Raw genomic sequence first — 57218 nt, 5'->3', positions numbered from 1 at the left:
AGTTGGGCACGGGCTTTAGCCTGCTCTGGAAAGGTCGCCAAGGCGAAGGTGGTGGTGAAATCAGCCCCTTCAATGCGTTGATGACGTCTCTTTCAGCTACAATTGGAACAGGTAACATTGCAGGCGTTGCGACGGCTGTGTTCCTGGGCGGACCTGGCGCTCTCTTCTGGATGTGGATGACTGCTCTTGTGGGCATGGCAACCAAGTATGCCGAAGCTGTCCTCGCGGTGAAATACCGTGAGCGTGACAACGCTGGCAACTTTGTTGGTGGCCCGATGTACTACATCAAAAACGGACTTGGCCGTAAGTGGTACTGGCTTGCTCCAACCTTTGCTGCATTCGGCGCTGTTGCCGCGTTCGGCATTGGTAACGGCGTTCAGGCCAACAGTGTTGCGAACGTTCTGAATGAAAACTTCAGCATTCCGGCACAGGCAACCGCTGTTGTCCTGATGGCACTCACCGCTGCTGTTATTCTGGGAGGAGTAACGCGCATTGGTAACGTTGCCGGCAAGCTGGTTCCGTTCATGGCTATTGCGTACATCGCAGCTGGCCTTGTTGTTCTGATCATCAACATCGATTCCATCGGTGCTGCTGTGCAGACAGTGTTTGCTCAGGCATTCACCTCCACTGCTGCTGAAGGTGGCTTTGCTGGTGCTGCTGTTTGGGCTGCGATCCGCTTTGGTGTTGCCCGTGGCGTCTTCTCTAACGAAGCTGGTCTGGGTTCTGCGCCAATCGCTCACGCGGTTGCTGAAACCAAGAGCCCTGTTAATCAGGGTCTGATCGCAATGCTCGGCACGTTCATCGACACCATCATCGTTTGTACCATCACTGGTCTTGCGATTGTGGCATCTGGTGTATGGACCTCTGGCTCCTCCGGTGCAGCGCTCACCTCTCTGGCATTTGAAACATCTCTGCCAGGTGTTGGTGGCTATCTGATTGCGATCTCGCTCTCAGTGTTTGCATTCACCACCATTCTGGGGTGGAGCTTCTACGGCGAGAAATGCGTTGGCTTCTTCTTTGGGCCTCGTGCGCTCAAGCCATACCGCATCCTCTGGGTGGTTGCGATCTACTTCGGCGCAACTGCGGAGCTGAGCTTCATCTGGCTGCTGGCTGATACGCTGAATGCGATGATGGCCATTCCAAACCTGATCGCGCTGGCACTTCTCAGCCCGATTGTCTTCAAGCTCACCAAGGAGTTCTTCTCCGAAGATGATGAGCCTGAGGGCGTGGAAAAAGCCCCGGCTGAATAAGAGAAAACACAGTTTTCAAAAGAATGGCCCGGTGATGAAACCGGGCCATTTTTGTATGTGCCGCAGCTCTGAGGTTGCCGGTGTAATTCAGGCTTTTGCAGACAGGCGGTTTGACAGAAGCAAAGCCACTGCCGCACAGTTGGGCCATTCTTTTTTAAGTGAGTGTCATCTGCGCTATGTCTGAGACTTTCCAGCTAACAGAACTTGCCTGTAAAACGGAATGCACCACGCTTTGCGATGCGATCCTTTCAGGACTGCCTGGGTGGTTCGGCCCGTATGATGTCTACAAGGATTACTTGGAGGATGTTAAAACGAGGCCCGTCTTCATAGCGCAGGCAGGTGGTGAAAAGCTCGGTCTTATGGCGCTGACGCAAACCAGTCACGCGTGCGTTGATATTCACCTGCTGGCGATCAGATCAGAGCATCATGGGAAGGGGATTGGGCGCGCATTTGTAGAACTGGCCAAACGCTATGCAAGAGATTGTGGCGCGACGTATCTGACCGTTAAAACACTCGGCCCCTCACACGAAAATGCAGAGTATGCCAAAACGCGGAAGTTCTACGCGTCCGTTGGATTTGAGCCGCTGGAAGAGTTCATCGACTTCTGGGGCAAGGACGTTCCAATGCTTCTTCAGTGCCAGCGCATTGGCTGATCCCTGCCACTGTTTGTGGCAGGGCGTCAGGTTTTGCTGAACGCTACTTCCACCAGGCATCCGGTGAGGTGTAAGCGTCGTAGCTGTTGTTGTTCCGTTCCCACTGGTACTGAGCGGAATCGTAGGAGGACATGGATTCCAGTTTTGCGTCTGGATTGGTTTTCTGCACGTCGAACAGGTCTTCATGGGCTTTGGTGAGCAAGTTGACGACCGGATCATCAGAAAAGAAGTCGCTCTCCTTACCACCGGATAGTCGTTTGTAAGCTGCCTGAGCGCTGGCTTTGCTTTCTGCCCATTCGAAGGACTTTTGCTCTTCTGCGGAGGTTTCTTCCTCCAGATACTTCAAAAGAGACAGATAATTGTCCGCAGTCGGCCCAGCCTCGGGAGCGTCTTTTTTCAGGATCTCGTCAAGCTGCTCTTGCATCACTTGCTTTGCGGCCTCTATCTCTTCATCAGAGAAATAGCCGTTTTCATTGCTGGCGATCAGGTGGAGGGTCTCGCGGTCAAACTCCAGATCATCAAAGATGTCTTTACGAAACGCTTCGATATCATCCTTGTACTTGCTGGAGGTCGTATCAAGGTCGCCATAAAGATCGGTCAGCTTAGCACGTGCATCAACGGCAGTATCCGGAGTCGGCTTTAAGTCAGGCGTCTTTGTCTTGTCTTTGGACTCATCATCCGGTGACAAAACACTCTGGTTGACACGAGTGCTGATCGACGACGACGCATTGCCTATATACTTTGCAACACTGTAGTTGGAGAAGCTGTAGGTTCCGCCGCTACTGCTGAAAAAGCTCACAATTATTGTCCTTATAAAATCAATAGTGCGATGCTAGTGGCCCAAACCTGCGTGGCGCTGTCCTTTCCAGAAATGAAAGGCGCAAAATCGCAGTTTCTGACGTTGCGGAATCTATGTGGAAATTTTACTCTGTTTTATAAGGTGTTGGCGGTTAATCGGCGATCTCGAAGACTTCGCCTGAGTTCAGGTCCTTGATCATATCAATCGCCTCACCGCTCCAGTGATAGCTGAAATGCCGGGCCTGAAGTGGAGCTTCCACCACGTCGGGATAAAACGCAGCAATACACAACCCGCTCTCGTCCCGCACACTTGGGTAGAGAATGCCATCGCCGCCCTCTTCCAGCAGCTTGCGTGCGAAGACCTGAGAAGCGCTGTAATCATCCGGGTGGAGCAGAACTTCAAAACGCGGATCTGTTACGTCAGCAAGTTTAGCCTCAACACTGCCGATCAACTCGCGCATCTGCGCAATCCAGCCGGGTGCCTCTTGCGTGGCGGCATAGAAATTCCCGGTGTGGTGCACAGTCTCGAACAACGCGGTTTCAAAAGATTTGGCGGCATAAAAAGCGCCGAAGTACCCATCATGGAAACGGCCAGTCCGGTCAGGAGAGGCATGGGTGAACGGTGCCATCAGATAGGAAGAGCCCGTTCCATTGACCCGTCGCTCAACGGGTACAAGATCCAGATTGCCGATGGTTTCTGCAAGGCGCGGATTGGTGCGGCTCTCTGCAGCGGCCAGCAATTCCCAATCTGCGGGATCGGCAATGTCTTCAAACAAATCTATGGGTGGGTAGGCCGAGTTGACCAACCGATAATACTTGGGCCAGCTGACATGTGTTTCAGGAGCTTTCAGGTCCGTCTCCACCAAAGTTAATGTGGTCACCAGTTGCCTCGCTGCGCATCAAGATATCTGCGCACGCGCATTAAGTCCGTGAGTTGTCCGCCCATCATAATTTCAAGGGCAGATCTGCCGCCGAAGTCTGTATTAGCGCGTTTCACCCAGCCATACCCGCGGTTGGTATCGCTGAACAGCAGGCGAAGTGCCTTGTGAATGCCAAGCAGATTGGACAGGCGCGCCGCAAGGTCCACGCTGACACGGCCATAGTGTCTGGTCTTCCAGCGTTGATAGGTGCGCTTGGCAATGTCTCCCAGCAGCAAAGTGGCCTGCTCATCCGTCAGCTGCCAGCGCTCAAACAAGTTGATCACCGCCCGCTGCATGGCATGCACTTCTTCCTCGGTAAACTTTGGTCCACCTGGAGCCAGAGGTTGTTCAATCTTACGAAGGCTAGGCATCTTCCCTCTCATCAAACCAGCTGAATAGCGCAGCGACATATGGCACTATATTATGATTTTGACGTCAAATGTCAAGGATTTGAACCCGGGCATACGCGAAATCAGAGATATGAAAAACCTAAAGTAGCAGTTTAATGGAGTACATCCTAAAATACGCAATAACTAATATAGGCGTGGATGACCAAGCGTCCGCCTTGATGTGTGAGAGGAGCATCTGTAACTATCATTAAAAATACGAATATAAAATAGTTGGGGTGGGGCCGTGACTTATAAATCTCGCAGTTTGAGCAGTGTTTCCATATTTGCGCTTGTTTCAAACATCGTCATCGCAGCACCGCTTATGGCGCAGACGGTTCATATCACTGCACCTCAGACCGCGCCCAACGATGCTGCGCTGGACACGCAAGTGATCACTGGCCCAATCGCAGAATACTCCGGGCAATTACAGGTGAGTGTGACCGGCGGCGAGGCTATCGGGAATGATGCGAGTGCAGAAATAACCATCCGTGGCATTAAAGGCGATATTACCCAGAACAATTCTGGTGAGATTGCTGTTGAAGTCAGCGGCGGTCTTGCGGATAGCAGTGCAAACCCGAACAGCGGTGCGAATGCAGCGGTCACCATCGATGGTGTTGAAGGTACGCTGGAAATAGACAATATCGGGACAATCTCGGTCAAAGGCACCAGTCAAAGTGCAACCACATCGGGCACTGGCAAAGCCAGTGTAAAAGTGAATGTGAAGGCCATTGATGGCCGATTGATGGGCGACAACCTGGGAACGCTTTCCAGTTATGCTCAGGCAGGTTCGGCCACAGCCAACGGAAGCGGCAAGGCAGATGCGAGCGTTGAGGGCTTTGGCACCTATCTGGATGTTGAGGGAGACAACATCGGCACTATCAAGGTTGAGGGCCATGCTGGAATAGCTGTGTCCGCCTCAGGCGCCGCGGATGCTGATGCTGATATCACTGGCATCGACAACGATCTTGAAGGGGCCAACAAAGGTCTGATCAGCATTCTCGCTAAAGGAGGTCAGGCTACCTCTGAAGGTGCAGGAGATGTTGATGCATATGCTCTTGCTATCGGCGTAAAAGGGGATGCGGAAGCGAATAGCGGGACTATCCTTGTTGATACTAATAACAGAAATGCCACAGCGATCTCAGCAGGTGGAACAGCCAAAGCTGCTGCTGACGCCTATGGCATCCATGGAGATCTTCGAGGGAGTAACACGGGTCAGATTGATGTGACTGCACGTGCTGGTCGGTCAGAGACGACCGGTAGCGCTGCTTCAAATTCCCAATCACTTGCGGTCGGTGTGATGGGGCATGTTAAAAGCAATAGTGGCCTCATTCTTGTTGATGCTGATAACAGACGTACCAAAGCGACTGCAACGGATGGAGAAGCCATAGCCGCTGCTGATGCCTATGGCATCCAGGGAGATCTTCAGGTTGGTAACACGGGCCGGATAAGCGTGATTTCAAGTGCTGGTCAATCAGAAACGACCAGCAGTGCTGCTGCGAACTCCAAAACACTGGCGGTGGGTGTGAGTGGAAATATCAAAGCGAACAGCGGTCTTATTCTCGTGAATGCTGCCGGGGGGGATGCTAAGGCGACCTCTGGAAACGGAAATGCGGATGCGTCTGCTCAAGCCTCTGGTACGAAATTCAACCTGAATGACGATAATTCGGGCGAGATTGATATTCGTGCTCGTGCCGGAACCGCCTCTGGCCTCATAGCCAACGCCAATGCGTTTGCTTTTGGTGTCGAAAACAGGCTCGAAGGGGACAACTCTGGTGTAATTCGCGTTGAAGCTTTTGCCGGAATCGCGATTAGCGATGGGACCACGGGGAATGGTGCTGATGCAATTGCCATTGCTGTTGGTGTCAATGATTACATAAACGGCAGTAACAGCGGCGATGTTATTGCATTTGGTCAGGGCGGGACAGCGACAGCCAATGGCGCTACTTCCGCCGAAGCGGGTGCAAATGTTTATGGCAACAACAATGGGCTGACTAAAGATAACTCTGGTTTGATTCGAGCTGTAGGCATTGGTGGGACGGCTGAAGCTGAGGGAAACAGCCATGCTTCAGCAACGACCCGCGTTATGGGGATTTTTGGTGCACTTGGTGGGACCAATAAAGGTCGCATCTTTGCGTTGACGGAAGGCGGCTCTGCGACAGCTACGGGCAGCGGAAATGCGAGTGCGTCTGCTGAAGCGATTGGTGTCTACAACGGTATTCGTAACACGGACCCGAATGTGACCACCGATAATTTGGGTGTAGTTGTTGCGAGGGCAACCGGCGGAACTGCAAGTTCAGTGGGTGGTAACGCTTATGGCTATGCTGACGTGTCAGCTCTTGATGGCTCACTTGGCGGTGAGAACAAAGGCTGGATCGAAGCACTAGCCCAAGGCAAAACCGCCACCACGGGAGGCGACAAAACCGCAAATGCCGAAGGTCTCGCGGTCGGGATCAAAGGGGATGCGAAAGCCAACAGTGGGACGATTTTCGTACGGGCCTTTGGGGGAACAGCAGAAAGCCTGAATGCGGCGAAAGCCAACGGCGCAGCACGTGCCTTCGGTATCGGTTATGTAAATGGCACCACACGCTATGGTGTTGAAGGTGAGTTCACCAATACAAACCTGATTGAAGTTTCTGCCACGGCTGGTACGTCCAACGGAACGCAGGATAAAGCCCTCGCCTATGGTGTTGTGCTCAACGGCGCAACGACCCTCAACAACAGCGGTTTGATTGTAGCAACCGCAACTGGCGGCGCGGGGTCCGAGGCTTATCAGGTGCATGCCGGATCAAATGCGTTGACCGTAAACTCCTATGGCATCCTCTTCCGGGATGATTTGGATGAGAACTTCAGCGGGACCATCCAGGCGGATGATCCCAACAATGTGACGTTCAACAATGCCACGCTGCATGTGCACTTTTCCAACTCGACGAAGATAGATGTGGCCTATGAGATCCCTGATCTCGTTGATGGTCAGGATGTTCAGCAGTTTACTCAACTGGATGCAAGCGGTGTTGTTGGCCATGGCTGGAGTGCTGAGGCTGTTGAAAGCAGTTGGGGTACCACCAATCAAGAGGTGATCTTCAGATATGCGCCGGAAGTTTCCAGTCCGCAGCTGGTCGCGCAGCAGCAACGTGGGGTGATTGATGCCACGCAGCGCATTGGTGAAGGGTTGCTGACAGACCTGATGCTAAAGGGGGAAAGCGCCAGCGGAGAAGGTTTGCTGCTGGCATATGATGGTAAGCCAACATCGGATGCAGAAAAAGCTGTTGCTGATATGGCAGGCCAGTCTCACCTTGCTGAGCAGTATGGTGTGTTTTATGCAGCCCCTCTACATCTTTATCAGCAAAACCTGGATGGTGATCTGGGCTACTCTGCCAGCACTACAGGTGTGGTGACAGGTTACAATCGTGTCGTTTCGCCGGATCTGATTGTTGGGGCGAACGTCTTTTACGGTCACAGTGCACTGGATTTCAACGGCATCTATGATCAGGCCAAAGAAACGGTCGATACCTATGGCTTTGGTGTACAGGGCGCATATCGCAAAGATGCGGTGCTGCTTACCGGGCAAAGCACGTTCTATCACACCAGCAACACCTATAAGGATGGTTCAGCACAGGCGAGCGAGACCTATGACAGCCAGAACCTGTTGACCCGTGTCGCGGCCAAGCACATCTGGGAGTATGGCAACAACACCTTCATGCCGGAAGTTGGACTGAGCCATCTTTGGCACTCTCGCGGCGCATTCGGCGTCGACAATCAGGGTGTGCCGGATGTGAGCTATGACGCTATCAACAATCACCAGTTCTCAGTTGATGCCTCCCTCGGTTGGGCAGGCACATATCAGGTGCAGGAGGGTGAGCTGAAAGCCAATCTGCGTGCTGGCTTGCGTCAGGTTTTGGGTGATGGCGGGTTTAAGGATGTGTTGCGTTCAGGTGCAAACGGTAAGGCGTCTGTGATCAGCGATATTGACCAGACACTGGCGCGTGCCTCTGCCTCACTGGAATACTCCAAAGGCAACTTTGGGGCTTCTGTTGGTGTGCTGGGAGAGTACGGCGAAAACACCCGAAATACAGCCTTCTTCGGACGTGTGTCTTATAAATTCTGATCAAACGGGAGTGCATACTGGAGCGGCTTGGGTGCTCCAGTATGCTTGCTGGCCAAGGGAAGCGTAGGGTGTGGAGTGTACACTCGGCCAACTCACTCAGTGTTCCGTTGTCTTTGAGGAGTGATAGGGGCAAAGGCCGATCAAGTGCTTGTTGGTTTCAAAAGCCTCGCTGATGCCTGAGATTTGACATATCTGGCGCCTCTGCGGCCTGCGCTCAGGTAAAAGGGTAAGCTTGCTGCAATGAGGTATTTGCTGATACGGGCTAACCACTTACCTGCCTTTTCCGGCGAGCCGACGCCAAAGACTGGCTTGGGTGCGTATTCCAGCACGTTTTGCTCAATGTGGTGCGCGATATCTATTCCATACATGTCACGGACTGCTTTCAGCGCGACTTCATAGGAGCCGATGGCAGGGCCCGCGCTGTAAAACTTGCCATCAACCGCCACCTCTGTTCCGCTGGATTTAGCGCCGAGTTTGTCTAGCAACGGGGTGTGATGGAAATTGGAGGTGGCTGTTTTGCCATCCAGAATGCCAGCTGCTGCATACACCAATGTTCCTGCACAGACGGAAATCATGCCTTTTGCAGCAGGTTCCTGTCGCCGGATGAAATCCAGCAGTTCCTTGTCTTTCAGCAGCATTGGCTGTGTTGCACCCATGATGACGAAGTCAACCTGCGGGCACGTGGCAAAGGTGGTTGTTGGCACGACCCTGGGGCCAAGCAAGCATTGCACTGGAGTTTTGTCGTGAGAGACCACATGAAGCTTAGAGTTGGGGAACGCACTCAAAACTTCCACTGCCCCCAAGAAGTCTGGCAAATAACATCCTGAGGGCAGTGCCATAGCGATGGTTGGGGCATCGCCAGCTGTCAGCTCCACTGGCTTTTTTGGAGTGTGAGCGGTGAACTGAGGATGCGGGTCGTATTCCAGTGTCAGCTCTGCAAACTTGGCAAAGCTGGTGCCGCGTAGCTTTTCCAGCACCATGAAGGCAGCTTCGATCATGCCTGTGGAATGACCTGCGGTGTAAAATTTGCCATCCACCACTGCCCTGCGTTCAAACACTGGTTTGACGCCGTAGTCAGCCAGCAATTTTGTTCCCTGATCATCTGCAGTTGCGGTTTTGCCTTCCAACACATCGGCCTTGGCAAGCGTAAGAACGCCGCCGCTTGAGGCAACCACGTAGGCAACCCGCGAGCACTGATCGGTCAGAAAAGCGTGGAAGGCAGGATCATCCTGTGCTGCTGTCGGAATGTCTGGAATGACCAGCACATCGAGTGGTGTGCGGTCTTGAAAGACACGATTTGGCACAAGGGTCAGACCATGCTGACCAGTTACTGGTTTTGTGGTCGCGCCAATAATACTGGGACGATTGAGTGGATTGATACCCAGAACGGCCTGCATTTCGCCAAGTTCGGATTCATTGAAGCCCGGCACTGCAACATAACCGATACGATAGCGTTTCATGGGGACACTCCATTTCCTTCAGTGGGGCGAGCCCAACCAAAGATTCTCGTCATTCAATTTTGACAAGTTATATAAAAAATGTAAAAAGAGTCAAATGGCATCGATGATCAACTACAAGCCCGTGGTCGAGCTGCTCAGCCACTACGGCCTTCAAAAGACAACCATGAGTGATCTGGCAGAGGCTGTCGGGGTCACACGGCAGACGCTGTACAATCGCTTCAAGTCGAAAGATCATGTGCGTGACTGGGCATTGCTGGAGTTTATGTCCGAGGTGAATGACACGGCCATCGCCGTGTTGGACAACGCACCACCCGATGCTGCGCTGGATGCTATTCTGGAGGCGTTCGAGCGGTGGGGCGGGGATCATGTATCGATGGTCTGCCGGTCACCTCATGGTGCTGACATATTGGAGGGCGGGTTACAGCTGGTCGCATCCAGAGCAGAAACACCTATCGACCGTTTTGAGAACTGCTTAGAAAAATTCATCGAAGACAGACAGCTCTCGCCTTCTCCTGCAGAGACAACCATGGTCCTCGTGCTGGCTGCCAAAGGGGTCTTTGTTACCTCTGCAAATGCGAAGGATTATTCGGAAAAGATGGAGGCGGTGGTCAAAGCTCTGCTGGGTGCCAGGCAGGCTGCGTAAGAGTGGCTTATTTTACCTTGCAACGCACGCAAAACGTAAAGAACGCAAACGAACGCACAAAGGAACGCAAACTGAACTGGTGGGACTTATGCCCGTCATGGAGCGGACAATAAAAAACCGGCACAGAGCATAACTCCGCACCGGTTCTCATAATGGGGAATGCTAGAGGCTTAGCTCAAGCGCGCCAGAATTGCTTTTGCTGCAGCTTCAGAGGAAGCCGGGTTCTGACCGGAGATCAGATTGCCATCTTCCAGAATGAAAGAACCCCAGTCAGCGCCCTTCTCATAGATTGCGCCTTTTTCCTGCAAGGCATCTTCCACCAACAACGGCACAACGTCAGTCAGCTGCACAGCGTCTTCTTCTGTATTGGAAAAGCCAGTGACCTTCTTGCCGTTAACCAGCGCAGAGCCATCTGCAGCCTTAGCGTTGACCAGTGCGGCAGAGGCATGACAGACAACGCCGACAGGTTTGCCAGCGGAATACAGCTGCTCGATCAGAGAGATAGAGGCTGTGTTATCTACCAGATCCCACAGTGGGCCATGGCCACCGGGGTAAAACACAGCGTCAAATGCATCGGCAGAAACGCTGTCCAGTTTCACGGTGTTGGCCAAAGCTTCGTTTGCAGCAGCATCAGCCTTAAAGCGGTCAGTTGCGGCAGTCTGGAAATCCGGCAGGTCGCTTTTGGGATCCAATGGAGGCTGTCCGCCAGCAGGAGAGGCCAGAGTGATTGTCGCGCCAGCGTCTTTGAAGACGTAGTAAGGGGCCGCGAACTCTTCTAGCCAGAAGCCGGTCTTTTCGCCTGTGTTGCCCAGCTCGTCGTGGGATGTGAGGACCATAAGCACGTTCATTGTGATCTACCTTTCAGCAGGCATAGGGGGAGTAGCCACCAGTGCCGTGGCACTGGTGTTCGTGTTGTTTTTGTTGTTCTCGTTTAGAGATTAGTCGCCGATTTTTACGACGAGTTTGCCGAAGTTCTTGCCTTCGAGGAGGCCCATGAAAGCTTCCGGCGCATTTTCCAAACCGTCTACCATTTGCTCGCGGTACTTCACTTTACCCTCTGCAATCCACTGCTGCATATCCGCTGCGAATTTAGGGTAAAGATTTGGGAAACTGTCAAAGATGATGAAGCCCTGCATGCGGATCTTCTTCACCAGCAAAGTGCCCATCAACAGGCCCATACGATCCGGACCATCCGGCAGGCTTGTTGCGTTGTATTGAGAGATCAATCCACACAGCGGAATACGGGCATTTGCGTTGAGAAGCGGCAAGACCGCATCAAACACAGCACCGCCAACGTTCTCAAAATAAACGTCAATTCCGTCCGGACAGGCGGCTTTCAGGTCCTGCGCGAAGGTTGGAGAGTTGCGGTCAAGACAGACGTCAAAACCAAGGTTATCGACGGCGTGCTTGCACTTTTCCGCACCGCCCGCGATGCCAACAACGCGGCAGCCTTTGATCTTGCCGATCTGGCCAACGGTTGCGCCAACTGGGCCGGAAGCTGCTGCAACAGCAATGGTTTCACCCGGTTTCGGCTCGCCAATTTCCAACAGACCAGCGTAGGCGGTGAAGCCCGGCATGCCCATAATACCCAGTGCCCAGGATGGCATTGCTGGCTCTTTGCCAAGGTTGAAAACCATCTCGCCGTTGGAAATTGAGTAGTCTTGCCAACCACCCAGGCTCACCACCCAGTCGCCTTCGCTGAAGTTCTTCAGGTTGGATTTCACCACGACAGAAACAGTTCCGCCGACCATAGCATCGCCAATTTCAACCGGGTCTGCATAGGATTTGGCATCGCTCATACGACCGCGCATATACGGGTCCAGAGACAGATAAACCGTACGCAGCAGCATCTCGCCTTCACCCGGTGTCGGGATAGCGGCTTCTTCAAGACGGAAGTTTTTGGATGTTGGAGCCCCGACAGGGCGTTCCGCCAGCACAATCTGGCGGTTCACTTCGGTATTCTGCGGCATTTCAGGTTCCTCAATTAATGTCAGTAATGCTTTGTTATTATTAGATTTTATGAATTCAGCTTGGTGTAAACGCGCAGGTCAACATTGCCACAAATCGCGTTGGAGTACGGGCAAAGCGTGTGTGCTGTCTGGATCACGTCATCGGCTTGCTCACGGGTCAAACCAGAGAATTCCAGGTGCAGGTCAATATCCAGTACATATCCACCCTCTGCTTTTTCGATAACGTTGCCTTCTGCACGCACCTCAATGGAGTTCAACGGGTATTCCTTGTGTCCGGAAACCATTTTTAGCGAATGCTCAAAGCAAGAGGCATAACCCACTGCGAAGAGTTCTTCTGGTGTAATGCCAGGGCCTTCAACTCCTGGAGGGGTCACTCGAATTTTAGCAGCTTCGTCGCTCAACGTCGGTTTGGCGGAGCGTCCGTTTTCTGCTGTAGTGTCAGTGTCATAGAAGACTTTCATATCTTCACCTTAGATTTTGGACTGGCGTCTGATGGACTAGGGTTCATACGGGTTGATGGCGTTATGCAGCAGGCAGCATTATTTCTGTGACCTCCAGTGCTTTCTGGAGTGGTTTCTTATCTCGTGTAACTTTTCCGATGAGGCTGGCGCCGAGCCACATCTGGTAGAGCACCTGAGCGGCCATTCTGGCTTCTAACTTGGGTGCCATAGAACCGTCTTTGATGCCGGCTTCTATGATGTCGCCTAAACGTTTCTCTACTCTGGTGGTCATCTGGGCCAACAGCTCTCTCATATCTTCAGAAATGTCTGCTATTTCCGCGCTTAGCTTTACGATCAGACAGTGCTTTGATGCATCCTCGGAGTGCTGATAGTTCTCCCAAAGGTGCCAGTACTGGAACAGCTTTTCACGCATGCTTAGAGCCTCTGTCGCAAGCAGGGCATCCAAGCTTCTCATATATTCATCTAGGTATTGTTGGACGAGTACGCAACCAAAGTGCTCTTTGGACTCGAAGTAATGATAGAATGAGCCTTTCGGAACGCCGGCGGTTTTTAACAGTACGCTCAGGCCCATGCTGGAAAAACCCTGCTCTGCTATCAATTTACGCCCGGTTTCCAAGATGTGTAGTCTTGTGGCTTCGCTTTTCTTCATCTTCATAAGGTGTGTTTTAATTAAAAATAGACCGGTCGTCTAGCCCACTTCGGAATATCCCTTATGACGTCTATTCACAAGGATTTCAATGCGGGTAATTCCCTGAGTGGACCAGCGGGGATTGTTTATGACTGGGGTGAAGGCCGGGGCTGAGTTATGCCCGCAGACCCTCTTCCATGATCGACCATGAATTGTCGAAGCGCTGTTCGAAGTCTGTCGACTCTTCAAGACGGGAAATGATCAAAGTCCCTTCGACGAGAGCGATTATAGCTTCCACCACGTCGTGCTCGTCTTTCTCTTTGATATTACCCTGCTCTATACCTTCCTTGACCAGATCGGAAAGCCGGGCTTTGATCTGCCCGAAGAAACGGCGCAAAACCACCTTGGCCACGTTGTGGCGATAGAACTCAAACCAGATGGCGGTGATCACCCTGTGAGTGCGCAGGAAAATCAGCGCTGTTTTGCAGATGAAGTAAATCTGCTGCAGCTGCGTTTCCTCGTCCTTGTCATGGTCATCCAGCTGAATGCGCAGGGCATCTTCATAGGTGGTGATGTATTCGGCAAGTACCTGATCTTTCGTAGGAAAGACCTGCGTTACATCCTTCACCTTCAGGCCAGCGTTTGCGGCGATATCAGCGTAAGTGGTCTCAAAGTAACCGAACTTCTCAAAGCAGGTTATAGCGGCTTCGAGAATGGAAGATTTGGAAGCAGGTACAAGGAAGTCCTCTGAATACTCGGAGTGGGACCTGTTCGTATCACTCATAATTCGCCTCTTTCCCAAATCGTCGCCTGCTACATACTTAACTCTGCAAGCAGTCTGATTAGAAACACATGATGGGACAACATTTTGCCAAGATGATGGTAAATCGCCATCTATGATTTCTGATAAATATAGATCGCTTGCTGAATTCCGCCGTTCTAATAGGGGCTTACAGGGTTCTCAAGTCGGTCTTTTACATATTACGCAACGCGCTCGAACACGCTTGTCTGGAAATTCTGCTGGTTTTTCTTTGGCGTAATGTGAGTATGCGTTTGGGCATCCGTCAGCGCAAAGACACCCGGCGCAAGCGCCTGAAGTTTCGCGGCAAGTGTGCGCGAAGAGTACCGCTGCACTGGAAGACCGGAACATTTCTCAGGACCATCCTCGGCAAAGCTGGAGATGATTGCAGTGCCACCAACGGGAACAGCCTTAACCAACGCGTTTATATAGGCTTTCTGGTCTTCAATCTCCGTGAGGAAGTGGAAGACAGCCCGGTCATGCCAGACCTGATAGGTCTTCTCTGGTGTCCAGTTGGTGATGTCTGCGTTGATCCACTCTACATCATCCGCAACGCCGCCAAGACGTTCTTTGCCAGCGTCCAGCACGACAGATGAGATATCAAGAACGGCAAGCGGTCCATAACCTGCAGCGTGCAGTATGCTTATCAGTTTGGAAGCGCCACCGCCCACATCAATGAAGGTTTCGCCCAGTTTGAGATGCTGGGTGACGAGCTGATAAGACAGTGTTGGCTGGGTCTCATACCAGGTCAGATACTCTTCTTCGCGAGCATCATAAACCGCATTCCAGTGCGCGACTTTCTCGTTCATCTCAGGCCTCGTTTCTGCAACACGGCTTATATGGGAGTAGCCGGCTAAGAAAGCAATATATAATTTAGATAATTCTAAACTACAATCAATGGATTGTGCGAATGACCCAGCGTCCGGCTCTGGTCTGCTAGGAGTTTAAGCGATTTTGCAGTGTTCGTGCAGTTACGTTTTTACGATGCGGACAAGCCCATGTTGCCTGTTAAAGGCCTGTTCTGGTCTTTGGTTGATCCTAGTCTTTAACAATTGCGCAAAGAACCAAGGATCAGCCAATGCCTGAGAGGAAGAAGCTCGGTAATAATCTGGACAAGGTTGAAGTACGGCCCGTGGAGTTTGAGTGTCACGGTGAAGTCTTGCATGGGGATCTCTACCTCCCGAAAAAAAGACCGCCCAACGGCAAGCTTCCCGGGGTTGTGGTCACCGGAGCCTGGACTTCAGTGAAAGAGCAGATGGCAGGTCTTTACGCCTCTGAGCTTGCCATGCGTGGCTTTGTAGCGCTGGCATTCGATTTTCGTGGCTGGGGTCTTTCTGCGCATGATGGCAAAACCAAGTATCTGGAAGACCCTGCCCGCAAGACGGATGATATCCGCGCGGCTATTGATTTTATGGGACGATGCCCGGATGTGAATCCGGACAGGATCTGCGGATTGGGAATTTGTGCTTCAGCAGGGTACATGAGTGCTGCAACAGGTGGAAACCGGCACGTTCACTCACTGGCACTTGTCGCTCCATGGCTTCATAATTCGGAAATTATCTCAGAGGTTTACGGCGGTGTGGAAGGCGTCAGCAGCTTGATGAAGGTGGGCCGCGATGCGCTGACCCATGAAGAGCCGCGCTACATTGTAGCCGCGAGTAAAGTTGATGACACCGCACTGATGTTTGACGTCGAGTACTACACCGAGGAAGACCGCGGTCTGATCCCGGAGTTTGACAACAAGTTCAATCTGGCCTCGTGGGAAGCGTGGCTGACGTTTGATGGTGTGCACACGGCGGACAAGCAAAATCAACCAACGCTGATTGTGCACAGTGAGGCTGCCGCGATCCCCAAAGGTGCCAAGGAGTTTGCGCGGCGTATGGGTGACCGGGCGACCACGTTGTGGTTTGAGGATGTCAGCCAGTTTGACTTTTATGACAAGACCCAACCCATTGACCGGGCTTTGGAAGCTGTCGCTGAGCACTTCCTTTCCACGCTTTAAGCAGGATCTTTCATGAGCGACCCGTCCGACCTTGAAACAGCAAAAGACACCGCTGCCATAACCACGGTGCTGGAAGGCGTTGTAAACTGCTTTGATCGGGGGGATTATGAGAGCCTTGGCCTGCTTTATAGCGACCACGTGGAGATGGATTACAGCTCGCTGCTTGGTGGCACAGCGCATAAGAAGACACGGGAACAACAGTTGATGGACTGGGCAGAGCTGCTGCCGGGGTTCGACCTGATGCGCCATTCTCTCAATGATTTCAATATCCGCATCGAGGAAGGCATCGCCAACGCCTCGTGCTCGGTTGCGGGGCAGCTGTATGTTGGTGACAAGGTTTGGGAGGTCGAGGGCCTCTATCAGTTCCGCCTGCATAAGCGCAGCAATCACTGGCGTATCTTCAAGCATAGTTTTGTGCTGAAGAGTGAGAATGGCAATGGCGATATATTGGAGACAGCCAAGAGCAGAGCCAAGGCCCATCCACCTGCTTTCCTGAAACGACGCAAGGCGCAAGCTGCTGTCGTTAAGTTCCTTAAAGCCTTGGAAAATAAGGATATGGAAGCGCTTGCCGATGTCTGGTCGGAAAAGGCCGTGCAAGATATGCCCTACTCGCCTGATGGCTTTCCGGATGTGGTGGAAGGCAAGGCGAACCTGATCAAGCACTACAGCGCATGGCCGGAAAATGCTGGAGAAGCGGATTTCACCTCCAACCTGAAATTCTACCCGATGATATCGCCTGAATGGGTCTTTGCGGAGTTTACGGGGGAGGTCGAGATACTGACCACAGGACGGGAATACAACCAGATTTATGGCGGCTTGTTCCACGTGCCTCATGGTAAAATTCAGTATTATCGCGAGTACTTTAACCCAGAACCCTTCCGTTTTGCCTACAACTTGGATGAGGGAAAAGACCCTGATCACTTTCTCAGTGGCGAGCCTTGATGATCATATAAAAATGAATTACTTATTTAATTGCAGATGAATGTTGGTGTGAACTGATCAGAGGTGCCAGATGGCCAGACGTGCGTTGATTACCGGTGGTAACAGGGGCATTGGGTATGCCATCGCAAAAGGACTGAAAAAAGAAGGTCTTGACGTCATTATCGGCTCGCGCAATGCGGAAGCCGGTGCAGAAGCTGCCAAGCAACTTGACTGCGGGCATGTGCATCTGGATGTCGCGGACTTGCGCTCTATCGAGCAGGCCTTTGATGACATTGGGATTATTGATGTTCTGGTGAACAACGCAGGCGTTCTCTATGAAGAACCGATGCTGGAAAACCCTGCACAATTTGAACAAAGCATGCAAGTGATGGTGCATGGTCCGTATCACCTGATCCGACGTGCAGCTCCTGCAATGATTGACAGGCAATACGGGCGCATTGTGAACATGAGCTCCAACTGGGGGTCTTTCACTGAAGGGTTGGCTGGCCCCGGCGCTTATGGCGTGGCGAAAGCAGCGCTCAATGCCCTAACCCTTGCGCTTTCACGCGAACTGCCGTCTTGTGTGAAAATCAACTCCATGTGCCCAGGATGGGTCGCTACCCGAATGGGCGGTGAAACTGCGCCACGAACACCAGAGCAAGGTGCCGAAACCGGAATATGGCTCGCCACACTGCCAGAAGCCGGACCAAATGGCGGTTTCTTCAGCGACCATCACCCGATGGGGTGGTAGAAAACTGCATTTGCTACAGCGTATCTCCGAAAAGTGGAAACCGGTTTTCGGATAAAGATACGCAAAAACAAAGACTAAAGCAGTTCAGGTGTTTCAACTTAAATGCGAACTGCTTTAAAGAGCTACCCTACTCCGCAGGCATAAGCTTCTTCGCCTCTGTCTCTCCTTGCTTGGACATAAGCTCTTCAAAGTATTGGATTGTTTTGACTAGACCCTCGCGCAACTCTGTGGTTGGGCGCCAGCCCAGATAATCCCGGGCGCGGGTGATGTCAGGTTTGCGCTGGAGCGGATCATCCTGAGGTAGAGGCTCCCTGATGATCCGGGACTTGGACCCGGTTAGCTCCAGCACAAGCTCTGCGAGTTGCTTGATGGTGAATTCCTTGGGGTTGCCGATGTTGACCGGCATGGAAATGTGGTCCGGCGCATTCATCAGTTTGATCATCCCGTCCACCAAATCATCCCGGTAACAAAAAGACCGCGTTTGCATGCCATCGCCATACAGAGTGATCGGCTTGTTCGTCAGCGCTTGCATGATGAAGTTGGAAACTACACGCCCATCATTGGGGTGCATGCGCGGGCCATAGGTGTTGAAAATCCGCATGACCCTGATGTTGATGTTGTTTTGTCGGTAGTAGTCGTAAAACAGCGTCTCTGCGCAGCGTTTTCCCTCATCATAACAAGAGCGTACGCCAATGGGGTTGACGTTACCCCAATACTCTTCCGGCTGCGGGTGGACCTGCGGGTCGCCATATATTTCTGAGGTGGAAGCTTGTAGGATCTTGGCCTTAACCCGCTTTGCCAGTCCCAGCATGTTGATGGCACCAAGCACGCTGGTCTTGGTGGTCTGCACAGGGTCAAACTGATAGTGAACGGGGGAAGCCGGACAGGCGAGATTGTAGATTTCATCCACCTCAACAAACAGCGGCTGGCACACATCGTGTCGTAACAGCTCAAACCTTTTGTGATCCAGCAAATGTTCCACATTCATGCGGGTGCCGGTGAAGAAGTTATCGAGGCACAGCACTTCATGCCCTGCCTCCAAAAGAGTCTCACTGAGATAGGAGCCCAGAAAGCCTGAACCTCCTGTCACAAGAATTCTGCGCCGATCATCAAGTGAGAACATGAGGCCAATCCGCAATACCGCCAAAGATTGGAAAAGCCTATCAGGCTACCTTCGAACGTAAATATTGAAAAACCTCTCCCGATAATTGGGTCCTGATAAATTATAGTGTTTTCAATGAGATGAAGCCCTACACGTGTTTGTTGAGCAAAATTCAAATAAATGTGCTGGTTGAAGGCTTGCTCACAGCACCATGGCTGTTAGCATTACCGGTAGATCTCCTCACGCCTCGCGCGACTTCTCTGTTCCCCAAATTTGAGAGGTTCACGCCAACAGCTTGTTGCAGGGCCCTAATGTCTTCCTCCCTTTCAGCTAGTGCGACCAGCGCTGGTATTCTTTCTGCTTTTGTTGGGTTTGCCAGTTCATTTGCCATTGTGTTGCATGGATTGAGCGGGGTTGGCGCAAGTGCAGAACAAGCAACCTCTGGCCTTATGGCACTTGCCATCGCCATGGGGATTTGCGGTATCGGCTTCAGCTTGTGGAAGCGTGTGCCCATTTCTGTCGCCTGGTCCACACCCAGTGCCGCGTTGTTGGCGACCTCCGGTCTTCCAGAGGGCGGATTTGCAGCCGCTGTCGGTGCCTTCGTGTTTGCTGGGGTGCTTGTGGTCATTACAGGGCTTTGGAAGCCCCTGGGCCGCATTGTTGGCCTGATCCCGGTTACTCTGGCCCAGGCTATGCTGGCAGGCGTCATTCTGCCGCTGTGTCTTGTACCCTTTGAAGCGGTGGCCGAAATCCCTGCCCTCGCCTTGCCTGTTGTGTTGGCATGGTTTGTTGCGGGACAGATCAACAAGTTACTGGCCGTTCCAGCTGCCTTGTTGGCCTTTCTTGTCGTGCTTTATTTCCATGCAGATACCTCAAGCCTCAGCTCGCTGAAACTGGTGCAAGCTCCGGTGTTCGTCATGCCGGAGTTCTCACTCTCTGCTTTGATTGGGATTGGAATACCGATCTACATCGTGACGATGGCGTCCCAGAATATTCCGGGTGTCTCGATCCTGCGTTCCTTTGGGTATGAGCCCGTTCCCGGGCCACTTTTCAGCTGGACAGGTGTTGGTTCCGTCCTCAGTGCACCATTTGGCGGGCACGGGATCAGCCTTGCTGCCATCACAGCTGCCATATGTGCCAATGAAGATGCTCACAAAGACCCTGCAAAGCGGTATTGGGCCGCAGTGATTGCGGGAGTTGTTTATATCATCTTCGGCATCTTTTCTGCCGGGTTTGTCGGTGTGGTTGAACTGGCACCGCGCATTTTGATTGGCGGCGTTGCCGGACTGGCGTTGATTGGAACACTTACCGTCTCGGTTCAGGGCATGCTGAAAGACGCGCCAAGTCGTGAGCCCGCCATTTTGACCTTCCTGATCACTGCGTCCGGTCTGTCCTTCTTTGGCATTGGGGCAGCATTCTGGGGGCTTCTGGTTGGCATGGGCCTGAAGTTCTGGATGGACTGGAAGCAGAAGGGCTTGCCGAGTGAACAGGTTACAGACAAAGCCTAGGATTACTCAGGGAACTTATCAAACTTCGTGACGTCTTCCAGATGATCATCCCAGTTTGCCTTGCTGGCCATGAAGATGTGCGCCGTCGGCTGGGTATCGACAGGTGTGTCCAGTGACCCGGCAGGCACAACGAGGAAGTTGTTTTCTCGGTCATGTGTCGGTACTGGAGAACCGCATTCTTCGCAAAAGCTTCTGCGGTGCTGGGTGGACGGCACATTGTAGGACTTTATGGACTCCTCTCCACTGGTACAGGCGAAGTCTGCATCAAAGGAAAAGAGATTGGAGCCGTGAACGGAGCCGGTTCCTTTGCGGCAATAGTTGCAGTGGCAGAAATAGAACTTCTGGAAGGTGGCCTGAATCTGAAATTGAACGGTCCCGCACAGGCAGGAGCCTTTATGAGTTTCGCGCATAATGATGGCCTTGAAGGGCAGATATAATTGGTTGGAGCGGCAATGTGGCAGCGTCGGTCTTCAAATGCAAAACATAAAAAAACGGCGGAGCATTTGCCCCGCCGTCTGTTGTATCCAGGATACAAATTCTTTTAGGCTTTTGCTTCCAACGCACGCCGTTCCGCGATGCGCTTGCGTTCCGCAATAGGATCAGGGATCGGCACCGCATTGATCAGCTCTTTGGTGTAAGGGCTCTGCGGATTGTGGATCACGTCATGGGCTTCGCCGATCTCAGCGATGTCACCAAACTCAAGAACCATGATGCGGTTGCTGATGTGCTTCACCACGCTCAGATCGTGTGCAATGAACAGCAGAGACAGGCCGAGCTCTTTCTGCAGGTCCATCAGCAAGTTCACCACCTGTGCCTGAACAGATACGTCAAGCGCGGAAACAGGCTCGTCGCAGATGATCAGCTTAGGATTGGTGATCAGCGCACGCGCGATACCGATACGCTGACACTGCCCGCCAGAGAACTCGTGCGGATAGCGGTTGATCATCCGTGCGGACAGACCAACTTTCTCCATGAGCTCACGCACTTGCTTCTTCACTTCATCCTTGGATGTGTTCGGATAGTGCGTTTTCAGCGGTTCCGCGATGATCTGGCCAGCAGTCAGGCGCGGGTTGAGTGATGCGAGAGGATCCTGAAAGATCATCTGGATTTCCTTGCGGGTCGCCAGAAGATCTTTCTCGTTCATCTTCATCAGGTCGCGACCCTGCCAGAACACTTCGCCGCCCTGAGATGGGATCATACGAATGATCGCACGGGCAAGAGTGGACTTGCCACAGCCGGATTCACCAACGATGCCGAGGGTTTCCCCTTCTGCCAGATCAAAGGAAACACCTTTAACCGCGCGCAGAATGTCTGGCTGATGCCAAGGCAAAGCATTTTGCTTTTTGATCTTGAATTCCACCCGCATGTCGCGAACGGATAAGATTGGCTCTTTCGTGCTCAAAATCAGCCCTCCGCCATTTGGGTTTCAAAGCTGCGATCCAGCGTAACAAGGCGCTCTTCGTCCTGATCCAGACGTGGAACAGCGCTCAGCAAACCTTGCGTGTATGGATGGCTCGGCTTGCCGAAGATATCGACAGTAGAGCCCTGCTCCATCACCTCACCCTTGTACATCACCATGGTGCGCTCACAGGAGCCTGCCACGATGCCGAGGTTATGGGTGATGAGAACAATCGCCATGTGGAACTCTTCCTGAAGTTCCACCAGCAGATCCATGATGCGTGCCTGAACGGTCACATCCAGTGCGGTTGTCGGCTCATCTGCAATCAGCAGCTTTGGACGACACAGCAAAGACATTGCGATCATCACACGCTGGCGCATGCCGCCGGAGAACTCATGCGGGTAAAGGTGAATGCGGTTTTTTGCATTCGGGATCTTCACCGCTTCGAGCATCCGCACACATTCAGCAATCGCATCTTTCTTCTTCATGCGCTTGCCGTCTGGCGAGTTGTAAATGAGCGTCTCAGCCATCTGGTCCGAGATGCGCAAATACGGGTTCAGGGAGGTCATTGGGTCCTGAAAGATCATCGCGATCTCATTGGAGCGAAGCTTGTTCATTCCCTCATGAGAAAGTCCGATGATCTCCTGACCCTGATACTTAATCGATCCGGAAACCTGCGCATTATGAGGCAGAAGCCCCATGGTCGCGAAGGCCGTCTGGCTTTTACCAGAGCCGGATTCACCCACGATCGCGAGGGTCTCACCCTTGTCGATCTGCAGGTTTACGTTTCTTACGGCTTCTACCACTCCGTCTGGAGTGTTGTAGGTGATCCGTAGATTTTGGATATCCAAGAGTGCCACGATTTCACCTCCTACCGGTCTTTAGGATCAAGCGCATCGCGCAGACCGTCGCCGATAAAGAAAAAGCTGAACAGAGTGATGATGAAGAAGAACATTGGGAATGCCAGCTGCCACAACGTGCCATACTGCATTGTTCCAGCGCCTTCAGCAATCAACGCACCCCAGCTGGTGTTAGGCTCCTGAACACCCAGACCAAGGAATGAAATAAAGCTCTCGGTCAGGATCATCTGCGGGACCAGAAGGGTTGAGTACACGACCACAACACCCAGCAGGTTCGGCACGATGTGACGAAGGATGATCGTGATCGGCTTTACGCCAGTTGCGATTGCAGCCTCAACAAACTCTTTGTTCTTCAGCGTCAGTGTCTGTCCACGTGCAATACGAGACATATCGAGCCAGGAGATCAAACCGATACCCACGAAGAGCATGAAGATTGAACGCCCGAACACCACTAGCAGCAGGATCAGAACAAACATGTAAGGAATGGACTGCAGAATATCGACGATACGCATCATGACGTTGTCGACTTTACCACCAGAATAACCCGCGATCGCGCCGTACAATGTGCCAACGACAACAGCGATCAAGGCGCCGACGATGCCGACCATCAGCGAGATTTGAGTTCCCTGAATGACACGAGCGAACAGATCCCGGCCAAGTTCATCGGCCCCAAAATAGTGACCGTTCTCGAGGTTTGGTGCGCCGAGCTCTGCGATCTGACCCAGAATACCCCAATCGATCTCTTCGTTGGACCAAACTGCGATCATGTGACCGAGGGTTGAGAACAGGAATACACCGCACAAAAGGATCAGGCTGACCACTGCAGCCTTGTTTTTGAAAAAGCGGCGACGGGCATCTGCGAACAGAGAACGCCCTACGACTTCTTCTTGAGCAGCCAGATTGTCTGCCAACTGCTCCATTTTTTGAACATCTACCATCATGTGCTCAGCCCTCAGTATCTAATCTTCGGGTCGACCCATGCGTACAGGATGTCGACAATGAGATTGAAGAGAATGGTGAGACCACCGATGAGGATCGTGATACCCATCATCACAGCGTAATCTCGGTTGAGTGCTGAGTTCACATAGAACTGGCCGATACCACCGGTCGAGAAGTACATGTCAATGATAACGGAACCTGTGATCATGGAGACGAATGCAGGGCCGAGATAAGACATGACTGGCAGCAAAGCAGGCTTAAGTGCGTGCTTGAAGATGATAACTTTATACGGCAGGCCTTTAGCCATTGCTGTGCGGATAAAGTTGGTATGCAACACTTCCAGCATGGAGGATCGCGTCAAACGCGCAACGGATGCCATGTAGCTGGTAGAAAGTGCGATCACCGGCAAGATCAGGTGGTTCCACTGCCCGTCGTTCCAACCGCCACCAGGCAACCAGCCCAGCCACAAAGTGAACACCAGAACAAGGATTGGTGCCATAACAAAGTTAGGCAGCACCTGCGCACCGATAGAAACACCAACGGCAAAGTAATCAAGCCAGCTGTTCTGTTTGAGCGCTGCTGCGATACCTAGCGCGCCTCCAACAATGACTGCGACTGCAAACGACAGGAAGCCGTAGGTCAGTGTGACTGGAAAACCGTGTGCGATGATGTCATTTACGCTTCGGTCCTTGTACTTAAAGGATGGGCCGAAGTCGAATTCTGTAATGATTCCACCAATATAGTTGACGATTTGAACGTATATTGGATTATTCAGGCCATACTTGGCCTCAATGTTGGCAAGAACCGCAGGAGGGAGCGGACGCTCGGATGTGAATGGGCCACCGGGTGCCGCATGCATGAGCAAGAATGAGATTATTATGAGCAGCAGCAATGTAGGAATTGCGATAGCCACTCTTCGTAGGATGTAGCTGAGCATTGTTATTAGTGTCTCGTATGAAGAACGGGTGATTCAGCAACAAAAAGATGCAAAAACACCGGCGTCTAGGACACCGGTGCTCTTGATTGCTGGATTACTTCGCAACCTTGTAGAGGTTTTTAGCGTACCAGTTCTGCTCAGCGTTTTTGATCGGCCAGTTTTTCAACTGTGCGTTCATCATGTAAACGTTGGTGTAGTGGTAGATCGGAATGACTGGCATTTCTGCAGACATGATCTCTTCAATACGAGTGTAATTTGGCTGTGGGTTTGCAGTTGATTTTGCGCCTGACAGCAACTCATCAACTTCAGCGTTTACAAACTTACCGTCATTGTAACCGGATTCTGAATCCATCAGGTCAAGGAAGGTAGAGGCTTCGTTGTAATCGCCACACCATGCACCACGAGCAAGCTCAAAGTTCTGGTTGCCACGCTCGTTCAGGAATGTCTTCCATTCCATGTTGTTCATGTTGACTTTAACGCCAAGCTTCTGCTTCCACATCTGGGTCATCGCAATAGCGATTTTCTTGTGGCCTTCAGAAGTGTTGTAAACGAGGTCAAACTCAAGCGGGTTGTCTTTGGTGAAGCCAGCAGCTTCAAGCAGTTCTTTCGCTTTTGCATCACGCTCTTGCTGGGACCAACCAGCGAAGTCCACTTTTGGAACTTCAAAGCCAGCTGTTACAGCAGGAGTGAAGGTGTAAGCTGGGAACTGGCCGCCCTGAAGAACTGCGTCGGTGATGACGCGGCGGTCAAGAGCGTATGCCAGTGCCTTGCGAACACGAACATCTTTAAACTCTTCCGGACCGGAATCAGACAGGTTGAAGGTGTAGTAGTAAGAGCAGAGACGTGGGAAAACCACAGCCTGATCTGGATACTCTTTCTTCAAACGTGGGAACTGACCTGCAGGAACTTCGGTGCGGTCGGTTTCGCCAGCAAGGTAACGGGTCAGAGCGATGTTTTCATCGTTGATTACAAGGGTTTCAACCTTGTCGATGATTGTGCTCTCGTTGTCCCAGTAATTGGTGTTACGCTCCATAATAGCAGTTTCCTGCGGAACGTGCTTTACCAGCTTATAAGCGCCGTTAGAAACGATATTTTCCGGCTTAGTCCACTCAGCTCCGTGTGCTTCGATCGCCCACTTAGGAGATGGGAAAGTACTGGAGTGGGTGGTCATTGCAGTGAAGTAAGGCAATGGCTTTGTCAGCTTTACTTCAAGAGTGTGATCGTCAATAGCTTTGATGCCGAGTTCTTCAGGCTTCATGTCGCCTTTAACGATGGCGTCTGCATTCTCAACGGACATCAATTCAGCATACCACTGGTATGGAGATGCGAGTTCCGGGCTAGCCAAACGGCGCCATGCATATACGAAATCACCTGCAGTTACAGGCTTGCCATCAGACCACTTAGCATTGTCGCGAAGCTTGAACGTGTAAGTCAGGTTGTCGTCAGAAACAGTGTGGCTCAGAGCAACACCTGGTACCAGGTTGCCAAGGTTGTCCTGGCTGTAAAGACCTTCAAACAAGTTACGTGAGATCTCGGAGCCGGATACGTCTTCGTTGACCTGTGGGTCAAATGAAGAGTGCTCGTCGAGAATACGGTATGTGAAAGTCTGGTCGTCAGCGAGTTTCTCGCCTGTTTCTGGATGAACACCCGCAGCAAATGCAGAGGTAGATAGCAATGCGGTGCCGACTACGCTCGCCAAAAGAGAGCTTTTGCTGAATTTCATCTAGGAATCTCCTCACTACATCGGTCGCCTGTTCCCCAACAGCGCCGACTTGGATACATTTCTCAATAGGATCTAGAGTTCACCTCAATTGAAGGGCAAACTCAAAAAATTGCATATTTTCCTGAGAGCAACGCAAAATAGAAATTATTTCGCCTGTTAGCAGCTCCCCACGAGTGGCTTTATGCTCAGTTCCCCTCGCTGCTGGCAGATACGCATATCCCGGTACGCACTCTAACGTAGTTTTTCTCTTATTCAATTGTATTCTTCGCAAGAAATGCCCGCTGCATCATATCCTGGGGGAAATGTAGCTAGATCGTTTGGCTAGGAACCTTGCACAATCCTAGGCTTTGTAAGCTTTTTAAGTAGTTTTGCGTCCAATAAAATTTCCAAGAAAAAACATCTGAATCATTCGCAGACACTATTAACCAAAATTGAGAGTAATTAGTTAGGTATTCATAACCCATACTCTTTACCGGGCAGAGTCTTCGGGTGGGGCATATGGAAGATATTCAGAGACTTCAGAGGTCGGCGGAACCTGAATTACAACTACCGCTTATATTAGATCTTGATCACACGTTGATACGGACGGATTGCTTTTTTGAAGCACTCATTCTGCTCCTCAAGTCAAACCCTTTGAATTTATTCGTTGTTTTTTATTGGCTCTTTCGCGGGCGCGCTTATGTAAAACAGCAACTGGCCATTCGCGTAGATTTAAAAATCGATAATTTGCCATTGAACGAAGATGTTGTTGCCTATGCTCGTGCAGAAGCTGGCAAAGGACGTGACGTTCATATGGCGACAGCCGCTGATGAAGTTTTAGCTATCGCAGTTGCCAGTCGGCTCGGTTTTGTTAATGAAGTTCACGCCAGCAACGGCAAGATCAATCTGAAATCAGGCAACAAAGCTAGCTATCTGGAACAAAGGTTTCCGGATGGTTTTGCGTATGCTGGTGATAGTATTTCCGATCTGCCTGTCTTTAAAAGCGCTGTCCGCTCCTTAATCGTCCACCCTTCCGACAGTTTATCTCAAAAAGCGATGCGATGTGGGGAGGTAGAAAAGACCTTTGCAAGACCTGATGGTTTTTTTCGGCCTCTCCTGAAGAGTTTACGCCTCCATCAGTGGGCAAAGAACACGCTGCTCTTTGTGCCTCTTATTCTGGGTGGTCAGGCTTTGAACCCTGAAGCATGGGCGAGTGCGGTACTGGGCTTTGTGGCTCTCGGCATTCTTGCAAGCTCCACTTATTTGTTGAACGACCTTTGGGATCTTGAAGCAGATCGCCAGCATTGGAGCAAGAAGGCAAGGCCTCTGGCATCGGGCAAGCTGAAGATTGCCCATGCAATGCTGGCTATCCCTTTGGGGTTTGCTCTGAGCTTTGCTATCGCGGCGGCATTGGGCCCCTTTGTCGTGTTGGGTCTTTTCGCCTACTTAGTAACAACGGTTGCCTACTCCTTCTATCTGAAGCGGGTACCTTTGCTCGACACGGCTGTGCTGGCGGTGCTGTTCACAATGCGTCTTGGGGTTGGTGTGACGCTGGTTGACGTGCCGCCCTCCCCCTGGCTCTTTGTCTTCTCTATGTATTTGTTCCTCTCGCTGTCTTTGGCAAAACGCCATACGGAGCTTGGCCGCCATGTGGAGGCTGGTACAAATGGGGAGATGTCCGGGCGCGGGTATCGAAACAGAGATTTGCCGATGTTGCTTGCACTCGGCTCGGCAAGTGGACTGGCTGCAACGCTGGTTATGGTGCTTTACCTGACCAATGAAGCATTCAACGCCAACTTTTATTCTGCAGCTGTGCTTTTGTGGGGCATGCCACCCATTCTGTTTCTTTGGCTTGGTCGTGTCTGGCTGAAATGCCAGAGACTGGAATTGAATGATGATCCTGTGGTCTTCGCATTGAAGGATAAGCAGAGCCTCGTGCTTGGTGGTATTCTGGCCATTCTGTTCTTGTTTGCCTGGTTCGGAGGCTATTTGATCTGATGGTTGCCGCTCGCCTTGCTGCGCTGAAATCTTCTTATGACACCAGCCCAGAGTTCAGGCAGATCATCCGCTTTTTGTTAGCTGGTGGTCTTGCTGCTTTTGTAAACTGGCTGTTGCGGATTGCACTGTCTGTGTTCATGCCGTTCTGGCTGGCGGTGTTGCTGGCTTATTTCATTGGAATGAGTGTTGGATACACCCTCTATAAGCATTTCGTGTTTGTAGGGGCGCAGAAACCCGAGAGCATCAAACGACAGGTACTGATCTTTCTTGGGGTGAACCTGTTCTCTGCTCTCATCGTGCTTGGGCTGTCTGTTGGTTTAAATGCAATGCTCATGACAACCCTGCCGCTCTTTATCGCGCAAGCACTCGCACATGGTGTTGCCATCGCTGTTGGAGCGGTGACAAACTATATGGGCCATAAGGTGATCACTTTCCGCAAATCCCGATAGAACCTGGCTCAACCGTTTGCCACAAAAGCAAGCGCTTGCATGGCGACGTTGAGAAACAAGGCTTGCACCACAAGCATCGCGAAGATCCCCATGTTGTCTTGTCGCACGGTGCGCACAACGAAGAGCATCATGAGCGGGAGCCAGTCCAGCACGTAGCGCTGCACGGAATACTGAGAGAAGCCGTTGGAGTGGTAGAACAGTGTCACTCCTGCGATGAGAGTGATCGTCAGCCCTGCAAAAAGGTATTCCCGGTTCCATTTGGCGAGGAAGAAGTAAAGCAGGAACGGGGCGCCGATGAAGAGCGCTATGCCCTTGTCGCCAAAGCCGCTCATCTGCGTCAGATACTTGCCTGAAAACTCTACATCCGGCCCTTGCACGAAAAAGTGGACCAGATTGAAGAGCAGGTAGTCCCGATGGAACAGACCGAGTTCTTGCACGCGGGCCTCAATCCATTTTGCAGATGGATCACCCAATGCATCCCATTCTGGTGGGAAGATATATGCATATCCAGTTTGCATAGGATCGCCGAAGCGGGCGTAATTGTAAGCAAAGTAAATACCAATCGCGATTGCAGGAAAGACTGCGAGTTTGAGCAGGCGCTCAATACTCTCAACATTGATTGCAAAGATGGACCTGTCCGGTGGCGTCATCAGAACAAAAAAGAAGGGCATGTAAAGAATGCTCATCTGCCGGGTGAGAAACGCAAGACCGATGAATAATCCCACAAGCCATGCATTTCTCTTGTTGATCGCTGACCAAAGAGCAAGCGAGGTCAGCATAGCAGCGATGGCTTGCGCAAAGAACCAGACACCATCGGCGCGGAGCACAGTGTATTGCAGCGGCGTTGCAAAGAGGAAAGCTGCGACCAGCAACAGAGCCAGTCGGTAGTCCCTCTGGTAGTTGCGCGTAATTTGCCACCACACCAAGCCGGTAATGAAAAAGCAAATCAGTCCCAGAGCAATAAAGTGATGAAACCCTACACCAAACAGTGCCACAAATGGCAGAGCGATTAAGGCTGGTACGGGGGGGAATATGACAAAGATCTTGTCTTCGAAAAGCGCACAGTCCAGATCAAAGCAGCGCGAAGCCTCAAAGCGGCCTTGCAAAAAAGCCTCTGCAAGCAAGGCGTAAGAATTGGTTTCTGGCTGCTCCCCAATCATGCGAAAGACAATGGCTGCCAGAAGAAGGAAGACCAAACCACTAAGTATTGTCGTGAGGAGTGCGCCTCTAAAACGTTCAATCGAAATCATAATGCCCCCAAATATGGGAGAGTAATAACATCACGAATCCTAGTGTCTTCTTAAAGGCGCATAAGAGGACCAAAATTGGCGCGAAGTTCTCGCAAAAGGAACCGCACTAAAGACAGTCTCAGTGCTAACTCCTCAAAGAACGTCATTGATTACAATTCATCTCATTTCTTGATTTCACGTTTGTTGCCTGATAGGTGAAAGGTGTTGCTCCCACAGACTTTGCCGCAATCGCGGTAGATCCATGGTGTTGGGTTTTTTAAAAATAAACCCGCAAAACTGCCAGGATTGAAACAGGAATATCCAGATGTCGGACTCTCCGAAAACCGCAGGTGCAAGCCTGGGAACGGTTGAATTTGTTGCCCTCATGGCTACGCTGACCAGCTTGACTGCGCTTTCGATTGACGCCGTGCTGCCAGCATTTTCAGTCATCGGCAAAGATTTGAATGTCGGAAATTCCAACAACGTCCAGCTCATCATTTCTGCGCTGTTTCTTGGATTAAGCCTGGGGCAGTTTGTTTTTGGCCCCGTCTCTGATCGCTTTGGCAGAAAGCCGGCGGTTTATGCAGGGTCTGTTGTTTTCGCAATTGGTGCTGTGCTCGCAGCCACGGCAACATCACTGCCTATGATGATTTTCGGGCGTCTGCTTCAAGGTGTCGGAGCCAGCGCTCACCGCACAGTCGTTATGGCGATTGTTCGCGACAAGTATGTCGGCGCGGAAATGGCGCGCATCCTGTCGTTTGTAACAGCAGTGTTTATTATTGTGCCCACATTAGCGCCGTTGATTGGTCAAGGCATCCTGTTTGCTGCGGGATGGCGGGCGATCTTTGTCATCATGCTGATTATGGCGTCTGTTGGCTGCATCTGGCTGGCAATGCGTCAGCCGGAAACACTGAAACCGGAAAACCGCCGGGTAATCACGCCTAGGGTGCTTTGGGAAGGTCTTGAAGAAGTCGTAAGCCATAAAGCGACGTTGTACTATACTGCGGCTTCAGGCTTTGTTTTTGGTACGATGATGACATATCTGAGCACGGCTCAGCCGATGTTTGCAGATATTTTCAACGTCCACGAAACATTCCCGCTTTATTTCTCCGGAATTGCCGTCGTGTTTGGCATGGCGTCCATCGTCAATGGCCGTATTGTCAGACGTATCGGCTTGCAGAACATGTGCCGTGCTGCGCTAACAATTCAGATTGTCACCAGCCTCAGCTTTGCGCTGTATCTGCTCCTCATTGATACCACGCCTGATCTGTGGTTGTTCATGACCTATCTTTCGCTAGCATTCTTTTGTCAGCCGATGTTGAACGGAAATCTGAACGCCATGTCCATGGAACCACTCGGGCATATCGCTGGCTTGGCTGCAACATTGGTTGGCGCGACCACCACGTTTATTGCGCTCATCCTCTCTGTGATTGTTGGCCGTTTCTACGATCAGACCTTGCTGCCCTTGTCCTTTGCGTTCTGCGTTTTTGGCGGAATCGCACTTGTGCTGGTGGTTATTGGCGCAAGAGTGCAGAAAGCAGAAAAGATCGCGTTGTCAAACACGACCTCAGCTGAAGCCAGCGCTTAAGCGCTGCTAAGATATTCAGAAGACAGGGACTACTGTTTCTTCGGAAGCGTCCTGACCCAGGAGACTGTCGGCATTTCTACGCCCGCACCGGGGTACCAGTCATCGCGAACTTCCTCGTGACCTTCCTTTGTGCACACGATTTGCGCGTCTTTGTATTCCTTTGGAATGACGAGTTGGCCGGGGCTTTTCACGTGCAGGTTTTCAGCAAACCCATCCAAGATGCATTGCGCGCCAGATGGCTTGGTTTCAATAGAAACAACATAAGCATCTGAAGGAGGGTTTGACGGATCGGGTCCAAAAACATTGGATTGGCATCCGGCGAGGAGCACTGCAGATGCAATGAGAACTCCGAGGGAAGCCCCTTTAGAACTGAGGGGGCTGAACTGACCGGCGTCTGATGCTTTGGCGAACCGCACGCGAATCTCCTAAGAAACTAGATTTCGCTTGGAAGCTACGCCTATTCATAGAGAAGGGTGAATCCCTCAATTCACCCCCACTAATATTACAGGTCAGCGATGCCTTCGCCTGTTATTTGTCTGACCACACAGCAAGCTCGTTGTTGTTGGGGTCAAGAAAATGGAACCGGCGCCCACCCGGGAAGATGAAGATCTCTCGGCAGATTTTTGCGCCGTTTTTCAACAGTGTGTCCTGCAGTGCTTCCAAATCTTCGGCATAAAGCACAACAAGCGCCGCACCGCTTGCGGTGGAGGACGACAGGTCTGCCTTGAAGAAACCGCCATTGAAGTCACCATCATTGAAGGCAGCGTAGTCAGGGCCGTAATCTTCGAAAGTCCAACCGAGTGCATTGCTGTAAAACGCCTTTACGGCTTCCAGATCAGCAGCTGGCAATTCGATGTAATTGATTTTTCCAGATTTCATAATTTCAAATCCCTAAGGAAAACAGGGGGCTCTTTCCAAAAGGCCTCCCGCAAATCTCCAATATTGCAACAAAACTAGTTTGGTGAGATAGATAATTCAGTCCTATCGTTATGGTTGTAAGCAAGATATTCAAATGAAGATTTTTGGTTTTCCCCTTCGTACAATCGCAGCTCTTGCTCTGGGAGTTGTTGCTTTTCTTGGTGCTACGCCGGGCTTTGCTCAATCAGCGCCCAAAGGCGATGCGGCTGTTGCCAGCAGTCCCAAGGTCACCAAACAGCAACACGGTGACTGGATGCTGGAGTGCTATGACCCCGCTGTGAATGGCATGAGCTGCCAGATTAAGCAGCGTGTGGTTCATAATGAGAGTGGCCAGAATATTTTGCTGATGACACTCACCTACAGTCCCAAAGAAAAGAGCGATATGGTGCAATATGTCTTGCCGCTCGATTTTCTGTTGGCTCCGGGTGTTGGCGTGAACATCGGTGATTTTCAGGCGGTTGCACGGGTCAATCGCTGTATGGCGCAAGGCTGTGTGATTGAAGGCAAAACCGAAGAGGCCTTCATCAACGCGATGAAAGCTGCAAAAGATCAAGGACGATTTGTGATGATGTCCAGAGCAGGCAAAAAGGTTGGCATCAACTTTTCAGCCACCGGTTTTACAAAAGCCTACAACGAGATGCGAGCGCAAAACTCAAAGTAAGCTCGTGGTCATTGCGCAGCAATGCAGTTCCATTCACCGCGAAGACCCAAAACAGCTGTAGCGCCGGCAACGGTGCAATGTGAGACTTCAGTGTTGGCAAGATGCAGCTTTGAAGCCGGGTTTGGATTAGCAAGGTAGGCAAAGCCAATTGCAGCTGTAAGAGCAAGCGCGGATGCGGCAACGGAGAATACCACTCCAATGCTCTGCTTGGGGTTTGATGAGGGTTGCATAGAAGTCGTCATGTAAGGTTTCTGTTCTTTCAAATCCAGGATTTTATGGCAGTGACACGCCATCAGTCTTTTCTGCAATGTAGAACAGCTCTGCAAACCGCATGTGAGCAAGATCCCCTAGTTTGCGGCGGTTATTCAAGGGATTCACACTGTTTTTTGTGATTATGTGTGACGTGAAATCCTCTGTTCTCTCTTAAGTTGAAGTGCCCTTGCTGTATTACACCTCTCGCCCTCTTGGAAGCTGCGTAATTTTTCTCTAATCCGTTTCCTAGTGTTTTATGTGTTGGGAGGCACGTTCCCGTGGCGAAGTCCAGTAGCAATCCATTGATAACCGGCAGTGGTCTTTGGCAGCAGTCGCCTGAGCGTGTGTTGTTTGAAAATCTCTCCTTCGGGCTTAATGCAGGCGACCGGATTGGGCTGGTAGGCCACAACGGATGCGGTAAGTCGACGTTTCTCAACATCCTTGCTGGTCGCGGTGAGCCTAGCGAGGGCAGCATCTCGGTCTCTCGTGCTGCTGTCGTTTCCTGTGTTGAGCAGCATCTTCCCAAACAACTGATGGAACTGACGCTGGCTGAGGCTGTTCGTGAGGCTTTGCCAAAGGATAAGCGCGACTGGATGGATTGGAAGGTGGATGTGATGCTGCCGGAAATGGGGTTCGAGCCTCACCAGTCCACTGTGCTTTGTAAGGACCTCAGCGGTGGTCAGATGACACGCCTCATGCTGGCACGTGCTTTGATGATTGAGCCGAATTTGCTGTTGCTGGATGAGCCAAGCAACCACTTGGACCTGCCAACAATCATGTGGCTTGAAAGCTTCCTGAAATCGTGGAAAGGTAGCTTTCTAATGATCTCTCATGATGCAACATTGCTCGATTCCGTCACCAATCGCACATGGATTCTTCAGGATCGCAAACTAAATGCCTTTGACCTGCCCTGCACGAAGGCCCTGGCAGAACATGAAGTTTTGACTCAAGCACGTATCGCCCGGCGTGACTCCGAGGAAAAAGAGATCAAGCGCGTTGAGGCCAGTGCCAAACGCCTCGCGGATTGGGGGCGAACGTTCGACAACGAAGACCTGTCACGCAAAGCCAAGTCCATGGAAAAGATGGTCGACCGCATGAAGGACGACCAGACTGATGCCGTTGAGGCTTATCCGTGGAACCTGTCTATTGCCGGAGAGCAAATTCAGGCTGACCGGCTGGTTCAGTTGAAGGACCTGACTGTGACGCCGCCTGTGGCGGATGTGTTCCTATACAATGTAGATGACATTGCTGTGCGGCCCGGCGACCGGATTGCGGTTATGGGAGCGAACGGAACAGGTAAGTCCAGCCTGCTGCGCTGCTGCTGGGAGAAGCGGACGAGTGAGGCGGGCGACGTGCGGGTCCATCCACGATGCCGGATTGCGTTTTATGATCAGACACTTCAACAGCTTCCAGGGGAAGCTAATCTGGTTGAGGGGATGGTGTCTGTCGGAGAAGCTCTTGGTGTAGATCTGCGGGTACCTGACTGCGAGAAGACCATTATTGCGGCTGGATTCAAATACAATCAGTTGTCGCAGAAAGTCTCTCAATTGAGCGGCGGTGAGCGCGCGCGTCTGTTGCTTGTCTCTCTGTCTCAGGTGCAGGCCAACCTGATGATGCTTGATGAGCCGACCAACCACCTGGATCTTTACGGTCGTAATGAGCTTTCAAACCAACTTCAGTCGTTTAACGGTTCATTCTTGTTGGTTTCGCACGACAGGCATCTGGTGGAAGCGACGTGTAACCGGTTCTGGGTTGTGCAAAATGGGCGTCTGCAGGAAGTAAACGATGTGGATGCCGCGTATGCGTTGATCGCAGAAGTTCAGGTGAAAGCCATCAAAGCTGCTGCCATTGAGCAACCTGCTGTTGAGAGTAGGATTGAGGATACGGCGCCTGAAACAGATCATTCTGGGGAAGATGAACTGCTAGAGCGGTTGATTGAGTTGGAAACGCTGATGGAAGCGGATATGGCACGGCGGCCTAACCGGCAGTCACCTCACCTGCAAGTGCAATGGAAAGACGAGATTGCTCAAATTCACGAGCGGCTTGAGTTGAACGGCTAAACTGGGTCTTCCTCCAGATCAGCAAGAGCCGCACGGAGTTGTGCCTGATGCGTCTCCTTCAGCACGTCGAAAGCTTCTTTTCCATACATGCCCTTGAGTGTGGTCTGTGAGATAGCAAAATGTTGGATTGATCCGATGTTCTGGTAAATCCAACAAAAGAGCTCAGCATCTGAGGCTTTTGACCATCGCTTCGTCTTGTGAGCCAGCGCGCCCAGAGCGTCCAGAAATGGTTTCATTGGCCAGTTTTCGGAGGTGGTCTGGGCGTCCAACAGAGCTCGGGCAACTAGCTGCGTGTCCTCCACATTGCAAAGCGCATCCTCTGAGAGTTGGAGGAAGAATGTGCGCAACTTGGTTTCTGGCGTAGTCCCTTCGACGTTTTCGATTGAGCGCAGCAGCCGATCAGAAAGCGCGCTCAGCACCTCCTCATAAAGCCGAGCCTTTGAGCCAAAGAAATGAAGCAGTGCCTGTTTGGTCACGCCAAGCCTGTCTGCGATGCCTGCGAGGCTTGCAGCGTGATAGCCCTTCTGTGCGAAGACCGCGCTTGCCGTTGTGATGTAACGTGTTCTCGGACTTTCTGCGTGCTGATCCAAATCTTGCTCCCTTTCCATCTGTATAGGATAAACTTGACAACTTACCAAGTGGTAAGTTTATACTTACCGATCGGTAAGTGGAGGATTTGCCATGACACGGGATGAAGAAAATAGCTTGATTACGGAGTTGCTTGGTTTGGATGCCAGAAATGAAAAGTTTCTGGATGAGAAAGTCACGCACTCCCCGGTGATGCGTTACAACTGTTCTGATCGCTTTGCTCAGGAAATGACCGCTTTGTTTCGCAGCAAGCCTGTCGCCGCTGCGCAATCAGCAGAACTGTCAGAAGCAAACGCTTTCCTTAGTCGGTCCGTTTCCGGACTGCCTGTTCTGCTGACCAGAGATGCCAAGGGCAAGGCTCATGTGTTCCTCAACGTGTGCCGCCACCGTGGTGCTAAGCTGGTGAGAGAAGAAACTGGCTGTAAGCAAAGGTTTTCCTGCCCGTACCATGCATGGACATGGTCCAACCAAGGCGACTTGGTAGCGGTGCCGCAGGAGCAGCAAGGCTTTCCGGATCTGGATCGCTCTCAATATGGCCTGAAGGAACTTCCAGTTCTGGAAGCCCATGGTTTTATCTGGGTTATCGCTGATCCGAACGCCACAAATGTGGAGGAAATCCAACAGAGCCTCGCTCCACTCTCTGATGACCTGTCTTGGCTGGAGCTTGCTGATCACCGGATTGCGGCTGAAGAAACCTTCGAAATTTCTGCTAATTGGAAGACGCTGATTGAAGGTGGGATTGAGGCCTATCATTTCCGTGTAGCCCACCGCAAAACGATTGGCCCGTATTTCCCGGAGAACCTGTCCAGTTATCAGATGTTGGGCGGGAACATGCGGTCCGTGTTGCCGCGCATCACTCTGTTTGAACTGAGAGACAAACCTCAGGAGGAGTGGAGACTTCGTGAGCACGCCAACATCATCTATTCTGTCTTGCCGGGAACACAGCTGCTTGTTCAGCAAGATCATGTTGTCTGGGTGCATTGTGAGCCGCTTGCCGTTAACCGCACACGGGTCCGATTGGCTACGCTGGTCCCGAACTCCATGCCACAAACTGACGAAATGCAGAAGCATTGGGTCCGCAATCAGGCGATCACCTCAACGACCCTGACTGAAGATTTTGAGTTGGGCGAAGAGATTCAGCAAGGGTTCGCCTCCGGTGCCAACACGCATCTGACTTTCGGTCGTTTTGAAGGCGCACTTGATCGCTTTAACCAAGTCCTTGAAGAGGCAATGAAAGTGACGGAAGAGGCATAAATTGCAAAGTGCAGACAAAAGAAAAGCCCGCTGAATGAACAGCGGGCTTTTCGCAAAATTCCGAAGTAAATGGCTTAGCCAACGAATGCGCGCTCAACCACGAATGTGGATGGGGCTGCGTTGGAACCTTCTTCAAGGCCATGCTTTTCAAGGATCGCCTTGGTGTCGTTGATCATCTCCATGGAGCCACAGATCATGCCGCGGTCAATCGCAGAATCCAGCTTCGGCACGCCAAGGTCTTCAAAAAGCTTGCCATTTTCGATCAGAGTGGTGATGCGTTCCTGACAAGGATATGGCTCACGGGTCGCTGCTGTGTGCAGGCGCAGTTTACCAGCGGCAAATTCACCAACGAGTGGATCGTTCTTCACTTCCTCAACCAGTTCCTTCGCGTAGGTGAGTTCATTCACTTCGCGACAAGTCTGGGTCAGAATAACTTCCTCAAACTTCTCATAGGTTTCTGGATCGCGGATCAAGGATGCGAACGGTGCAACGCCTGTACCGGTAGAGAACATGTAAAGACGGCGGCCTGGGATCAGGGCATCATTTACGAGCGTGCCGGTCGGCTTCTTACGCATAAGAACGGTGTCGCCTGGCTGAATCTTCTGCAGATGTTCAGTCAGCGGACCGTCCTGGACTTTAATGGAGAAGAACTCCAGCTCTTCATCCCAGGATGGGCTTGCAATGGAGTATGCGCGGAAAACCGGCTTCTCAGCATTTGGCAGGCCGATCATGACAAACTCGCCAGAGCGGAAACGGAAAGAGCTTGGGCGCGTGATGCGGAATTTAAACAGGCGGTCAGTGTAGTGTTTAACGGACACTACTTTTTCAGCAAATACGTTTGCTGGAATAGGAAATTCGGTCTTGGCTTCCTGATCAAGCACAGGAGCTGGGGCCAACGCTGCGTCGGTCATTTGCAATCCTTAGATTGTTTTGATTAGGCCATAGCCCGATACTTGGCCAGTTGTTGCCTCCGCTTTATCCGAGCCAAGGTCCGAAAAGCAACCGTTTTATAAGTAAAATTTCAGAAATTTGCTCGTGAAAGTGACTAAGTCACCGTCGGGGCTCAAAGAACTGTCAGTTTCTGAAAGAAAGCGTGTAAGGTGAGTTGGTAAGTGAATGCAGCAATAGGTGGAACTACTCAAAGCAAGCCGCCAGTAATGATTGCCTCGGTTTGTTCATGATTCACCTCAACTCGCCTGCTTCAAGGTCAAAATAGCAAGATATGTTCACTCCCTCTGTGTTGTAAGGGTGGAAATGACAACAGACAGAGGAAGCTGGGGCGTGAAAGCGGAGCAGAACAAGGCAGCCTATGAGAAACGAATGCTGCGTGTTCTTGAATATATCTATGAAAATCTGGATGGTGATCTTAGCCTTGATGCATTGGCTGATGTTGCCTGCATGTCGCGTTTTCACTGGCATCGTGTTTTCCAGAGCATGCGCGGTGAAACGTTGGCGAGCTCAATCCGCCGCATCCGGTTGAATAGAGCTGCGTTAGATCTTGTTCAAACAAAACAAGCTGTTACCGAGATTGCGGAGAGATATGGCTACCCGAGTGCACAGAGTTTTTCTCGTGCGTTTAAGGGAGAGTATGGCGTTGCGCCCGGTCAGTTCCGTGAGGATAAAAGCGTTGCTCCTGCGGTTGCCTCGGCAAAAAACGGTATCTTCTCAATGCATCCAGTGGAAATCAGAGATGTGCCTGAAAAGACATTGCAGGTCCTTTATCATCGCGGCCCCTACTCTGACATGGGTATAGTTTTCAGTAAGTTAGCCGCGATGCTGTCTTCTCGTGGTGTGATCCGTAAATGTGGGCCGTTTGTTGGCATTTATTATGACGATCCTTCAATCGTGCCGCCAAATGAATTACGCTCTCGTGTAGGTGCTGTTGTTCCGCCGCAGTTTGAAAATACTGAGGGACTTGAAGCACATAGCATTCCAGCTGGACGCTGTGCCGTGCTGCGCCATCAGGGGCCGTATGCAGGTTTGCAGGCGGCTTTCTGTTATCTTTATGGCGTGTGGCTGCCGAACTCAGGTGAAGAGGTCGCGGACCATCCGTGTTATGAGGTGTTTTGGAACAGCCCAACCAACACCGCTCCTGAAGATCTCGTTGTCGAGATCTATTTACCGCTGCAATAACAATCTCTTAGAGAAGCACAAGCTTGTCTTTAATTCTGCAGGATGTTGTTCTCTTCCTGGGTTTCCTGCTTCTCATTGATGTTGCCATCCTTGTTGATTTCCTTGATACAAGCCTCCTGATCAGCGGCGGACATGTTGGTGAAACCAAAATTCGGCGGATAGCCCAATGGATCAGCGCCAGCGCCGCCGGTGCGGTATTTTTCTGCGATGTCGGGACAATCAGAGACCGGACTTACAATATCGGGGTATTCTGACTTTAAGGGATTGGCGTTTTCGTTTGCGACAGGATCATCCGCAAAGTTGTTGATCTGCGCGAGGCCGTAACCTGCTGAAAAAACGAGGAAACTCAGTGCAAGAAGGGTTGTTTTTGCTTTTGTCTGCATACCAGTTGCTCCCACCACTTGGAGAAAAGAAGGTCGCAGCCATTAAACAGGAAACCCGCAAAGGTTGTGTGAGCGCTTATGTTTTAATTGCGTTTAATTGGGTAATACACCGCTCTTAAGTTGCCAGCGGCTCGCTTTACAAGCGATTAACCTATGCGTAAGGTTTGGGTTCGCTCTGGAGGTTTTGACCTTTCACCGCGAATTGGGGGACGTCATGTTGAAGAAGATTGGCTGGGGTGTTCTGGCCGTTGTGCTGTTGCTGGCAGCGGGTGCTTTTTACTTCCGGCAAGATATTGCCGAGATCCGTGCCGTGATGGCTTATGCGGATGCATTCAAGCCTGAGAACATCGATCAGAAATTCAGGTCGCTTTACAAAGAGTATTCCAGTACCTCGGTGAAAGCGCCAGATGAGACCTATGAGTTGCCGCGGGCGCATCAGGCATCACCGATGCCAGCGACCTTTATGTATAAGGGCGAGGCAGCCTCTACAGCAGATTACATTCTGGATTCTCACACAACCGGCCTTGCCATCATGCACAATGGTAAGCTGATCCATGAGTATTATGATCGCGGCAACACCGCTGAGACCCATGCCATTCAGATGTCTGTCTCCAAATCCATGGCCTCCATCCTTGTTGGGGTGGCGCTGGATGAAGGGCATATCGAGAGTGTGGAAGATCAGGTCGTCAAGTATGTGCCGGAGCTCAAGGGTACGGCTTATGACGGTGTGCGCTTGAAGGACGTGCTGGAAATGTCGTCGGGTGTCCGCTGGAACGAGAACTACGCTGATCTGAATTCTGACATCGTCCAGTCTGTCGTCGCAATCCTGCTGGGTTCTCAGGATGAGTTCACCAAGGATGTGCCGCGTGAGTTGGAGCCGGGAACTTACAATCGCTACTCTTCAATTGATACGCATGTTGTGGGCTGGGTGCTGCGTGGAGCAACTGGCAAACCTTACAAAGAGTGGTTCAACGAGAAGCTCTGGTCCAAGATTGGCGCTGAATCCTCCGCTGAAATCATGGTGGATCAGGAAGGTGAACCGGTTGTCTTTGGCGGGGTGAACATCCGCCTGCGTGATATGCTGCGTGTGGGAATGGTGCTGGAGCGTGGTGGTTTGAACCACAAAGGCGAGCGTATCGTGTCGGAAGAGTGGATCAACACATCGGTCACGCCGGACGAGCCGCGCTTGATGCCCGGCTACAACAATCCGCAGAGCCCCTCACCGCTTGGCTATAAGTACCAGTGGTGGCTGCCGCTGGAATCCGATCAAGGTGACTTCACCGCAATCGGCATTCACGGCCAGTTTCTCTACATCAACCCGGCTCGAAATGTGGTGATCGCCAAGACTTCGACCTACCCCTCTTATCAACGCGATAAGGAGATGGTGAAGATGAAGTCGATCGCGCTGTTTCAGGCCATCGCCCGTCATTTGAGCGACGTGCCGAACTCTTAAAATGCGTTCTGATTGATAAGAATTCGCTCCATAGAAAAAGCCGGCTCAGGGAGAGAGCCGGCTTTTATAAAATCGTGGTTGCTCTGCGTTATGCAGGCTGACCTGTTGCTGCAAGCAGAACTTCGCGGATGTTGACGTTCTGTGGCTGCTGGTAAACGAACAGCACAGTGTCTGCCACGTTTTGTGGGTCAAGCACGCCGCCCATTTCTTTCTTCCACTGCTCGTAACCATCAATGATATCCTGAGAGGTGGTGTGGGACAGCAATTCAGTTTGTACTGCACCCGGAGCAATGGTCATGACGCGCACGTTGTCTGCTGCCACTTCTTCACGCAGGTTTTCGCTGATGGCGTGAACGGCAAACTTGGTGCCGCAGTAAGCTGCGTGTGCCGGGAATGTTTTGCGGCCTGCAATGGAGCTGACGTTGATGATGGAGCCGCCCTTGCGCGCTTTCATGCCTGGCAGAACTGCGTGGATGCCATTGAGAACACCCTTCACATTCAGGTCGATCATACGGTCCCATTCAGTTGGATCTTGAACGGACAGATCACCCAGCAGCATGCAGCCAGCGTTGTTGACGAGTGCGTCTGCAGGGCCGAATTTCTCTTCCGCTTCCTTTACAGCTGCAATCAGCTGCTCACGGCTGGTGACGTCAACGCCGCGGCACAGTGTGTTTGGAAGGCCCAGAGCTTCCATCTGCTCAACCCGGCGAGCCAGCAGAAGAAGTGGGTGGCCAGCCGCGCTGAAAGACTTCGCAATCGCTGCACCAATGCCGGAACTTGCGCCAGTGATAATGATAAGTGGCTTTGTCATTTTGTTTTCCTGCCTAGTTAGCTTTTTCTTGAGCAAGATGAACTTGCGTTGTGTTGAGGCGATTGTACAAAAATGATCACGCTGATAAATATGGGTAATCCGAATTGATTGTTAGGCTGAGATGAACAATATCTACTGGAATGGCCTTCGCTCGTTTCTGGCTGTGGCAGAACATGGCAGTTTTACCTTAGCCTCTGATGAAACGGGTCTTTCAAAAGCAAGTTTAAGCCAACAGGTGAGTCAGCTGGAGGAGCAGCTGGATGTGCAGCTGTTGTTTAGGACCACCCGCAAACTGCGCCTGACCGAGATTGGTGAACGTTACTACGAAATGTGCCGCACCGGCGTGAAGCAGATTGAAGATGCATCTGATTTGGCATCGCAAGCGACGGACAGCCTGACGGGCCCTATTCGTATGAACGCTGTGGGCGGTTTGATTGGAGAGGAGCTGATTGCACCGCTGGTGATTGAGTATCAGCACGCCAATCCGGGGATTGAGGTGAAACTGGATTTTTCCAGCATTCGAGAAGACTTGCTGGAGACCGACTACGATCTTGTGTTGCGGATGGGAGATTTAGAAGACAGCACCCTGATTGCCCGCAAGCTGCACACCATCACAACCCGCTATGTGGCGTCCCCGTCCTTTGTGTCAGCTCATTCCAAAATCCGCCACCCTTCTGATCTCAAAGGTCTTCCTTTCATTTCCGGCAGTGTGCAGGAATGGATTTTCACGCGCGGACAAGAGCGCATTGTGGTGCAGGCGGAAAAAGGATTCCAGATCTCCAATGGCCGCGTCATGTGCCAGGCAGCAGCTGCGGGCTTGGGTGTTGCGCGCCTTGCGGATGTTTACACTGATGCACTCATCAAACGCGGCGAGTTGACGGAAATGCTGTCCGGCTGGAAGCAGACAACACCGCTTTGGCTGGTGAGCCCGCCAACACGGCACCAACTGCACCGGGTGCGGGAATTGATGAATTACCTCACAGCCAACTTCAAAACCCGCTATGAAGCGGTGTTGGGTTAGCGGCGGTAGGTGCCAACAAAGCCATCTGGCACAACAGCGCCTGCAGGGCTGGAGTTGGGGACATTCACACCAACCGGAATGAAGACGCGCTGGATGATGATCTTGTCACCATCTGGCGGTGGCGGGCCGGGAAGTACGGCGCCTTGTGTGGTTTTGTAGCCTTTCAACTCGCAAATGAGGTTTCTGCTCTCAAATCCGGCGGGCACAACCATTGGACCCGGCGTGTGCTTTACAAAGATGGATGAGCGATACCCTTCCAGAAAACAGAAGGCACCATCAGGCGTGGTGTTGACCGTAATCAGCGTTGCCCCCGGTGGAATCTCGATGGAGGGCGAATAGGCCTGCGGCAGGCGTTCTTCATCAGAAACGCACCCTGCCAATAGGGGAAGAGTGATTGCGAGAGTGCTTAAAGGGAGCTTGATTTGCAAGTCGTGGGCCTCTTCAGGACGATCTGCAAAAGGTAACGGGCGCATGAAAAGGATGACACCCATAAGAATTGCTGAGGTTGTTTTGCTGATAGCCTCAAAAATGGTGAGGAGTGGTGGGGCCCTCTCCGAAAGACAAGGAGTTATCCAACTCTGGATCCACTGAAGATTTTGCAAGCAGACCCGCCGTAACTCTCGATAATACTCGCAAGGACCAGACTGTTTTATGCGGGATGAGCAACTGTGACTTTCCTGAGAAAGCTTCAGCTTAAAGCCTGCGAAGTTTAGATGCCGAGTAAGGTTTGAATGGAAGTTTCTGGCTGTGCAGCATGATGCACGGCGTTCGAAATATCAGATAGAGTGTTCAAAATGCACACGAACTTTGTAAGGCGGATTAGGAATGCTCGGTTTTTTTATGAACCAGAGGATTGTATTTCGGTGCATGCAAGTGTGCTGTTTCCTGTCCTCTGTCTTTGCGGGTGAAGATAATCTGGAGCTTACATGGTGAAATCAGTAGTTTAGGTCGTGGATAGGTGGCGCTTTGCCGAAGTATATTTTTTTTGATTATTGAAGCGGGTTAAGGAATACATCTTGTTGGCATGTTGATAGTCAGACGGGTAATTTCTTCATTTTCTCAGTTTAATTTTATTCTCGAATTGAACTTGGTTCACGCATTAATGATGGAAGTTGCGCATAAAACACTAAGGAAAATTCGACAGGTTTTGTACTCTTGCATCCACGAAATTAGGAAGTATCTATGAGAGAGTGAACCGAAAGGTGCACAAGGATACTTTGAGCCCATATAGCCGTTTTGCGCAGATTAACGGAACGAGAATGACAAAATTAGGTGAAGCCACGCTGAAGCTGTTGGAAAATAGCACAGTACGAAAAGGTCTTGCTGAACTCCGCGTGGGGATCGAAAAGGAAGCTCTGCGTGTTGGCAGAGATGGCTTTATGTCATTGCGTGATCACCCGGAATCTCTGGGTAAAACGCTAACGCACAAATTTATCACGACAGACTTTTCTGAGGCTCAGGTGGAGTTCATCACACCTGCTGTGCATTCTGTTGCAGAGAGCCTGGATTTTCTGAAAGAACTGCAGGCTTTTGCAGCGCGTAAGACGGATGATGGCGAGTATTTGTGGAATGCGTCCATGCCGCCGGAAATCGCCGGCGATGAGACGATCCGCATCGCGGAGTATGGAAACTCGAATGCGGCGCAGATCAAAACGCTGTACCGCAAGGGACTGGCGCATCGCTATGGCAAGCGTATGCAGACAATCTCCGGAATCCACTACAACTTCTCCATCTCCGATGGCCTTTGGCACGAGTTTCATGAGCAGTGTACCTCCGGCGGAAGCCTTCAGGACTTCCGCAGTGCAGGGTATCTCGGCCTGATCCGTAACCTGCAGCGTCATGGCTGGCTGGTGCTTTACCTGTTTGGGGCTTCTCCTGCCGTCGACAAAAGCTATCTGGCCTCCCCGCACCCGACCCTGTCCATGCTGGGTGATGACACTTATTTCGGCGAATATGCAACGTCTCTGCGCATGAGCGATCTGGGGTACACCAGCGTCGTGCAGAGTGAGCTGGACATTCACTACAACTCTCTTTGCGATTACATTGAAGGCCTGCGCGGCGCTCTTGCAACGTCTGTGCGCCAGTACGAGCAAATTGGTGTGGCGGAAGAAGGCGATTACAAGCAGATCAACACGCACCAGCTGCAGCTTGAAAACGAGCTGTACGGCTCTGCACGCCCTAAGCGAAACACCAAGGAAGGCGAGCGCCCGATTGCTGCGCTGTGTCGCCGTGGTGTTGAATACATCGAACTGCGCTCTCTCGACATCAATCCGCTCAACCCGATCGGGATTTGTGAGCAGCAGGCTCACTTCCTCAATGCCTTCCTGACCCATATGACCCTTGCTCCGTCTCCATGTATCTCCTCTGGAGAGCAGCAAGCGCTCAACGATCAGCAGCGCATGGTTGCCTGGCAGGGTCGTCTGCCAAACCTGATGCTACCAGCCTATGGCGATGGTGGTATGGAACTGCGTGAAGCAGGCCATCAGGTGCTTGATGACATGCGTCTGACAGCTCAGATCATGGATGAAGTGTACGGCGGTACAGGCCATACAGACGCTGTGAACGCGCAAGCGGCCAAGCTGGACAATCCGGAGCTCACACCATCCGCACAAATTCTGAAAGGCGTGAAGCAGAAGGGCTCTTACACCGGCTTCATCGCTGATCTTTCCAAGAACCAGTCTGATCACCTGAAAGCGATGCCGCTGTCTGGTGAGCGTCTGAAGTTCCAGGACGCAATGGTGTCTCAGTCCCGCGCCGCTTATGAGCAGGTTGAAACGCAGGCGAGTAACCACAGCTTCGATCATTTCCTGGATTCGCAGAACAAAACGGAAGTTTTGCCACCAGAATGTCTGGACGGCCAGTAAAGCCTGACCTTGAACACGGAAGGCAAGGCTTGCTCCAAATCCTGCCCTACACATCTGACGACCACGACGTGCTCGCTGCGCTCTATGAGAGCGTGGCGAGCCGTACGTTTGCTTATGACTACACCAGCCTCGTAGATGCCAGCCAGTTTCAAAGCCTTGTTGAGGGGGAGGATGTCTGGGTCTTGAAGTATGCAGGAGAGCGTATCGGCTTCATTGGCTACTTCACGCCAGAGCACTTCCTGCATTCGCTGTACATAGACTACGCCCACCACAAACGCGGGTTCGGGCGACAGGCACTTCAGTTTTTGCTGGAAAATTATGGCTGCAGGCACGAGTTGAAAGTGCACCGCATCAATCAGCCTGCGTTGAAGTTTTACAGCGCGCTTGGATACGAGGATATCACTGCTCAGGCTGATGCTCATCAAACCTGGCAGCGTTTGCGCTCACCAGAGGCAATTCTGGATCACTCACCGGCTATTGCGGTGGGAGAACAAGTCTCTCACCGACAATAAGTTCAATATATCAAGCCATTAGAGCACGCCGCGTTCATTAACATTCACGCATCGCGCTCTAATATCTTTGGTGGAGCGAATTCTTGTCGTCTGATTGAAACCAATCAAACGGAACGCGCTCTAAGATGGCATGCAAAGAGCAGGTAGACGATCAACATGTGCTTTGATCGTTTGCTCGGCCAGTTCACCGTCCCCAGTGCGCACAGCATTGATCAGCTGAGTGTGATCATCCTGAACGCCTTCTGAAATAAACCCGGCACGGCGCATGGCAGCGCGGTAGCGGGTGCACTGGTCATGAAGCATATGCAAGAACCGGCTTGCCCAACTGGAGCCTGCTCCCTCAACCAACGTCATATGAAACACGCGGTTGGCTTCTTCCCATTCATTCCAGAAATCACGCCGTGAAGCTTGCCATGTCCGCTCAATTTCCTGCAGAGCATGGTAGGCGTCCAGCACGCTTTCACGCCACTGAGCGTCGCCCTTTTCAACGGCGGTTCTCACCGTTGCGCTTTCAAGAAGGCGGCGCTGATCAATAATATCCTGAAACTCTTTTTGCGAAAGTTCTGGAATATAAAATCCCTTATGAGATTGCGTGGCAACCAGTCCTTGAGACACCAGACGGGAAAGTGCTTCGCGTACAGGTGTAGGCCCAACATCAAATGTGCTGCACATCTCGCGAATGCGCAATTTACTGCCCGGCTCAAGCTGGCCAGACAAAATTGCCGCCCGCAGGTGCGCGTAGGCCCTGTCAATGAGAGAGGCGGATGACGGGACGTTTTGTGCAGTGACCGATGTTACGGCTCTTTCTAAGGTATCCTCTATTTTCAAAGTTATCTGCCTTACAATTATTATCTATGCAATTTGGCGTTTCTTTTCGTCGGTATGGAAACTAGGTCATTTGTTTTGTTATCCGGCCAAGTTAAATTGCAAATATGAATTGGCCTTCTTATTACATCAATTGTAAAACAATATCTGAACTATAAAAGCAATGAAATTGCGTAGGAATGACATAACTTTCCAATAAAACGAGAGTGTTTTATGGAAAATAACGTCGAATTATCGATTATTTTTAAAAAAATGTGTAAGTACGGTCTTATTCATTGAGCATATGAATCAGACTTACTTAGAGTTCGATGAACAGAAATAGAGTTTATTCGCTATTTTAATAAAATAATCTCAACTATACTCTGCCAGCTCACTTCTTCGCGTATAAACGGCAGAAACTATTAGCAACGCTCTAAGTGGAAATCACTTATAGATCGCAAAATATCTCCCCCCAATACGCGATGAATTGCTCAGCTTATCTCTGGTGTTTCAGAAAACTTATCCCCCCTGCTCCACGCAGTGTTATTGCTCAGTGAGGAGGCGTGAGAATCAGAAGCTGGATGATTGAGTCGCAGCGAGCTGACGCATGAATATGTTTCTGGAGAAATGGATCGGTTGTTTTGTCGATTTTATGCACGCCTCGTTTTTGAGTTTTTGAAACAGCATAACTGATTGAAAATAATAGATATTATGCCTCTCAGAGAGGCGATGATCATAAGTGTTAATGAGGATTAACCAAAAAGGGATTGAACTGAACTACAGGTTGGTTACCCTTTCGACGCAAACACGGGCCATATGGGCGCACTTTCCGTTTGTAGATGACTAGAACCGTTTGAGGGCTAAGCGAAGTGGAATACGGCAACAACACTCTTTTGCGTGAGGAAACTCCGTCTGAGAAGATCTCCCGTTATTCGCAGCTCCTTTCTGGCCAGCTGCACCGGTTAAGACAAGAACTTTATCCGCCTGAAGCGCATAAATTGCTGCGCTCGTTTTCTTCTGTCGATGTTGCCCGTCTTATCGGTGTTTCTGAAAGCACCATTCGCCAGCTGGATCTGGACGGAGAAGGCCCGACGCCAACCCGTCTTGCCAATGGCCGCCGCAGTTACACGCTGCAGCAGATCAACGCGATCCGTGAAGTGCTTGCCGCCCGTAAAAAGGGTGATGAAGCCGTTAACATTCTGCCGCGCCGTCGCGACGGTGAAAAGCTGCAGGTGATTGCGTGCGCCAACTTTAAAGGTGGCTCCGCAAAGACCACCACCAGCACGCATCTTGCCCATTATCTGGCTCTGCGCGGCTACCGTGTGCTCGCGATTGATCTTGATCCGCAAGCCTCGCTTTCTGCGATGTTTGGTGTGCAGCCTGAGTTTGATGTTGAGCCAAACTGCACCTTGTTTGGTGCTCTGCGTTATGATGAAGGCCGCCGTACACTGGGTGATGTGATCCGCCCGACCTATTTTGACAATCTGGATCTGGTTCCGGCCAACCTTGAGCTGGCCGAGTTCGAACACATCGTTCCAACCGCGATCGCTTCTGGTGCGTCTACCGGCGAAAACATCTTCTTCCGCCGCATCCGCAACGTTCTGAACGAAGTTGATGATCGCTACGATGTTGTTGTGATCGATTGTCCGCCACAGCTTGGCTTCCTCACTCTGGGCGCGCTGTTTGCATCCACCGGATTGCTCATCACGCTGCACCCGCAGATGCTGGACCTTGCAAGCTGTAACCAGTTCCTCGGCATGAGTTCTGACCTGATGGCCGTGATTGAGAACAATGGCGGCGAAATGAATCTGGATTGGATGCGGTTCCTTGTGACCCGTCACAATCCAAATGACAGCCCGCAAACCCGTGTGGTTGGCTTGTTACGTGCCCTCTTTGGTGAGGATGTGCTGACATCGCCAGCTTTGGAATCCACCGCGGTTGCCAATGCGGGCCTTGAAAAGAAATCGCTTTACGAACTGGAACCGGGCGCCATTGGCCGCGAAACGCTTAAGCGTGCGCTTGAATCCATGGATTCGGTAAACCGTGAAATTGAAGATCTTCTCCGCAGCTCTTGGGGTCGAACACTATGAACAAAGCTAAGGACCGGAAAAACGCATTAGACACGCTGTTTTCAGGCGGCGGTATGGCAGGCATGGTTGCGGATGCAACAGCGCCGCGCCCCCGCTTGTCGTCCGGTGCTATTGGTGCAGCCGAGATCAACCTGATCAAGGACGAACGCGACAAACTGCGTGAAGAGTTGAAAACGCTGAACACGCAAATGGCGACCTCCGACAATGTGGTGGAGTTGAACCCGGAACAGGTTCAACCCTCCTTTGTTGCGGACCGTATGGAAGTTGCGTTTGATCCGGCATTTGAGGCGCTCAAAGAGTCTATTGCTGAGACCGGACAGCAAGTGCCAATTCTGGTGCGTCCTGCGCCAGATGAAGATGGCATCTACCAGATTGCTTATGGCCACCGTCGTTGGAAAGCCTGCCGCGCTTTGGGCAAGCCCGTCCGCGGTGTCATAAAACCGCTCTCTGATGAAGAATTGCTGGTGGCTCAAGGCCAGGAAAACCATGAACGGAAAGACCTGAGTTTCATTGAAACCTGCTTGTTTGTTTTCCGCCTTGCGCAAGATTACCCGCAGACGCTCATTGTCAAAGCCATTGGCAAAGACAAGTCTCTCGTTTCCAAACTCCGCAAGCTGGCGGCAACCATGCCTGAGGAGTTTTTGCGTGTGATTGGGCCTGCTCCAAAAATCGGGCGGCCACGTTGGGAAGAGATGGCAAGTTTCTTCCACGAGGGCCAGCTGGCGCCGAACCACGAAAAAGCGATTGCCTCGCTGTTTGCGCTGGACTCATTCACAGAGCTGCACAGCGATGAGCGGTTTAGCGAAGTGTTGCAGCTGCTGCAGGAAACGCCAAGCGAGATGGAGGCAGGTTCTGCGTCCTCTTCTGGTGAGATTGCTGTTGCAGCTCATACCCGTGCCGCGAAATCTTCTGAATGGCTTGGAAACAAGCATGTGCTCGTCAAGCACACTGGCAAAGCGACCGTCTTCTCCGTTGATAGCAAAACGCAGAGTGACTTTGGCTCCTTCCTGCTGAAAGAGCTGCCGGGCCTGATTGCCAAATTTGAAGACACGAAGGGGGAGGATGCCTGATGGTGTAACCCCTGAATGACGAAAGGCCCTGCTGACGGCAATCAGCAAGGCCCCAAAATCGTCGCCCAAGAGAGTGAAGAGCACTCGTCGAGGACCATCTTTAGCACGATCATCCTACGACGAACGCGCGGTGCGAATCAAGTCAGCAATGCTTTCTTGAAACCCTTTGTGGCGCATTTTTGCTTTTTCGGGCGCTCAATCCCCAATCTTACTTGGATAACACCTTGGGTTTTCCTTCGGTGAATGGGTTAGCTATGCAAAGCACCGGTGTTGCGTCCTTTCGCAAAATGACACCCGGCATGTTGGAAAGCCAGCGACTGGCAATGGCGAATGATATCGTCAAAACAACAAAAGCCGAGGTGGCGATCACGTTAAAAAAGGCGGCCCCTGCTCTGGGGATTGATGGTACCGCCTACCATATTCTCGATATTCTGATCGGCCTGACACGGGCAGATGACTGGAAACAGGACCGCCGTCCGCTGGTGGCGATCTCCAATGACAAGTTGGCTGAATACGTTTGCCGCTCCACGCGCACGGTGATCCGCGCACTTAAGCGACTGGTTGAGGTGGGCATACTGGCATACCGCGACAGTTCAACAGGCCGTCGTTTTATCTACCGCAATGGTGCAAGTGGTGAGATTGACCGTGGATATGGTTTTGACTTTTCGCCAGCACGCCAGCGGATTGATGAGATCAAACGGATCGGGGAAGAGTTTCAGGCACGGGTGCGGGCAGAGCAGGAAGCAAAGCGGACTGTTAACCGGCTGTCTCGTGCAATCGTTGATGCTTGCCGGACCGGCCAAAGCGAAGGCGTGGATTGTACCGTGTTCCTGGAAGAACTCTCTGCCATTATGGAAACGCCAATGCTGCTTCTTGAGCGGGCAGACAAGGTCTCAAAACTCTACGAACTGGTTGTGGAAGAGCTCGCAGAAGACAAAACCGGGGACGAGCAAACTGCCTCAGATATCAATAAATATGCTAAAATGTCAGGCGACCATGACATTGATGTCACCCCTTATAATATTACAACCCATCAAACTCATATAAATAGTAAAACACGGCAGCCATCTAACGATGGCTACTCAAATACCAACTCCGCTTCTAACGAAGCTACGAAGATTGCTCTTGAAAAAGATCAATCAAGCAAATTCTCTGCCAAATCCAATGCTCCAGCTCAATTGCAATCTCGGCAATCTGGTCAGTTAGATAACGGTTTAAGTGAGCATTTATCTGCTATTTCCATTGGTTTGATTGATAGCGCAACAACAGAGACCCAGGAAATGTTGGGCATGCAGTTTTCAAGCTGGTTCGAGCTTGCGCAGTCTGGCGAGCAGCTTCGTTTGGCTATTGGCCTTTCCGAAGATGGCTGGAAACAAGCGGTTGTGACACTGGGCGAAAAAATGGCTGCGGCGGTTCTGGTGGTGACGGTTGAAAAAACCCTGCGCGATCCTGAAGGCATTTCGCGACCGGCGGGTTACTTCCGCGCCTGCGTTGACCGCGCCAAGGACGGAAAACTCGCCCTGCACAAGTCGCTTTATGGCCTGGCTCTGGGGTAAGGGTCTGCAATACCGGTTTCTTGCGGATGTGGCAGATGGATCCGCAAGTGAGGTGTTGGTGGGGGCGCTTACTGACTGGGCGAGAAACAGCAGGTTAACGCGAGTTCATATCGACCTGAACCATTCGAGTGCTTCTTGCTCGGTGGCGAGAATGAAGGGCTCTTTACCGTCCAAATAGGAATCCCATGTAACGGTATCCGCTGATGTTAGCATCGCCTTTAAGTTTGAATATTCAGCCGCCTTGTTTGGATGAGCGATCAGGTAGTCACGAAATGCAAGGTGCCGCTCAATGTGGGGCGATCCTGTTTCATAGACATGAAGATGATGTGTTCGTTTCCCCGCCCCATCCATCTTTCGAAAATACCGTCTGCCATCAATACCATACGCACCCATGATCTCATATCCGAGACCTTCGAATACGTCGCTCGTTGTATCGAGCGCACGCACATCAGATACAACGCCTAATAAGTCAATGATTGGTTTGGCAAGGATACCCTCCACTGAGGTGCTGCCGATATGATGAAGTTCAATGTCAGTTCTGCCTAGCCCCTCCTTGATCAAAGAAGCCTCATGGCAGAAGTCATTTTTCCATTTGGGGTCATGGGGAACTACGTAATCAACCATGCTTTTGAGAGGTCCTTTGCCACGCCGTTGTTCAACTCACGCAATTGCCGGACTTTAGTAAACTCATTTCCGGTTTTCTCAGTTATCCATTCCGCGGTTTGCTTCACTTGAGTGATCCCGTGAGGTGTAAGTGTTGAATTTGTCCAACCTCCCATAACACCTTTCAGCATGTGCTCACTTTCACCGTGTCTCAGAAGAATGAGTTCGTTCAGCATTCAATACCACCAGAGTTCCGGCACTTCCATGAAGAGAGAATGTGGAATGTCAGGAGCTTAAAACTTCGCTGGCCTCTTCGTCCTGCTGTGTCGGTAACTTGATCCGAAGATGTGGGCTTGCTTTGCGTGTTACGAACTCGGCATGGAGATATTCAAGAACGCGGCGCTGGCCGGGAAAGCTGAAGAGCTCCATGGCATCATCAAACGAAAACCATTGATAGGCATCGTGTTCTTCGTTGATGGTGATTGGCGTTTCGCTGGAAACAAAGCTCACGAACACTGGCAGTTTTTGGATGATGTTCTTTTCTGGAACATAAAATTCTTCACACAGATCAGCAGACCAGAGTTCGGTGAGGACCAAACCGGTTTCCTCTTTCACCTCTCGTAATGCTGCTTCCCAGCCGGTCTCGTTTGGTTCAACCTTGCCTGCGACCTGACACCAGGCGCCGAGCAAAGTATCAGCGCGGCGCATAAGCAAGACTTGCGGCTCCTCTGCATTCAGGTCGAGAAGAAAAACGGAAACGCCGTTGCTGAGAACGGGAATATTGTTGGGGGTCATAAGTTGCTCATAAAATAACTGGTGCAATAGACCATGAGCATACTCAGAGAAGAACGAAAAACCAAGAGAGACGAAGGGCAGGAGATCACTCCCCTGCCCTCACGCTTAAGTTTTGGAATGGGCTGTTGACGCAGGGACCTGATCGTCCTTAGAGAACTGACCGCGAGTCCGGTTGGCATAAGAAACCAGCACCAACATCACCGGCACTTCAACCAGTACACCAACGATGGTTGCCAAGGCAGCTCCGGAGGTGACGCCGAACAAACTGATTGCCACAGCGACGGCCAACTCAAAGAAGTTCGACGCACCAATCATTGCGCCGGGCGCTGCAACATTGTGCGGCTGGCGCCACTTCCGCATCCAGAAGTATGCGACGAAGAAAATCAGGACAGTTTGGATGAGAAGCGGAATCGCGATGAGAACGATATCTGCTGGTGATGAAATGATGTTGTCAGCCTGAAGACCAAACAGCAAGAACACCGTGCCCACCAGACCCGCAATCGAGAATGGTTTCATCCCTGCACTGAATGAAGAAAGGTGTTCTTTGTCTTTGAGCCCGAGCCGGGTCAACCACCCTGCCCCCAATGGCAACGCAACAAACAGTGCGGTTGAAACCAACAACACATCCCATGGGACAATGATGTTTGAGACATCCAGCAAAAACGCCGCGATTGGCGCGAAAGCGAAGATCATAATCAGGTCATTGGTCGCAACCTGTGCCACCGTATAACTTGCATTGCCCTTTGTTAGATACGACCAGACAAACACCATCGCCGTACAGGGAGCAACGCCAAGCAAGATCATGCCTGCGATGTATTGATCCGCCAGATCTGCCGGAATGAACGGCGCGAAGATATGGCGCATGAACAGCACGGCCAGAGCTGCCATGGTGAAGGGTTTCACCAGCCAGTTCATGGCCAGCGTTACGATAAGGCCCTTTGGTTTCACAAAGCAATTGCGAACCTCGGTGAACTCGACCTGCACCATCATTGGATAGATCATAAGCCAGATCAGAACCGCGATGACCAGATTGATCCCGCCGACCTGCAAGTCACCGATGATCTGAAAAAGGCCAGGTTGAAGGAGGCCTGCCCCTACCCCCAGAGCCATTGCAAGCCCTACCCAGACTGAGAGGTAGCGTTCAAAAGTACCCATGATTTCTCCTGCCTATCGTCGATAGACGATGAATTTCGACAAATTTTAGAGCTTGAAACTGCTCTCAAAGAGGAAGTTGAAGTTCTTCAACTCAGACCGATTGACTGAATAACAAATGCGCGGACGCTGTACTTCCGCCAGTATGAAGCCTGCATCCTTTAAGATCCGAAGATGCTCGGATACAGTGGATTGCGCCAGACCGATAGAGTTCACGAGATCACCACCGACGCAGCCGGGTTGAGCCGCCATAATCTTCAGCAAGCGGACACGCGCAGGATGCGCCAGGGCTTTGGCCTGGACTGCGAGCTTTTCTTCTTCTGCCTCATTCAAAGAGGCAGGCGCGAATTCCGTAACGCAGGTGTTTTCTGTCATCGTTGATTCCGTATATCGTCGATACACGATATACTCTTCTCCTCACCCGCTGGCAAGGCCTTTCTGTGTTGACAGCTGTCAACTTTTTTGAAGCTGAGTTGACAGCTGAAACTCCCCTCCCCTGCTCACTTCTTTCGTGCTGCGGAGTGATATTCTGGGTTGGGCTGCATGCCTGTTGCTGAGGCCATGCGGTTGGACATGGAGAAAAAGGCCGCGACTTCGCAAATGTCCCAGATGTCTTCTTCCGAGAACCCAACATCCCGGAGGCCTTGCCGGTCACCCTCAACAATTTCAGAGGATGCCTTCGCAATCTTTGTAGAAAAGTCGAGCATCACACGCTGCTTGTCAGTCAAATCGGCATAGCGATAGTTCATCACCATGGCTTCACCCAGTTCCGGTTTGTTGGAATACTCCCGAACAGCAGCGCCATGGGCGACCTGACAATACCAGCAGGAATTGATCGACGAAACGGTGACGGCGATCATCTCTCGTTCCAGCTTAGAAATGCCAGAGTCTCCAAGCATGAGCTCATTGTACATCTGAGAAAACGCCCTGAGCTTCCCTGGTCGATGTGCAAAGGCAATCAGCACGTTCGGGATCAACCCGAGTTTGCTCTGACATTTCCCAAAAAGCTCCTGAATATCATCAGGTAATGGATCCGGCAGGCTAAGCTTCAAGGCAGTCGGATGCGTAAGGCTTGCGCTCGCTATTTTCTGAAAATCGGTTGTAGTCATTATATGGTCCCTCCTCCATTTCAGCAGCTTAACTGTGATTGAAGGGACTGTCCTCACTACAAAAGGAGAGCAAAGAAAAGCCCGCCTTTGGGAAGAGGCGGGCTTAGTTGGAGGCTTGCTTGGGATTTAAGCGTGGGCGGAGAGCTTACGCTCTTTTCGTTTATTGGTGACGTGCACATATCTGTAGAGCTCTAGGAGTAGAAGCGGTGTGAAATGCACCAGAGCTGGCCCAAATTTGTAGTCTACCAGGACCCAATGGGCGAACACGAGGACAGCTGCTGCGTAGGCAAGTTTCTGAAGGTTCTTCCATCTGGACCCGAGCTGGGCGATGAACCAATCATTGCTGGTGACTGTGAGCGGAATGAAAATGAGAGAAGCCAGCCATCCAGTCCAGATCCCGATTTTGACGAGATCTTGCAGGATAGGGCCAAGAGATCCCTTATCCAGCAGGTAGATAGCAACGTGCAGCGCTGAATAGCAGGCTGCAGCTACGCCAATATACCGCCGCCGTGCCATCAGCCAACGCACCCAATGTTGACCGTTTGTCAGGAACATCAGTGGCGTGATCATGAGGCTTATGAGGAGAAAACGAGCGGCAAACTCTCCAGTTGGAAGGAGAAGGTGCTCCAACTTGTCGCTTTCACGGAGAAGCTCTCCGATGATAGCAAGCCCCGGGAGTGCAAGGATAGACCAGAAGGTAAATGGTGAGTTCCAAATTGCTCGAAGGTAAGACATGGTCGCCCGGATGAGTTTGCACTGAGTTATAAGGTGCACACTGCTGATTTCGCGGTGTTGGGGTACGTGGGAAGTCAGCAGTGTGCGGCCGATTGCGACTGCGGAGTTCGCGTTCAACCTTGTCCAAACACTGGATCAGCTCTGACTTTTCCGCAAGAAATCAGATGTAACAAAATGTCTTGGAACTTGGTTGGATTAAAGAACTAGCTGCTTCTTGGTGTCGGTTAAGTTATGGCCCAACATATTGGAGGCATTAGATAATTTAAGAAGCTCCGACAATGGCCCGCAAACTGTCCTTTCTGTATGTGTTTAGCGAAAGGCTTCCTCTATTACACTTTAACAAGAGTTGCGTTGTTTTTGATGCAAACGTGGTTGCAAACAGCAGTAACAGCTGGGGGCCTCTGAAAAGAAACCCGTCGCAAATCTGCAACAGACTGTTGAGAGAGTTGTGTGCTGCGAATGTTGGCTTGGATAGAATGAGAGGAAAACTGGGCCTCAAAGCATCGGATTGATACTCGATTTTATCGGCTTTGAGCGAGATGTGCAGGTTTTTGATCTACTAAACGGACGGGTCTTCAGAGCTGTGTACGAGTGAGTTGCCAACTGACAACATTGCTCTGGAAGGAAAATCGGCACTCAGGTTGCCCGAATTGAGTGCCGATGTTGAGGGGAAGTTACAGGTTCAAACGCAGAACCTGAGAACGTTTCTGGAACTCTTCCTCATCGATTTCACCAGTCGCAAATCGTCTGCTGAGTATGTCCAGAGCTTCTGAGGTTTGGGACTTTGGCTCTTCAGGTTCAACCTTGCGAGCGCTGTTTGAACCTCCGAAATAACCGTAGGACCGGGCGATTAAAAAGCCGATGATGAGCAAGAGAATTAGAGTGATTGGGAATGGGAAAAAGTGAAATCCGTGCATTCCTGCTTGATGAAAC

Annotated in this window: 57 protein-coding genes (2 of these 57 cut by a window edge); 22 read left to right on the top strand and 35 right to left on the bottom strand. The window is 51.5% G+C overall.

The window, feature by feature from the left end:
• Positions 1-1250: the 3' portion of an alanine/glycine:cation symporter family protein gene (locus DHN43_RS13450; protein ID WP_063287792.1), read on the top strand. Its footprint begins 124 nt before the window's first position; only the last 1250 of its 1374 coding nucleotides appear in the window; the start codon falls outside the window, past its left edge; the stop codon is at positions 1248-1250.
• Positions 1251-1426: 176 nt separating this feature from the next.
• A complete protein-coding gene (locus tag DHN43_RS13445) occupies positions 1427-1903 on the top strand; it encodes a GNAT family N-acetyltransferase (protein ID WP_108818920.1) in 477 nt (158 codons plus the stop codon).
• Between the two features lie 43 nt (positions 1904-1946).
• Here the strand turns inward: DHN43_RS13445 and DHN43_RS13440 are convergent, their stop codons facing one another.
• The 3 genes from DHN43_RS13440 to DHN43_RS13430 all read right to left on the bottom strand — a co-directional run bounded on the left by DHN43_RS13440 (position 1947) and on the right by DHN43_RS13430 (position 3917).
• Positions 1947-2702: a hypothetical protein gene (locus DHN43_RS13440; RefSeq protein ID WP_208995404.1), complete on the bottom strand. Its 756-nt coding sequence runs from the start codon at positions 2700-2702 to the stop codon at positions 1947-1949.
• A gap of 151 nt (positions 2703-2853) precedes the next feature.
• Entirely contained in the window at positions 2854-3582 is a 729-nt protein-coding gene (locus DHN43_RS13435) for an RES family NAD+ phosphorylase (RefSeq protein WP_244278188.1), read from the bottom strand.
• Positions 3579-3917: an MbcA/ParS/Xre antitoxin family protein gene (locus DHN43_RS13430; RefSeq protein WP_082596696.1), complete on the bottom strand. Its 339-nt coding sequence runs from the start codon at positions 3915-3917 to the stop codon at positions 3579-3581. Before DHN43_RS13430 ends, DHN43_RS13435 begins: the two co-directional genes overlap by 4 nt.
• A 337-nt stretch (positions 3918-4254) precedes the next feature.
• Here DHN43_RS13430 and DHN43_RS13425 point away from each other — a divergent pair, with 337 nt between their 5' ends.
• Complete coding sequence (locus DHN43_RS13425; protein WP_208995403.1) at positions 4255-8115, top strand: autotransporter domain-containing protein; 3861 nt, start codon at positions 4255-4257, stop codon at positions 8113-8115.
• A 140-nt stretch (positions 8116-8255) separates the two neighbouring features.
• Here DHN43_RS13425 and DHN43_RS13420 read toward each other — a convergent pair whose 3' ends face one another.
• A complete protein-coding gene (locus DHN43_RS13420; protein WP_108818918.1) occupies positions 8256-9575 on the bottom strand; it encodes a DJ-1/PfpI family protein in 1320 nt (439 codons plus the stop codon).
• 94 nt (positions 9576-9669) lie between these two features.
• Here DHN43_RS13420 and DHN43_RS13415 point away from each other — a divergent pair, with 94 nt between their 5' ends.
• Positions 9670-10218, top strand: coding sequence for a TetR/AcrR family transcriptional regulator (locus DHN43_RS13415; protein ID WP_208995402.1), 549 nt, complete (start codon positions 9670-9672; stop codon positions 10216-10218).
• Positions 10219-10388: 170 nt separating this feature from the next.
• On the opposite strand, the gene DHN43_RS13410 is transcribed toward DHN43_RS13415, so the two are convergent.
• From DHN43_RS13410 to DHN43_RS13385, 6 genes are all read right to left on the bottom strand, one after another.
• Entirely contained in the window at positions 10389-11066 is a 678-nt protein-coding gene (locus tag DHN43_RS13410) for a type 1 glutamine amidotransferase domain-containing protein (RefSeq protein ID WP_108818917.1), read from the bottom strand.
• 90 nt (positions 11067-11156) lie between these two features.
• Entirely contained in the window at positions 11157-12188 is a 1032-nt protein-coding gene (locus DHN43_RS13405) for an NADP-dependent oxidoreductase (RefSeq protein WP_063293039.1), read from the bottom strand.
• 47 nt (positions 12189-12235) lie between these two features.
• Entirely contained in the window at positions 12236-12649 is a 414-nt protein-coding gene (locus DHN43_RS13400; protein ID WP_082596691.1) for an Ohr family peroxiredoxin, read from the bottom strand.
• Between the two features lie 61 nt (positions 12650-12710).
• Positions 12711-13304, bottom strand: coding sequence for a TetR/AcrR family transcriptional regulator (locus DHN43_RS13395; protein ID WP_057462421.1), 594 nt, complete (start codon positions 13302-13304; stop codon positions 12711-12713).
• Positions 13305-13452: 148 nt separating this feature from the next.
• The gene (locus tag DHN43_RS13390; RefSeq protein ID WP_057462420.1) at positions 13453-14061 is read right to left on the bottom strand and encodes a TetR/AcrR family transcriptional regulator; all 609 of its coding nucleotides are present in this window, start codon (positions 14059-14061) and stop codon (positions 13453-13455) included.
• Positions 14062-14258: 197 nt separating this feature from the next.
• Positions 14259-14885: a class I SAM-dependent methyltransferase gene (locus DHN43_RS13385; RefSeq protein WP_108818916.1), complete on the bottom strand. Its 627-nt coding sequence runs from the start codon at positions 14883-14885 to the stop codon at positions 14259-14261.
• A 269-nt stretch (positions 14886-15154) separates the two neighbouring features.
• On the opposite strand from DHN43_RS13385, the gene DHN43_RS13380 reads away from it, so the two are divergent.
• From DHN43_RS13380 to DHN43_RS13370, 3 genes are all read left to right on the top strand, one after another.
• The gene (locus DHN43_RS13380; protein WP_108818915.1) at positions 15155-16078 is read left to right on the top strand and encodes an alpha/beta hydrolase; all 924 of its coding nucleotides are present in this window, start codon (positions 15155-15157) and stop codon (positions 16076-16078) included.
• 12 nt (positions 16079-16090) lie between these two features.
• Complete coding sequence (locus DHN43_RS13375) at positions 16091-17020, top strand: nuclear transport factor 2 family protein (RefSeq protein ID WP_108818914.1); 930 nt, start codon at positions 16091-16093, stop codon at positions 17018-17020.
• Between the two features lie 70 nt (positions 17021-17090).
• Positions 17091-17750, top strand: coding sequence for an SDR family NAD(P)-dependent oxidoreductase (locus tag DHN43_RS13370; protein ID WP_057462417.1), 660 nt, complete (start codon positions 17091-17093; stop codon positions 17748-17750).
• A 127-nt stretch (positions 17751-17877) separates the two neighbouring features.
• Here the strand turns inward: DHN43_RS13370 and DHN43_RS13365 are convergent, their stop codons facing one another.
• Positions 17878-18873, bottom strand: a complete 996-nt coding sequence (locus tag DHN43_RS13365; RefSeq protein WP_108818913.1) for a UDP-glucuronic acid decarboxylase family protein — start codon at positions 18871-18873, stop codon at positions 17878-17880.
• A 290-nt stretch (positions 18874-19163) separates the two neighbouring features.
• Here DHN43_RS13365 and DHN43_RS13360 point away from each other — a divergent pair, with 290 nt between their 5' ends.
• Positions 19164-20360: a benzoate/H(+) symporter BenE family transporter gene (locus DHN43_RS13360; RefSeq protein ID WP_108818912.1), complete on the top strand. Its 1197-nt coding sequence runs from the start codon at positions 19164-19166 to the stop codon at positions 20358-20360.
• A gap of 2 nt (positions 20361-20362) precedes the next feature.
• Here DHN43_RS13360 and DHN43_RS13355 read toward each other — a convergent pair whose 3' ends face one another.
• From DHN43_RS13355 to DHN43_RS13330, 6 genes are all read right to left on the bottom strand, one after another.
• The gene (locus DHN43_RS13355; RefSeq protein ID WP_108818911.1) at positions 20363-20770 is read right to left on the bottom strand and encodes a GFA family protein; all 408 of its coding nucleotides are present in this window, start codon (positions 20768-20770) and stop codon (positions 20363-20365) included.
• A 131-nt stretch (positions 20771-20901) separates the two neighbouring features.
• Positions 20902-21762, bottom strand: a complete 861-nt coding sequence (locus DHN43_RS13350) for an ATP-binding cassette domain-containing protein (RefSeq protein ID WP_057463858.1) — start codon at positions 21760-21762, stop codon at positions 20902-20904.
• A gap of 2 nt (positions 21763-21764) precedes the next feature.
• Positions 21765-22619, bottom strand: a complete 855-nt coding sequence (locus DHN43_RS13345; protein WP_063293031.1) for an ATP-binding cassette domain-containing protein — start codon at positions 22617-22619, stop codon at positions 21765-21767.
• 11 nt (positions 22620-22630) lie between these two features.
• Positions 22631-23560, bottom strand: a complete 930-nt coding sequence (locus DHN43_RS13340) for an ABC transporter permease subunit (RefSeq protein WP_193775932.1) — start codon at positions 23558-23560, stop codon at positions 22631-22633.
• Between the two features lie 11 nt (positions 23561-23571).
• Positions 23572-24495, bottom strand: coding sequence for an oligopeptide ABC transporter permease OppB (oppB, locus tag DHN43_RS13335; RefSeq protein ID WP_063287807.1), 924 nt, complete (start codon positions 24493-24495; stop codon positions 23572-23574).
• A 94-nt stretch (positions 24496-24589) separates the two neighbouring features.
• The gene (locus DHN43_RS13330; protein ID WP_063304598.1) at positions 24590-26218 is read right to left on the bottom strand and encodes a peptide ABC transporter substrate-binding protein; all 1629 of its coding nucleotides are present in this window, start codon (positions 26216-26218) and stop codon (positions 24590-24592) included.
• A gap of 498 nt (positions 26219-26716) precedes the next feature.
• Between DHN43_RS13330 and DHN43_RS13325 the strand changes: the two genes are divergently transcribed.
• Both DHN43_RS13325 and DHN43_RS13320 read left to right on the top strand, forming a co-directional pair.
• Positions 26717-28195 (top strand): UbiA family prenyltransferase, encoded by a 1479-nt coding sequence (locus DHN43_RS13325; protein WP_108818910.1) that lies wholly within the window; start codon positions 26717-26719, stop codon positions 28193-28195.
• Positions 28195-28644, top strand: coding sequence for a GtrA family protein (locus tag DHN43_RS13320; protein WP_108818909.1), 450 nt, complete (start codon positions 28195-28197; stop codon positions 28642-28644). The genes DHN43_RS13325 and DHN43_RS13320 overlap by 1 nt, the downstream gene beginning before the upstream one ends.
• 8 nt (positions 28645-28652) lie before the next feature.
• On the opposite strand, the gene DHN43_RS13315 is transcribed toward DHN43_RS13320, so the two are convergent.
• Positions 28653-29894 (bottom strand): glycosyltransferase family 39 protein, encoded by a 1242-nt coding sequence (locus tag DHN43_RS13315; RefSeq protein ID WP_108818908.1) that lies wholly within the window; start codon positions 29892-29894, stop codon positions 28653-28655.
• Between the two features lie 304 nt (positions 29895-30198).
• Here DHN43_RS13315 and DHN43_RS13310 point away from each other — a divergent pair, with 304 nt between their 5' ends.
• A complete protein-coding gene (locus tag DHN43_RS13310; protein ID WP_108818907.1) occupies positions 30199-31461 on the top strand; it encodes a multidrug effflux MFS transporter in 1263 nt (420 codons plus the stop codon).
• 29 nt (positions 31462-31490) lie between these two features.
• On the opposite strand, the gene DHN43_RS13305 is transcribed toward DHN43_RS13310, so the two are convergent.
• Both DHN43_RS13305 and DHN43_RS13300 read right to left on the bottom strand, forming a co-directional pair.
• Positions 31491-31877 carry a hypothetical protein gene (locus DHN43_RS13305; RefSeq protein ID WP_057463865.1) on the bottom strand — a complete coding sequence of 129 codons (387 nt, stop codon included), beginning with the start codon at positions 31875-31877 and terminating at the stop codon, positions 31491-31493.
• 112 nt (positions 31878-31989) lie between these two features.
• Positions 31990-32343 (bottom strand): VOC family protein, encoded by a 354-nt coding sequence (locus tag DHN43_RS13300; protein ID WP_108818906.1) that lies wholly within the window; start codon positions 32341-32343, stop codon positions 31990-31992.
• 130 nt (positions 32344-32473) lie between these two features.
• On the opposite strand from DHN43_RS13300, the gene DHN43_RS13295 reads away from it, so the two are divergent.
• Complete coding sequence (locus DHN43_RS13295) at positions 32474-33040, top strand: invasion associated locus B family protein (protein ID WP_108818905.1); 567 nt, start codon at positions 32474-32476, stop codon at positions 33038-33040.
• Positions 33041-33048: 8 nt separating this feature from the next.
• On the opposite strand, the gene DHN43_RS13290 is transcribed toward DHN43_RS13295, so the two are convergent.
• Positions 33049-33282: a hypothetical protein gene (locus tag DHN43_RS13290; protein ID WP_108819043.1), complete on the bottom strand. Its 234-nt coding sequence runs from the start codon at positions 33280-33282 to the stop codon at positions 33049-33051.
• A gap of 288 nt (positions 33283-33570) precedes the next feature.
• On the opposite strand from DHN43_RS13290, the gene DHN43_RS13285 reads away from it, so the two are divergent.
• Positions 33571-35352 carry an ABC-F family ATP-binding cassette domain-containing protein gene (locus DHN43_RS13285; protein WP_108818904.1) on the top strand — a complete coding sequence of 594 codons (1782 nt, stop codon included), beginning with the start codon at positions 33571-33573 and terminating at the stop codon, positions 35350-35352.
• On the opposite strand, the gene DHN43_RS13280 is transcribed toward DHN43_RS13285, so the two are convergent.
• Positions 35349-35942, bottom strand: coding sequence for a TetR/AcrR family transcriptional regulator (locus tag DHN43_RS13280; protein WP_108819042.1), 594 nt, complete (start codon positions 35940-35942; stop codon positions 35349-35351). The two genes, DHN43_RS13285 and DHN43_RS13280, sit on opposite strands and share 4 nt — an antisense overlap.
• 91 nt (positions 35943-36033) lie before the next feature.
• Here DHN43_RS13280 and DHN43_RS13275 point away from each other — a divergent pair, with 91 nt between their 5' ends.
• Positions 36034-37194: an aromatic ring-hydroxylating oxygenase subunit alpha gene (locus DHN43_RS13275; RefSeq protein WP_108818903.1), complete on the top strand. Its 1161-nt coding sequence runs from the start codon at positions 36034-36036 to the stop codon at positions 37192-37194.
• A gap of 74 nt (positions 37195-37268) precedes the next feature.
• Here the strand turns inward: DHN43_RS13275 and DHN43_RS13270 are convergent, their stop codons facing one another.
• Positions 37269-38105: a ferredoxin--NADP reductase gene (locus DHN43_RS13270; RefSeq protein WP_063287820.1), complete on the bottom strand. Its 837-nt coding sequence runs from the start codon at positions 38103-38105 to the stop codon at positions 37269-37271.
• A 343-nt stretch (positions 38106-38448) separates the two neighbouring features.
• Between DHN43_RS13270 and DHN43_RS13265 the strand changes: the two genes are divergently transcribed.
• Entirely contained in the window at positions 38449-39327 is an 879-nt protein-coding gene (locus tag DHN43_RS13265) for an AraC family transcriptional regulator (protein ID WP_208995399.1), read from the top strand.
• Between the two features lie 29 nt (positions 39328-39356).
• Here DHN43_RS13265 and DHN43_RS13260 read toward each other — a convergent pair whose 3' ends face one another.
• Positions 39357-39710 (bottom strand): hypothetical protein, encoded by a 354-nt coding sequence (locus DHN43_RS13260; RefSeq protein WP_063304608.1) that lies wholly within the window; start codon positions 39708-39710, stop codon positions 39357-39359.
• A 214-nt stretch (positions 39711-39924) separates the two neighbouring features.
• On the opposite strand from DHN43_RS13260, the gene DHN43_RS13255 reads away from it, so the two are divergent.
• Positions 39925-41163, top strand: a complete 1239-nt coding sequence (locus DHN43_RS13255; protein WP_108818902.1) for a serine hydrolase domain-containing protein — start codon at positions 39925-39927, stop codon at positions 41161-41163.
• 88 nt (positions 41164-41251) lie between these two features.
• Here DHN43_RS13255 and DHN43_RS13250 read toward each other — a convergent pair whose 3' ends face one another.
• Positions 41252-41974 (bottom strand): SDR family oxidoreductase, encoded by a 723-nt coding sequence (locus DHN43_RS13250; RefSeq protein ID WP_063310224.1) that lies wholly within the window; start codon positions 41972-41974, stop codon positions 41252-41254.
• Between the two features lie 121 nt (positions 41975-42095).
• Here DHN43_RS13250 and DHN43_RS13245 point away from each other — a divergent pair, with 121 nt between their 5' ends.
• Complete coding sequence (locus tag DHN43_RS13245; protein WP_108818901.1) at positions 42096-42995, top strand: LysR family transcriptional regulator; 900 nt, start codon at positions 42096-42098, stop codon at positions 42993-42995.
• Here the strand turns inward: DHN43_RS13245 and DHN43_RS13240 are convergent.
• Entirely contained in the window at positions 42992-43468 is a 477-nt protein-coding gene (locus tag DHN43_RS13240; RefSeq protein WP_153041479.1) for a hypothetical protein, read from the bottom strand. The genes DHN43_RS13245 and DHN43_RS13240 overlap by 4 nt on opposite strands.
• Positions 43469-44254: 786 nt before the next feature.
• Between DHN43_RS13240 and gshA the strand changes: the two genes are divergently transcribed.
• Positions 44255-45859, top strand: coding sequence for a glutamate--cysteine ligase (gshA, locus tag DHN43_RS13235; protein WP_063293018.1), 1605 nt, complete (start codon positions 44255-44257; stop codon positions 45857-45859).
• Complete coding sequence (locus DHN43_RS13230) at positions 45841-46371, top strand: GNAT family N-acetyltransferase (RefSeq protein WP_108818900.1); 531 nt, start codon at positions 45841-45843, stop codon at positions 46369-46371. The genes gshA and DHN43_RS13230 overlap by 19 nt, the downstream gene beginning before the upstream one ends.
• Before the next feature lie 120 nt (positions 46372-46491).
• Here DHN43_RS13230 and DHN43_RS13225 read toward each other — a convergent pair whose 3' ends face one another.
• Positions 46492-47199 carry a GntR family transcriptional regulator gene (locus tag DHN43_RS13225; protein WP_208989126.1) on the bottom strand — a complete coding sequence of 236 codons (708 nt, stop codon included), beginning with the start codon at positions 47197-47199 and terminating at the stop codon, positions 46492-46494.
• An 845-nt stretch (positions 47200-48044) separates the two neighbouring features.
• On the opposite strand from DHN43_RS13225, the gene repA reads away from it, so the two are divergent.
• The 3 genes from repA (at position 48045) to repC (ending at position 51891) form a co-directional block, all read left to right on the top strand.
• A complete protein-coding gene (gene repA / locus DHN43_RS13220; protein WP_063287827.1) occupies positions 48045-49265 on the top strand; it encodes a plasmid partitioning protein RepA in 1221 nt (406 codons plus the stop codon).
• Positions 49262-50335: a plasmid partitioning protein RepB gene (repB, locus tag DHN43_RS13215; RefSeq protein ID WP_057462164.1), complete on the top strand. Its 1074-nt coding sequence runs from the start codon at positions 49262-49264 to the stop codon at positions 50333-50335. Before repA ends, repB begins: the two co-directional genes overlap by 4 nt.
• A 254-nt stretch (positions 50336-50589) precedes the next feature.
• Complete coding sequence (gene repC / locus DHN43_RS13205) at positions 50590-51891, top strand: plasmid replication protein RepC (RefSeq protein WP_108818898.1); 1302 nt, start codon at positions 50590-50592, stop codon at positions 51889-51891.
• Positions 51892-51996: 105 nt separating this feature from the next.
• On the opposite strand, the gene DHN43_RS13200 is transcribed toward repC, so the two are convergent.
• The 8 genes from DHN43_RS13200 to DHN43_RS13165 form a co-directional block, all read right to left on the bottom strand.
• Entirely contained in the window at positions 51997-52515 is a 519-nt protein-coding gene (locus tag DHN43_RS13200; RefSeq protein ID WP_108818897.1) for a GrpB family protein, read from the bottom strand.
• The gene (locus DHN43_RS13195; protein ID WP_108818896.1) at positions 52500-52730 is read right to left on the bottom strand and encodes a phosphoglycerate mutase family protein; all 231 of its coding nucleotides are present in this window, start codon (positions 52728-52730) and stop codon (positions 52500-52502) included. The genes DHN43_RS13200 and DHN43_RS13195 overlap by 16 nt, the downstream gene beginning before the upstream one ends.
• 49 nt (positions 52731-52779) lie before the next feature.
• Positions 52780-53289 (bottom strand): NUDIX hydrolase, encoded by a 510-nt coding sequence (locus DHN43_RS13190; protein ID WP_108818895.1) that lies wholly within the window; start codon positions 53287-53289, stop codon positions 52780-52782.
• 105 nt (positions 53290-53394) lie between these two features.
• A complete protein-coding gene (arsB, locus tag DHN43_RS13185; RefSeq protein ID WP_108818894.1) occupies positions 53395-54444 on the bottom strand; it encodes an ACR3 family arsenite efflux transporter in 1050 nt (349 codons plus the stop codon).
• A gap of 45 nt (positions 54445-54489) precedes the next feature.
• Positions 54490-54816, bottom strand: a complete 327-nt coding sequence (locus DHN43_RS13180) for an ArsR/SmtB family transcription factor (RefSeq protein WP_063293012.1) — start codon at positions 54814-54816, stop codon at positions 54490-54492.
• A gap of 125 nt (positions 54817-54941) precedes the next feature.
• Positions 54942-55550, bottom strand: a complete 609-nt coding sequence (locus tag DHN43_RS13175; RefSeq protein ID WP_108818893.1) for a peroxidase-related enzyme — start codon at positions 55548-55550, stop codon at positions 54942-54944.
• A gap of 126 nt (positions 55551-55676) precedes the next feature.
• Positions 55677-56285 carry a sulfite oxidase heme-binding subunit YedZ gene (locus DHN43_RS13170; RefSeq protein WP_108818892.1) on the bottom strand — a complete coding sequence of 203 codons (609 nt, stop codon included), beginning with the start codon at positions 56283-56285 and terminating at the stop codon, positions 55677-55679.
• Between the two features lie 674 nt (positions 56286-56959).
• Positions 56960-57218 carry the 3' portion of an SHOCT domain-containing protein gene (locus DHN43_RS13165; RefSeq protein ID WP_159096851.1) on the bottom strand. The gene runs 2 nt beyond the window's last position, so 259 of the gene's 261 nt are visible here — the last part of the coding sequence; only part of the start codon is in view: it crosses the right edge, with 1 base visible at position 57218; it ends in the stop codon at positions 56960-56962.

This window comes from Pseudovibrio sp. Alg231-02, from assembly GCF_900143565.1.
Lineage (GTDB): Bacteria > Pseudomonadota > Alphaproteobacteria > Rhizobiales > Stappiaceae > Pseudovibrio.
Note: the sequence above shows the minus strand (reverse complement) of the source record. Positions and strands in the feature narration are given on the sequence as shown.

Bases quoted from the DNA above. Each gene is read 5' to 3' on its own strand.
- DHN43_RS13170 (WP_108818892.1), bottom strand. From the start codon at position 56,285: ATGTCTTACCTTCGAGCAATTTGGAACTCACCATTTACCTTCTGGTCT.
- DHN43_RS13355 (WP_108818911.1), bottom strand. From the start codon at position 20,770: ATGCGCGAAACTCATAAAGGCTCCTGCCTGTGCGGGACCGTTCAATTT.
- DHN43_RS13310 (WP_108818907.1), top strand. From the start codon at position 30,199: ATGTCGGACTCTCCGAAAACCGCAGGTGCAAGCCTGGGAACGGTTGAA.
- DHN43_RS13275 (WP_108818903.1), top strand. From the start codon at position 36,034: ATGACACGGGATGAAGAAAATAGCTTGATTACGGAGTTGCTTGGTTTG.
- DHN43_RS13410 (WP_108818917.1), bottom strand. From the start codon at position 11,066: ATGAACGTGCTTATGGTCCTCACATCCCACGACGAGCTGGGCAACACA.
- DHN43_RS13180 (WP_063293012.1), bottom strand. From the start codon at position 54,816: ATGACAGAAAACACCTGCGTTACGGAATTCGCGCCTGCCTCTTTGAAT.
- DHN43_RS13290 (WP_108819043.1), bottom strand. From the start codon at position 33,282: ATGACGACTTCTATGCAACCCTCATCAAACCCCAAGCAGAGCATTGGA.
- DHN43_RS13360 (WP_108818912.1), top strand. From the start codon at position 19,164: ATGTCTTCCTCCCTTTCAGCTAGTGCGACCAGCGCTGGTATTCTTTCT.
- DHN43_RS13385 (WP_108818916.1), bottom strand. From the start codon at position 14,885: ATGAACGAGAAAGTCGCGCACTGGAATGCGGTTTATGATGCTCGCGAA.
- DHN43_RS13240 (WP_153041479.1), bottom strand. From the start codon at position 43,468: ATGCGCCCGTTACCTTTTGCAGATCGTCCTGAAGAGGCCCACGACTTG.
- DHN43_RS13400 (WP_082596691.1), bottom strand. From the start codon at position 12,649: ATGAAAGTCTTCTATGACACTGACACTACAGCAGAAAACGGACGCTCC.
- DHN43_RS13330 (WP_063304598.1), bottom strand. From the start codon at position 26,218: ATGAAATTCAGCAAAAGCTCTCTTTTGGCGAGCGTAGTCGGCACCGCA.
- DHN43_RS13270 (WP_063287820.1), bottom strand. From the start codon at position 38,105: ATGACCGACGCAGCGTTGGCCCCAGCTCCTGTGCTTGATCAGGAAGCC.
- DHN43_RS13175 (WP_108818893.1), bottom strand. From the start codon at position 55,550: ATGACTACAACCGATTTTCAGAAAATAGCGAGCGCAAGCCTTACGCAT.
- DHN43_RS13325 (WP_108818910.1), top strand. From the start codon at position 26,717: ATGGAAGATATTCAGAGACTTCAGAGGTCGGCGGAACCTGAATTACAA.
- DHN43_RS13200 (WP_108818897.1), bottom strand. From the start codon at position 52,515: ATGGTTGATTACGTAGTTCCCCATGACCCCAAATGGAAAAATGACTTC.
- DHN43_RS13190 (WP_108818895.1), bottom strand. From the start codon at position 53,289: ATGACCCCCAACAATATTCCCGTTCTCAGCAACGGCGTTTCCGTTTTT.
- DHN43_RS13295 (WP_108818905.1), top strand. From the start codon at position 32,474: ATGAAGATTTTTGGTTTTCCCCTTCGTACAATCGCAGCTCTTGCTCTG.
- DHN43_RS13375 (WP_108818914.1), top strand. From the start codon at position 16,091: ATGAGCGACCCGTCCGACCTTGAAACAGCAAAAGACACCGCTGCCATA.
- DHN43_RS13315 (WP_108818908.1), bottom strand. From the start codon at position 29,894: ATGATTTCGATTGAACGTTTTAGAGGCGCACTCCTCACGACAATACTT.
- DHN43_RS13230 (WP_108818900.1), top strand. From the start codon at position 45,841: ATGTCTGGACGGCCAGTAAAGCCTGACCTTGAACACGGAAGGCAAGGC.
- DHN43_RS13380 (WP_108818915.1), top strand. From the start codon at position 15,155: ATGCCTGAGAGGAAGAAGCTCGGTAATAATCTGGACAAGGTTGAAGTA.
- gshA (WP_063293018.1), top strand. From the start codon at position 44,255: ATGACAAAATTAGGTGAAGCCACGCTGAAGCTGTTGGAAAATAGCACA.
- DHN43_RS13245 (WP_108818901.1), top strand. From the start codon at position 42,096: ATGAACAATATCTACTGGAATGGCCTTCGCTCGTTTCTGGCTGTGGCA.
- DHN43_RS13255 (WP_108818902.1), top strand. From the start codon at position 39,925: ATGTTGAAGAAGATTGGCTGGGGTGTTCTGGCCGTTGTGCTGTTGCTG.
- DHN43_RS13340 (WP_193775932.1), bottom strand. From the start codon at position 23,560: ATGATGGTAGATGTTCAAAAAATGGAGCAGTTGGCAGACAATCTGGCT.
- DHN43_RS13395 (WP_057462421.1), bottom strand. From the start codon at position 13,304: ATGAAGATGAAGAAAAGCGAAGCCACAAGACTACACATCTTGGAAACC.
- DHN43_RS13430 (WP_082596696.1), bottom strand. From the start codon at position 3,917: ATGCAGCGGGCGGTGATCAACTTGTTTGAGCGCTGGCAGCTGACGGAT.
- DHN43_RS13415 (WP_208995402.1), top strand. From the start codon at position 9,670: ATGGCATCGATGATCAACTACAAGCCCGTGGTCGAGCTGCTCAGCCAC.
- DHN43_RS13195 (WP_108818896.1), bottom strand. From the start codon at position 52,730: ATGCTGAACGAACTCATTCTTCTGAGACACGGTGAAAGTGAGCACATG.
- DHN43_RS13370 (WP_057462417.1), top strand. From the start codon at position 17,091: ATGGCCAGACGTGCGTTGATTACCGGTGGTAACAGGGGCATTGGGTAT.
- DHN43_RS13260 (WP_063304608.1), bottom strand. From the start codon at position 39,710: ATGCAGACAAAAGCAAAAACAACCCTTCTTGCACTGAGTTTCCTCGTT.
- DHN43_RS13250 (WP_063310224.1), bottom strand. From the start codon at position 41,974: ATGACAAAGCCACTTATCATTATCACTGGCGCAAGTTCCGGCATTGGT.
- repB (WP_057462164.1), top strand. From the start codon at position 49,262: ATGAACAAAGCTAAGGACCGGAAAAACGCATTAGACACGCTGTTTTCA.
- arsB (WP_108818894.1), bottom strand. From the start codon at position 54,444: ATGGGTACTTTTGAACGCTACCTCTCAGTCTGGGTAGGGCTTGCAATG.
- DHN43_RS13420 (WP_108818918.1), bottom strand. From the start codon at position 9,575: ATGAAACGCTATCGTATCGGTTATGTTGCAGTGCCGGGCTTCAATGAA.
- DHN43_RS13390 (WP_057462420.1), bottom strand. From the start codon at position 14,061: ATGAGTGATACGAACAGGTCCCACTCCGAGTATTCAGAGGACTTCCTT.
- oppB (WP_063287807.1), bottom strand. From the start codon at position 24,495: ATGCTCAGCTACATCCTACGAAGAGTGGCTATCGCAATTCCTACATTG.
- DHN43_RS13445 (WP_108818920.1), top strand. From the start codon at position 1,427: ATGTCTGAGACTTTCCAGCTAACAGAACTTGCCTGTAAAACGGAATGC.
- repC (WP_108818898.1), top strand. From the start codon at position 50,590: ATGCAAAGCACCGGTGTTGCGTCCTTTCGCAAAATGACACCCGGCATG.
- DHN43_RS13320 (WP_108818909.1), top strand. From the start codon at position 28,195: ATGGTTGCCGCTCGCCTTGCTGCGCTGAAATCTTCTTATGACACCAGC.
- DHN43_RS13365 (WP_108818913.1), bottom strand. From the start codon at position 18,873: ATGTTCTCACTTGATGATCGGCGCAGAATTCTTGTGACAGGAGGTTCA.
- DHN43_RS13405 (WP_063293039.1), bottom strand. From the start codon at position 12,188: ATGCCGCAGAATACCGAAGTGAACCGCCAGATTGTGCTGGCGGAACGC.
- DHN43_RS13265 (WP_208995399.1), top strand. From the start codon at position 38,449: ATGACAACAGACAGAGGAAGCTGGGGCGTGAAAGCGGAGCAGAACAAG.